This window comes from Methylobacterium sp. 001424705 (assembly GCF_059816145.1).
The window spans coordinates 1-56,638 of the sequence record NZ_JCBANU010000031.1; the positions used below are offsets into that span (position 1 = coordinate 1).

Consider the following 56,638-nt stretch of genomic DNA (forward strand, 5'->3'; position numbering starts at 1 on the left):
CCCCCAGCGCCACCGCCACCGCCACCGCCACCGCCCTGGGCCAGCGCAAAGCTGGCACTACCAGCCAGAAGGGTCGCAGCGATCAGGGACGAGCGCAAAATCTTGACGTTCATTTTCAATTCCTGCCGTGTCGTTGGAGAACCTTTCGAAGGGCTCTAGCCAACCAACCAAAGATTTCATCGCGTGTTCCTATTTCGCGAAAGGCGTGGACGTTCACTCCAACCTCATGATGATCGTCGCTGCGCAAATGAGGAGTGTGGCGGCAAGTGTGAGTTCAAGGCGCGTCATGGACGCCAAAAACCCACGAAGCTCCACGCGCTCGCCCGCCACCAGTGCGTCGGAGATCCGTCCCAGGATCGTGTTTCCGATAGCTTCGGCGCTTCGCCTGCAAAGGCACAGGTTCTACTCTGCGATGCGGAGGATCAACTCGGATTTGATCATGAAGAGAGGGAAGCACTCAGCCGAACCGCGTGGCAAGAGCGAGAGCCCGGATGCCTCCGCAGGCATCGCTTCACGACCATGGCGCAGCCACGAGGCTCGACTCCGGAGCGCCAAATCCAAGCATCCGGGTTGTGCGCAATTCGATGACGCACAGATCAGGGATGGTGTATTTATGTCGTGTGGCGAATATTGTTTCGTTTTTCTTGAAACTTATTGCAGAGTTTACCATTAACGCTGACTGCCCACCAATCGCCTGAGCCTCCTGAGGAGGCCTCTTCGTCACCCGAGAGCATCATGCGTGAAGCTAACTACTGCCTGCCGCTCGAAGGCACGCCGTCTTACCCAGTGCTCTATGGGATCGCTCGGGGCCTGGAGGATCTCTTCCCGGTCCCCGACCACCCTCATTTTTCCGACCGCGAGGCCGATGCTGGTGTCCCAGGGGATGCAGATGGAGACGACGTCGACAAAGGCATGCGTCGAGTCGGTTAGCTACAGAGCCATCTGCTCAACCGACTGGTAAGATCGTGGGCTTCACCTCAGCGACCGAACCACGACTGATGCCCTTCACGGCGTTCCGTTCAGGCCGTACCGCGAACAGCATCCATGAGGGACCCGTCGGCTTGGTTCTTGATCAAAAGCTGAGCACGCCAATCGGCATTCCATTCGTCCCCTCGATTCAAATCGACCGTCTACGGCTTCACGGCCTTCACGCTGGTCTTGGAACCAATAGGGCGGACGTGAGCTGTGGCGTTCACGAATAACATGGTAAGTAAAACCTTAATCCATTCTTTGACCAATCCGAGCTTCATCATTCTGATCTAGGTGTTGCGCGTCTGCACTAGTGGCCAGACCTGCCCTGTCGGTAAGGTCTCTTCACACCGCACCGAGAGTGCGCGGCAGCTTTCCCCCGGTAGACCAGACATGATCAAGACCCTCATCCTCGCCAGCGCCGCCACGGCCCTTCTCGCCGGTGCCGCCTCTGCCGCCGACCTTCCGCGCCGCGCGGCTCCCCCGGTGTTCGTGCCGGTGCCGGTGTTCACCTGGACCGGCTTCTACGCCGGTTTCAACGCCGGTTACGGCTTCGACGCTTCCAGCAACAACCAGCCGACCGTCATCGGCGTGAACGGCGCCAGCACCCTGGTCCTGCCGGGCACCACCGCCGCCATCGCCTTCAGCAACGGCCAGAGCAACGACGGCTTCGTCGGCGGTGGTCAGGTTGGCTACAACTACCAGTTCACCCCGGGCTCCGGTGTCGTGATCGGTGTCGAGGCCGACGCCCAGTACGTCGACTTCGGTCGTGAGCGGAACCGCTTCTCGGCCACCGGCCCGCTGGCCGCCCAGCAGGTCTTCAACCCGGCCGGCGTCTCGGGCCTCGACTACTTCGGCACCGTCCGCGGTCGCCTCGGCTACGCCTTCGACCGCACCCTCGTGTACGGCACCGGCGGCTTCGCCTACGGTTCGGGCGGCGGTCGCGACTTCGGTCTGACCAACTCCAGCCGTGACGACTTCCAGACCGGCTGGGCTGCCGGCGGCGGTATCGAGTACGCGCTCCCCACCGACTCGTTCCTGAACTTCTTCCGCTCTTCGGCCGTGACGCTGAAAGTCGAAGGTCTGTACGTGAACCTCGACCAGGGCAACCGCAACAACGGCGCCTTCGCGGTCAACAACGTCGGCACCGTCATCACCACCACCAGCCCGGGCGTCGTGCTCGTCAGCGGCGGCCGCCAGGTGCGCGACACCGAGTTCGCCGTCGTCCGCGCCGGCCTGAACTACAAGTTCGGCTCCTACTAGGATCGACGGGACTTTTCGGTTCGGCCTGAGCGTCCCCAGCCCCGATCATCTGGCCGCTTTCGTCGTCACGCGCCTCGAGGAGAGACCCTCGGGGCGCCTTCGTTTGGCGGCATCGCGAGCCTTGGCACGTGGACTGCAAGCCGCGTCGAGCCCGTTATACCGCCGGGGTTCCGCGTCGTCTCGACACCCACTCCTGCCAGCTCACAGACGACTTCCGCGGCACCGGCCGAGGCCGGCGGCTTCCTGTCGACGGTTGGCTGCCTGGCGAAGGCCGGCGCATAGGGCGTTGTCTCCGGCTTGAACATGCTGGCCGACGCGCCGGTGCAGGCGGTGAACCAGGCGCCGCGGCTCCTGAACATCAACGGCGCCCTGGTCAACAAGATCATGGGCCGCGAGGTGGTGCCGACCTTCGGGCCGATCAGCGACAACCCACTCCTGCCCTCCGACATCATCCAGGCCGGCCCGCGCGCGGCCGGCGCCCGCGAGTACCAGCCGCAGGGCCTCGTCGAGCGCATCGTGAACCGCGTCGGCCAGGAAGTCGGCGCCTCGGCCGTTCCCGCGGCCGGCGCGCTCGTCGCCGGCAGCCGCCTCGGCGTCCAGGGCGCCCGGGCGCTGGCCACGAGCAAGAACCCACTGGCAGCGCTGGCCTACGGCCCGGTGGAGGCCGCGGCCGCGAACCCGTCGGGCATGTTGACGCGCGAGGCCCTCGGCGCCGGCGCGGCCGGGACTGGAGCCGGCATCGCCAACGAGGCCGCCCGCGCCGTCACCGGCGACGAGAGCAACCCAATCTCGGATCTGGCTGGTTCGGCGGCCGGGGTCAGCGCCCTCGCCATCGCCAAGCCGATCCTCGGCGCCGTCGGCTCGCTTGCCTCGGCCGCGCGCGGCTCCACCCGCTTCGCCGACGACGTCGCCCGCGAGGCCGTCGCCCACGAAATCATCGCCAATTCCGGCCATGCGCAGGCGCAGGTCGCCGGCGGCATCGACCGCGGCGCCATCGATGCGCAGCCGCTGGCGGATCAACTCCGCCGGACGTCCGCGGCGGAATCGGCCATCCCGGGATACCGCTCCGACATCGCGGACCGGTCCGGCGATCCCGGGCTGGCGGCCTACGTCTACGGCCATACGGCCGCCAACCCCGGCCTCGATACGGTTCGGCGCGCCGCGAACCAGCAAGCCATCGGCGACCGCATGGCCGAGCTCGCCCCGACGGGGTCGTCCGGTCAGTTCCGCGCCGACCTGCAGGGCGGCGTCGACCGGCGGGTCGCCGCGGTGGAGAGTCAGGCCGAGATTGCACAGCGGACCCTCGACGAGCACGCGCAGCGCCTGACGGCCACCATGACGGGTGAAGCCCGCGGCGCCGACATTCGGGCAGCTCTGGCTCGCGTGGCCGACGAGGCACGCTCCGGCGTGCGCCAGGCCTATGAGCCGATCAACCGCGCGACCGCGAGCGTCGACGTGGCGCCGCTCGCCGAGCGCTTCAGCGGGATCGACGAGGGCCTGAGCGTGGCCGAGCGCCAGCGCTTCCGCCCGGCCGAAGCCAGCATCCCGGACCGCCTCATCGGCTCTGCGGAGGCCGCCGGACCGGTCGACACCGGCATCCTCGACGCCTCCGGACGGCCGATCACCCGCGAGCCGGCACCGGGCAACAGCCAACAGCCGCTCAGGGAAGTGACAGGGCTGCGCTCGGCCCTGACCGACGACGCCCGGGCCGCCCGTACGGCCAACCGGCCGGCCGAGGCCCGCATCATCGACCAGCACGTGACCGCGCTCGACGAGTACCTCGACCAAGCCGTTCCGGAGGGCCTGCGGGGCCAGTACGATGCGGCACGCGCGGCCCGGCGGGACTTCGCCGATCGGTTCGAGCGGCCGCAGAACGCGGTGGCGCAGGTGCTCGGCGAGCGTCAGGGCGTCTATGACGTGCCCGACAGCGGCGTCGCGCCCCGGTTCGCTCAGTCCGAGGAAGGCCGCTTGTCCGATCTGCAGGACCTGATGCGCGAGGCCGGCGGTGATGCCCGCGTGCGCTCGGCGCTGCGGGATCAGTTCCTAGCGAACATTCGGGATCGTGGTTTGCTCGACCGGCCGGACCAGCCCGGCGCCTACCTGGATCGGCACGCGACCTTACTCGACCAGCTCCCCGGCCTGCGCGACGAGCTCACGGCCGGCGGTGCGGCCAGCCGCGCGGCAGCGGAGGCGCGCGGCGCGGCTGATGCGACCCGGCGCGATCTCACGACCCTGGGCCGCTCGCCGGAGGCCGCCTATCTCCGTTACGACGAGGCCGGGACGGTCCGCTCGATGCGCACGGTGCTCGGCGCAGCCAAGCCCGCGGAAGCGGCGGAGCGGCTCCTGGCGACGGCCGGCACGAACCCGGAGCACGCCCGGGCGGCGTTCTGGGAGGCACCGAAGGACCGGGCCACGGTCGACGGCGGGGTGAACCAGCCGAAGCAGATCAGCGGACGGCGCGGCAACGACTTCCTGAACGACCCGCAGACCAAGGCGGTGGCCGAGGTGCTGTACCGCGACAAGCCGGAGCAGCACCGGGACATCACTGAGGTGTTCGATGCGCTGGCCGGCGCGAACAGTGCCACGCGCGCCTGGCGGCCGGCTCCTCGGGGACGGCGCAGGGCATGCGGGCCGGCTACGATGCCGCCCTGTCGGCTGCTTCGATCTCCAGCCGTCTGCGCAGTGTCCACCGCGGCCAGCTCTCGCCGACGATCGCGGGCATCGATCTCCTGGCGACGTACCTGCGCAGGAAGTCGGCGCAGATCCACGCCGGCTCGATCTCGCGGCTACGCGACGAGGTCGTCCAGAACCCAGAGCTCGCGGCCCGACTCCTGGAGGACTACAACCCGGCGACCTATTCGGCCAAGCGCCGGGAGCTGCAGACCGCCTTCGGTGCGCGTGCCACCACGGCTATCCGGTTGTTCGACGAGGCCCACGACGAACAGGAGCGGCCAGAGGCAGCGGCAGTTCGGCGCGGGGCTGAGCCACTGCAGTTGCGCGTGCGAGCGGGAGAGCGCTGACGGGGTCAATCGCGGGAATCACCGCCTCGGCGGAGAGACCGTTGGCTGCGCTGTGCACGAGTTCGACCTGATCCCCCTACTATCCAATGCCGTCCACAGCGCTCCGGAGCTTCAGCTTCGGGTCCTTTGGCGTACTCGACTGCCGCTTCCACGGACGGTTGTATAAAGTCTCAGAGCGTGCTTTACCGAACGTAATGCCTGATGGCGTTTCGACGGCCTGCTTGTTATCGTGCCGTACGATCGCTAAAGTCGCTAGAAAGCACTCAATGTTGAGTTCGAGAGAGTCGAATCCCGCGGAGCATGCTGCAGCCGACCAAACCCAAATTGGCCAAATTTACTCAAAACCCATTGCGTTTGATTTCGAAGATGATTTGATTGGTTGTTTTAGAGCCGTTTTTAGTCTCAAGACCCGTCACTACATTTCGGAGATCCATCTAAGCGAACGCATATCGCATCGTCACGATCTATCTTGGATAGTTTACTCGTTCGGCGCACGCAGATCGGTCGGAGTCATTACGCAGAATGAGGCGAATTATCAGCATCCAGATATCTATCTGACTTTTCCGCGCGACCGTTCTATTTTATTGATCCCATCAAGTCCATACTTGGTGGATAAGCTACCAGCTATTGATGCCAAATTATCCCTGACTTCACATGAATGCCATGCCTACAGGTACGAAGTACAGATTGGAGCATCCAGCGACTTCGCTTTAATCGGCGATAGATGGTCCTACCGGGAGGGGCAACTCTGTTTCGGTAATTGGTTCAACAATAAAGCTTTCCGGTGGGCTTTCGACGGCGCAACAATTCAGCTACCAACCATTGCCCACTATCCGCACTGTATTCTGCTAAACATTCACGCAACAACTGATTTCGAGATCCTTATTGCGGATGAAATAGTCGCATCCTTCCCCCGCTCCCGTGATGGGAGCCGATGGCATAACGAAGATCATCGCATTGAAGTGCCTGCCCGTCTGATCACCTCCGATCTGACAAAGCTGAAGTTTCGCTTCATTGGAGACTCTTGGCAAAACATCGAATTTAACCTTCGGCAGGAAGGCTTGGCTCTGTCTCGTGTAATTGTTGATGCATTCGGGGAGCATCGGGGAAACCTGCCAAATCGAGTCGCCCATCTTGCATGGGGTGCGGCCGACGTGCCTTCGCGATGCAAGCCTTTCCCGACCTTCAGTGAGTATATATTTGCGCGCGATAGCTGCTCAGGGATAATCTCTCAAACAGCCATTCTCGTTTCAGAGTCTGAATTCTCGTTGCTTGAATGCTATTTCTCGCCTCACGAACAGTTTTGGCTAACAATAAGGGGAGTGTGGACCGCTTTGCTCCGACAAGGAATAAGTGCATCCATCTGCTCTCTCGCACGCCTCGATCTTGCTCAAGGCAGTGATAGCGTGATCGTTGGCCCTCTCCGATACGATGTCGCTTCGACGGATGCTGCTCGAAGATGCCTCAAGGATTCGAATTGGGCCGAAGGCCGGCGCGGCATAATTCTGAGCCACTCCATTCCGACCCTGATGCTGACGGGCCTGCCGGTGGGGAATGAGGCTATAGACGCCTTTGCTTACAGGGAGTTGTTCGAGGCGCGCCTGACGCCCGATCGAGGAAGCAACTTCTGGGAGATGATCATCACACGTCCGGACTACTGGGCGGCGCACCTGATCGCGATCTATGAGAATGTCATGATCGGACGTCCGAAATGCCGTCCTGAAATCCTGCTCGCAGCATCCAGTGCGGAGGATTGGATCGAGACCGGCGATCCCGATGCGCTGCTCGTCCTGGATGCGTTTTGCTCATCCGTTTCTGGCGGCGCTAGACTGAGCTCGTGCGGCTTGCCCTGCGCAGTATCATTCAGGGAGGGGCAAGCCTTCGTTGCTGTCTACGATCCTCGCCAATTCGCGGACTCGGGAGGGAGCGGGATCGCCCGCGGCTGGCCTGCGCTGCACGGGCCAACCAATAAGCTTCCGCTTATCAGCGGGCCAATCGAAGTCGGTAACGCGACTGGCCCATCAACCTCGGCTTTTGCGAGGGAGATCGCGATCCTCAAGGGCGTGGTCCGTGATGTAACCCTAACGCTTGAGGGTGGAATAAGCGCCGCCGTGTTGCAGATGTCAGTAAAGACGGAGCACGGCGCGTGAAGGTCAATGTCCTGATTGACAACCATCTACATGCCGGAATGGACGCGTACAGCCTGCCGGACTTTGCAGCATCCGACATCGAGCAGTTCATCGACTCGGTACGTCCTTCCAGGTTGACCGTTTTTGCAATTGGGCATGACGGGCTAGCGCAGTATCCCTCAAGAATAGCGAAAGTCGCGCCTGGCCTACCTTTTGACCTAGTTGGTTTCTGGAGGGATATCGCCCGCAAGCGTGGCATCGCATTCGGTATCTATGTCAGCACCCTTCGCAACGACGTTTTACTAACGGAGCAGCCCAGCTGGGTCCGCACCCGCATAGATGGGGCCACATCTGGTAAGATTGACCACGCATCGCCGTATCTTACGAAGTGGCTGAAGCCGGTACTATCTGAGATCTACAAAAAGTATAAGCCGGATAGCTTCTTCTTTGATGGCGACTATTGGGCTGTCGGCGAAAGCATAAGTGACTCGCGCTCTCGTGCGGCACAGCAAAAATGGCCAAGCAAAGGCGAGGCAGCCCTCTCAACGCTGTCGCCGGAAGAGCACCGCCTTCTGACGGTCGAAACATACAGTGCCTACCTACGAGAACTGGGCGCGTTTCTTCGCAAACTTGACAAGCGTCTTCTGAGCTCCGTCAATCTGGCCTTCACCTTCAGACATCCAACAGCGCCGCCGATTGGGCTCAACCTCGTTACATCGGACTTGCCGCCGTTCTATGGAGCGCTCGAAGCATGGATCGAGACAGCGGTATTGCTACGCGCCGATATCCGTCGCGATCTCGTCGTGCCTCTTTATGCAGAGCCCGAAGGTGGCGGCAGAAAATATCCTAAGAGCGTTCCTCAACTGATCCACGAGACGGCGCCAATCGTTGCACATGGCGATCCAGTCCATGTCTATTTCCCGATGTCGCGGAGAGGGCGCATCGACCAAGCCTACGTGGGCAGCCTGAACGAGATGCGCTCTCGCATCGAAAGCAACGAGGCGCATACAACGCAGCAGGATTTGCATTCGGACTTCGACGTACTCTGCCTATCCGATAGCGATACACTGCAACGCAGCCAGGATTTTAGTTCGGTGCGCGGCGCGTTTCTGGCGGCGAGCGCAGCCGGCCTCAATGTGGGAGTCGCCTCGACCCAGCGGTGCGCTGACCATCTCGCGAGGATGCGCTTGTTGATCATCCCGTCCGGGCAAGCGATCTCGGCAGAGGCTATCCGACTGGTAGAAGCGGCAGCAGCAGCTGGTGTCGCGGTCCTCGGACCTGATCTTCCTGGTTTCAAGGAACGGATGGTTTCATCGAATTGGTCAATCGATCAGCAAACGATTGATCTGGTTGCGGACGCCTACTATGCCTCCCCAAAGAGCACTCTCTGGTCTGACGTGGATCTCGAAAGGCCCTGGACGACCTTCGCACGTGGACTGACTGCCTCCGATGGTTCTTGGCGCCTGTTCCTTTGGAACGGTGTCAAAAACGGGTTCGATATGGGCCGGCATGTTCGGGACGAAGGGGCGGGATTTGCAGGACCTCACCGGGTCAGTGTTCCAGCAGAGTTCCATATCAGAAACGTTTGGGGACACATCACAGCGCTTGAGCGAACAGATCGGTCAGTCTCGTTCCTTCTGAATGGAGCGTTTGCCGTTGTGGAAGGGACGAGCCCGCGCACAGAGCGATCGCAGAAGCGTGCATGGCCGTGGGAGCGTTGGCGGAGATGGGGCCCCGCAAAATTCCCACCCGTTTGACGGACAGGCGTCGAACGCTGGCCGACGCCTCTAGCGGGTGCTAGGGACTCGTCTTTCAGACCTTCGCCGGTCCAGCTGACGAACTCGTTTCGCCCACCCGGCGTCGGCGAGCATCCTTGATCTTGACCCAGGTCTCGGCCACGGACGCCCGAGCAGCTCGACCGCTTCATGACCGAGCACAGCCGCGTCCTCGACCGGTTTCCGGACCTGCGCCAGTAGATCAACGGCATGCGCGACCTGCGCGCTGGAGCAGACACGGCGGCGAGCACGCAGAGCGAGCTGCGCTCCAGCCTCGGCGTCGCTAGCACCCCGGGCACGTCGAGCGTCGGGCGCTACCTGCGCTATGGCGACGAGCAGTCGACGACGGCGATGCGCGGCGTGATGAATGCGCCGAAGCCCGCCAGGCGGTCGACGAGCTCCTGAATTTCGCCGGCAACAACAAGCACGCGGTTGAGGGCGCCCACCGCACGTTCTGGGACATCCTCGAGGGCCAGGGCCAGGGCCGGAGCAAGGGCGAGACCACGGCAAGCGCGCGCCGGAGGGCTCAGTTTTGAGGCTGCTCGACCGGCGTCGGAGACCGGAGGAGAATGAGCACGCCGCCGGCGACGGAAAGGCCGAGCGCGAAGGAGAAGAGGGGAAAGAACCAGCGAGGCATATGCCCGGATAGCACGCTTGAGCGCGTCGATGGCACGGAAGCTGACCCCTATCCGTGTCATAGGAGAAAACTAACGTGCGAATATCTGGCCATAGGACCCATATATTATCGCGCACACTGCACTCGTAAATTCGGCCATCGCCCCTCGGACGAAAGCCCGATCGCTCATGGCCAGCTCCTCCGAACCCGGCACCGTCCTCCCCTCGCCAACATGCGCAGGCGCTCAATTGGGTCGCGGGTCTTCGCGCCGGACGGCGCTGGCTGCTCGTCGCGATCGGGAGGGCTTCTGATGCCCGATCCGACCAAGTACGAGCGCGATTTCAGCTTCATGGGCTTCCAGACCGGGAGTCCGACGGGCATGCAGCCCGGGGTTCGTATCCACAACGAGCTCGACAACATCGCGAGCGCGATCGCCGGGCTGGTCGATGCGGTCAAGAACGTTCGGCGTTCCGAGGGCAAGCTGCTCAACGGGATCGTTGGTCCGGACGCGCTCTCGGCGCTGCCTCGATTCCGGCTCGGCATGCCGCCCGGCGATCTTCGCTTTCAGCCCGACGATATCGAAGGTCTCGACACGCTGTTCGCCGGTGTCGATTCGCAGTTCGTTGACTTCGGAACTCAGCTCGCAGCGAAGGCAACGGCGCAGCAGCCGGCGGCGGGCTTCTCGGATGCCGAGACCCTGGCCGACTTCCCCAAGCGGGTGGTCGCCGAGCACATCAACGTCACCGATCCGAAGTGGGCCGGCGGCGCGAAGGTCGACGGCGTCTCCGACGACAGCGCGGCCGTGAACGTGATCTCGGGATACATTCGGGCGCGTACGAACAAGTACTCTAGCAGCTTCAACGTCTACATCCCGCCGGGCATCATGCAGCTCGGCGCGTCGTGGGACATCAGCGGGTGTCACGGGCTCAACGTCATCTGCGCCGGCCGGGACGCCACGACGATCCGCGCGGCCGGCAACTTCTCGGTCATCAAGCAGGTGGCGGCCACGGTCCCCGAAAGCATCATCGGTTTCAACATCGGCCCCTGCAACATCGTCGGCGGAGGCATGAACAACCCCAGCGCGCACGGGACCGTGCTGCAAGCGGCCTATGAAGGGTCGATTGACGCCAAGTTCTATTCCTGCCGGGACGCGGTACAGATCGCGACGTCCTGGCAGTTCGTCCTCAAGTGGCTGCGGGTCGCGGGCACCGGCACGCTACAGAACTGGAACGGCCTGGTGCAGCCGGACGGCATCGCGGGCGTGCAGGAGAATTGCGTCATCGACCTCGGCAGCGTCTACGAGAGCTGCGCCAACTTCGGGCTCCGCGCCACCGCCTGCACCGGCTCCAAATACATCTCGACCGAAAGCACCGGGGCCGGCGGGTTCGCCTGGTACATCGGCGACAGCACGGTTGGGAAGGAGTGCAAGTGGTTCCTGATGACGGCTTGTGTCTGCGACACCTCGCCGAACCTCCTGGTCATTTCCCGCGGCGCTGCGACGACCGGCGTATTCGGCCAGTTCACGATCGTCGGGCAGTGGCTCGGAAACGCACAGGGCGCCGGCGGCGTCGCACTTCTCCTGCAGCGCATCAACTACCCGGCGAACGTGGGCATCGGCATCTCCATCGACAACGACACGACGGCGATCGTTCGACAGAGCAAAGACCTGTCCGTCGATTGGGGCTCGGCCGAAGGCTACGACCGCTTCCAACGCGGCAGCGTCGGCGTGCTGGTCGAGGACAGCACGGACAACGCCTTCAAGTTTGCCCGGATCAAGCCGACGAACGCGGCGGTCGCGGGCGCCGCGATCATCGAAACCGGGACCTCGGCGCGCAACACGTTCGTCGGCTTCAACGCCGAAAAGGCCGTCACCCTGATCCCGGGCAACGGCTCCGGGAAGATAGGCCGCGCGGGCGGCCAGCTGTTCGGCCCCGTCAATCCCTGAAGGTGCATCCATGCCGCGCATGACCGCTTCGTCCGAGTTCGACAACAGGATTTTCGCCGACGCCCAGGTCATACAATGCAGGGACCGGAGCACGGGCAAGAACGCCCAGGCGCTCCGGTTTTCCAGCACGCTTGGCAACTTGCACGCGATCGATCAGTGGGCGCAGGACGGCTCCATCGGGTGGGATCCCGTGGCCGAGACGCTTAAGCTTGGCGGCGTGTCCTACGCGAAGGGCGACTACCTGGTGAGCGTCGACAACCTGATTTCCCGCTTGAGCGAGGATGAGTTCGGCGGGCGCTTCGACATGCGCGAAAACGCCTCCTCCTACGGCGCCCCGTACGCTGCCCCGTAGGCTCCGGGGCTTTGCTTTTCGGCCGGGCGGGCGGGAGGTGCGGCCCCAAGCGAGCAGGCCGCTGACGGCTGCGCCAGAGCTCAGGCTGCTTGAGGGCGTACTCATGGGCCGGCCGCCAGTACGGCCGGAATGGCAGAGCGCAGACGAGAGTACCCGCGCGTGGATCGCGGCCAGGCCGTCTCGTCCCAAGCCCGGCGGGCACGCAGGTAGCCGTCCGGCAACGACGTCGCAGACGGTCCGACGGGCGCCCAGGCCGTTATCACTTGCAAGTCGTCCGCCTATCCAGCACCGACCGCTTCGGCCGGACATCCGAAATGCGCGCCGGCCCGGGCCAGGGCATCCGCCATCGCGGCCGTATCTGCGGATCTGACCCGGTCGGACGCCCCATCCGCATGGACGATCAGGCCGCCGATGCGCACGACCGTCGCGCCGCCCAGCGGCAGGCTCTCCGGATGAAGATCGTCGAGGTGCAGGAGCAGCGCGACGTCGCCCGACGGCGGGGTATCGGCCGGAGGCAGCGCGACCTCGCGCGGCGGCATCGGCTCGTCCAGCGCATCGGGGTACTCGTCGAGATCGGTGGGATCGTAGCGGCCCTCCGTATACCGGCGGATGTTCTCCGCCCGGGCGACGTAGTGCTTGCCGCGGGTATGCAGGCCCGCCACCCAGCGCCACGACAGCGTGTTGCTCGCCGGGTCACCGTCGACAAGGTTGCGCATGAAGAAGTCCGCACCGAGCGCCCAGGGCAGCCGCAGGGTGAAGATCCAGATCGAGGCGAACCACATCCGGGTATGGTTGTGGAGCCAACCGGTCTCGACGAGGTCCCGCGCCCAGTGGTCGAAGCCGTCGATGCCGGTTCGCCCTTCGGTGGCCGCCTCGTAGGTCCGGCGCAGGCCCGGCTCGGCGGCCAGGCGTTCATGGCCCGCGGCGGCGAGCGCAAGGGCTTCCGTCCAGGCCGAGGGGTGGGTCTCCAGGTGTCCCTTGAAGTAGGTCCGCCAGAACACCTCCGACACGAACTTCTCCGCGCCCCCGTCGCCGAAGGCGCTGTCGGCGGCGGCCACGACCTCCGCCTTGGTGACGAGGCGGCGGCGCAGATAGGGCGAGAGCGCCGACGTCGTCGGTGTGTGCTCAGGCCCCCGGTCCGTGTTGCGATCGGCGGCGTAGGCCGCACCGGCGCCGGCGAGGAACTCGGAAAGGCGGTCGAGCCCGGCGGCCCGGGTCATGGGGAAGCTGCGATCCATGCCGCTTACCTAGGGGCGCCGCCGGGCCAGCCGATGCGACCCATTTCCCGCCCGCCGAAAGCTGTTCGATCCCGGCCTCAAACTTGTTGCCTCGACCCGCCGCCGCTCGGCCTCACCCCTTCAGGCAGGTGCTCATGAAGGTTTTGCGCTTCGTGCCGTCCAGGCTTTTGGCCGAGGCATCGGCGTTGCAGCTCTTCATCTTGGCCTGCTGCGGCGTCAGCTCCTTGGTTGGCGTCGCGGCTTTGCCGGCGAGGCAGTCAGCCATGAAGCCTTTCCGCGCGCTGCCGGAGAGCTTCTGCGAGCCCGCATCGACGTTGCAACTCTTCATCCGCTCACGCTGAGCGCTTTGCGCTGCCGAGGGGGTTGGCGCCTGGGCGAGGGACGGAACCGCGAGGCCGAGGATGATGGGCAGGGCGAAGGTGAGAGCGCGCATCAGGAGGGTGCTCCGGGACAACTTATCCTACGGTAGCAGGGTCTCTTCAGGTCAGTGAGCTAGGTCACATGACGGTCCACAAGCACGGCTGTGTGGGCTCACTGTGTGAGATGAGCCGCCTGGCAATAGCTAAGTGCTTGATTTTGTTGGCGCACCCGACACGATTCGAACGTGTGACCTTTGCCTTCGGAGGGCAATTGTACCGTGGCTGCCCGTCGAAATCAACAAGCAAAAACAGTAGGTTGCCATCGCACAACATCGCCCACCATCGCTAGAAATCGCCTCCAACTGTGCCAAAAGTGTGCCACGAATTCAGAGCACTCCGCGATGTCCAGCGATAAGTGCTCTACCGAATGGACAGCGGCCCTGGCGCCCCTCCTGCCCCTTCCTCCGAGCATCTGCATCATGTATCCGGCGGATGCATGTTCGGGTCACGTCCGCATTAGGCTGCATTTTGAGGAGGGGTCAGGACATGCCGAGCGACAAGCCCTGCTAGGGTCGCGCTGGGCACGATGTCATCGTGCGGGAGAAGGACGTAGCGCCAAGCCTTGGCATCTGCATCCGAAGCGGCATTGGCATGTCCGACCCAGGTCAGGGCTGCCCTTGCCTTTTCCTGGACGATCGGGTCCGCCATTTCGTCCCGGCGCTTCACCTCGACGATCAACTTTTCCGTTGCGGTTTCGACCACGAAATCCGGTTCGTATGCATCTCCACTGCGCGTCCGTATCTGAAACCCGCCTGGACCCGGTTTCATCCAGCGACGCACGGTGGGCTCGTCGCGGTCGATCAGAACAGCGAAGCGTCGCTCGGGATCGGACTGGAAGCGCTGGCGGGGATAACAGCATCGAGCGAAGCCGCCGAACACATGCCGTCGTGTATCACTTACCGGGCTCACGGCCTGGCGAAAATCACGCACGATTCCGCCCGGAGCCACATCTCGGGCCGGCCGAAGCAACTGGAAGCCCCGTGTCACTCGGGCCTCGAATGTTGTCGCTGTGGTCCATTCATGAGAGGCCATCTGGCCGAACACGAAGGCGGCGATTTCCCGCCCGTATGCGCGGAGGACGTTCTCAACCGCATCCTCATCCGGAAGGTAGGATCGGAGGTGGTCTACCATCTGACCCGCGAGTTTCTGCAACAGGTCGGCGTGCGTGTCGTAGTCGACCTGGGGTAGATCGATGAGGTGTCGAATGACGTAATTCTCAACCCTTGGCTCCCGTGCGGCCTCATTTGGCCGTTCGAGGAAGGAGCGTTCCTCGGTCCGAAGCTTCTGAAGCAGGATGGCCTCATCTAGGGGCTGGAAGCGGATACCGTTGAGGCCCACCAGGTCAAAATCGTGATATCCGAACGTCACATCGCTGGTCGGCACGACGACGATCTGCGGGATTGAAATGGTCAAATTTACTAAGGTTTCGGCCACCTTGGCGACGACGCGCGCTAGATCGATGGCCGGCGCTGTTCCAGGTAGGGTGCCCTGTGTGGGAACCATTGCATCCGCAACTTGGCGCGCAATGGCGGCCTGGACTTCCGGCGTTTCAAGGTCGGCAACACCACCCCGAGACGTGCGCTCGAACCGGTCGCCGATGACCTGCAGGACAAGTCCGGCGGCCTCCCGCTCGGCCGGGGTCTCGAACACGTAGGCAGCCTGTGGCGCCTCGCTGAAGCCCTCTACGACCGGTCCGGCCGTGGTGATGGTTCCGGTCAACACGACCTCCGCCCATGACGGAGTGTCAATGACGACGGGGGTCTCGGGCGATACGTCTCCACCCGAGCCGACCGTGATGCCCTTGCGGATCAACGAGCTTGGGTCGCGCGCCGCGGCCACGACCTTGTCGAACTCCTCATGGGCGACGACGGTCAGGCGATCAACGGCCTCGACGCCGGTGCGACGGCCAAAGGGTAGTCTGAGCCCACGGCCGAGCGTCTGCTCGGTCAGGATTGCGGAAGCCGAGGTCCGAAGCGGTACGATGGTGAAGAGGTTGGAAACGTCCCATCCCTCCTTCAGCTTGTTGACGTGGATGACCACGTCTGTGGCTCCGTCCCTCTCGACGGCAAGAAGCCTGGCCGTCGCCTCCTCGCTCTCCTCGCCGCGCAAGGCCGAGTGGACTTCAATGACGCGACCTCGGTAGCGGCCGGCAAAGAAGGTGTGGTCTTCGATCACGGACCGGATCGCACCGGCATGTGTCGTGTCCTGCGCCACGACGAGCATGAAGGGGTGAACGAGAGGCTGACCGCTTGCCTGGGCATAGGTAGCGAGTTCAGCCTTCACGGCCTCGTGGCAATGAATGCCGTCCTCAAGCTTGATGCGCTCCAATTGCTCCATAGAGAGGCCATCTGGCCGGAAATCCTTTCGGGTAGCAACGACGGGCTCCTTTACAAAGCCGTCCGCCATCGCTTGGCCAAGTGGGTAGTCCAGGACGACGTTCCGGAAATCGGCCGAGCGAGCCCCGACACTCTTTGGCGTCGCGGTCAGTTCCAGGCCCAGCGCGGGCTTCAGGTCGGCGATGGCGCCTCGTCCGGCGGTTGCGCGGTAGCGGTGCGCCTCGTCCATAAGGAGAACCAGATCGGGAAGAGAGGCGAGATAGCCAAAATACCCCTCGTACCCCTCTCCCACGAGTTCATGAGGCTTGCGAACCCGGCCTTTGTCCTTGTCGATTTTTCCGACGTTGAACAGGTTGATGACGACCGCACCGAACAAGTCTGCCCCTCGCACGCCCCGGCCTTGATCCCAGGTATCGCCTGTCACAAGGAGGGGCGGAACGGATGCGAATTCCGCGATGCCCCGGAACACGTACTTCGCGCCGGTCGGCTGAAAATCCGCCTGAAGCTTGTCGTAGATGGTCGTGTTGGGCGCCAGGATGAAGAAGTTCCGCGAACGGCCCGTGAGGGCCAGATAGGCGATAAAGGCGCCCATGAGACGCGTCTTGCCAACCCCGGTTGCCAGCGCAAAACAGAGGGACGGGAAGTCTCGCTCGAAGTCCTCCACACGAGGGTAGAGGGTTTGCACGGTCGCTAATGCGGCCTCCGGGTCCACGTTGCCTCGCAGCGGACGGGTATCGAACAGCGGCGTGGCCAGGATGGATGCCAGCGCGTCGAGCGCATCCGCCTGAGGAGGACGGAGTGATAGACGCGCCTTAATTTGGCGCAGGATTCCGGCGTCGGAGAAGCCTGACATCACGCGTCCTCTCCGAAGAGAGTAGGAGTAGCGTCGCCGCCGGCTGGCTTCCCCTTGGAGCGGCTACGTTGGGACACTACGGGCGCTAACGTTGTGTCTTCGTCGGTGGCCACCTCCGGCTCCGGATTGGATCTAACCGAAAGACTGTAGTCGTCCCGGCCCCACTCACATTTTGCAAGGACAGCAAGGGGGATTTTCTTTGGCGTGATATTTGGGAAAGCGTCGTCTTTGGCAGAGTATGCCCGACAGGCAACGAGCAGGGTACGATCTTCGCCAACCTCTTGGGAGAGTTTTGCCAATGCCTCATAAGTCATGGCCTGAGTTGTGACGAAAATAAAATCCATTTCGGTCGAATAGCCGTGCTGCCAATATGTTTCATCTTCGCTCGAAGGTGCGTAGGCAAAGCCCATCAGCTTGCATACTGCTTCGGCAAGCATTTCGGGATGATATTCTGCAGAAATCACCCATTGACCATACCGATCACGGGAAAGAAGAGATGGTGCAAGGCGGCAATACCGAAACCCACCTCCTCCCTTCCAGCCGGTTGCTTCAGTTACCCCACCCACATCTTTGCCATCAATAACTTTCCGCATGCGAGGAACGATAAGAGTGTCCGCATGCTCGCCCATTTCAACCAAGATCCAGCGGCGACGCATTTTATGAGCAACCGCAGCAGTTGTTCCAGTACCAGCGAAGCTGTCTAGAACAATGTCTCCTGGTCTAGTAGCAATATCCAAAATTCTTTTTATCAATCTTTCAGGCTTTGGCGTAAGAAAAGTTTCATCGCCATCTCCAAATAAGGCTCTTATCTCATTTTTTGCCTCACCATTATGGCCAGACTCGTCATGGAGCCATAAGGTGGCCGGAACGACACCCTGCTTAACATCTGTAAGAAATCGTTTCTGCGAAGGCACAGAAGATCCATCCCGTCCCCACCATACTCGATTGTCTGCATTCATTGCTTGAAAGTTGCTTTCGGAGATACGCCAGAATGTTCCGCTTGGCGGAGATATTGAGCGTCCGGAAGGTGAAGTTATCTTGTATTGTCCTGCACCGTAAAAATTGCGGGCATGTAGTGGAGTTGCTTTCCACGCCCCGCGTAGATCGCCATCAGGATTCTTGTATGCGTCATCTTGTTTGGCGGACCTTGGAAGAAGATTGATATTAAACATAGATTTATCTTTAGCATAAACTAGTATATAGTCATGCATGGCAGAAAAATGTCTTGCAGTGTTTTTTGTCGTATAAATCATTTGCCATATAACAGTAGATATAAAATTATTACGACCAAATATCTCATCCATAAGTATTTTCAGATAATGACATTCATTATCATCAATAGAAATCCAAATAGATCCATCTTCTGAAAGCAAATTACGAAGTATTTCAAGTCTGTCTCTAATCAAAGACAGCCATATAGAGTGCTCTAGACCATCATCATATTGCGGAATTGCAGATCCAGTATTATAAGGAGGGTCGATATATATGCACTTAACTTTTCCAGCGTACTCGGCTTCTAGAGCTTTCAATGCGAGAAGATTATCTCCTCGGATCAGCATGTTTTCGGCACGCAACGCCCCTAAAGATATGTTATAACTTTTCTGTTTATCCTCGATTAGCACGCGAGGCTCAAGTCGAGGCCGTTCGTTTTTACCAATCCAAGTTAGGCCTAGCTTATTTTTATTTATCATGAGTGATTTCGCTCGCTTCAGTTAACGCGTGAATTAGTGTCATGCGGCAATTTTCCACCTTATTTGAAATAAAAGCTCAAGTTCTGGCTTTATGTCTAAGCTTTTTTCAAGTTTGTCGAGGTTTGCCTGGGCGGCTTCGCGCAAAGCATTCCGGCGGGTGAAAGTCTCGAATACAATACGATCCCGCTCTTTTTCTAAGGATTTGATCCGGCGTTGCTCATGGATCTTCTCGTCGAGGGTAAGGGTAGCATTACTCCGAAGCGCACGGGCCGCGGCCCTTGCCTCCACGTCCAACTCCTTCGACCGGGCATCGGTCGCCCGCATTAGGTCTTCAGCTTGGGCATCAAGGCGCTCGTTCTCTTCATCCAACCATGACGCGTTCTGCGCTCGCGCTTCTTCCAGGCGCACTGTTTCATGCTCGCGTTCCACCGTTAGGAGATCCGCCTCCGGCAGCTGCACGTCCGGCGCTCCCAGGTGCTCGCCCGGCGTCAGGAACAGGTGGTCCACTGTTTCTGGGTCAAGTTTGTCGCCCGCGTCCGTCATTGCGGCGATTACGAAGGTCTCGCGCGGTGCTCCTGCCTCAACGGTCGTGCCAAGTTTCATGCGTGACACCCGGAGCCATCCAGCCTGCCCCTTCAAATGATCGACATCTGCGAACCCCGGCAGGCCCAAGGCACGAAGCTGGTTGGGATCGAACACTACGGTTCCATCTGGAAGGGCTCGCGTAGCTGCCCTTTCGACAAGGGCTGTTGCAAGGCTATCATCCCCGAGGCGGAAGAAGCGCCAGCCCCGGTCGTCGGCCAGCGGCCACTCGGTCGTCCAGGTCGCACCCTCGAAATCGAACCGGCGGCTCAGTCCTTGGTTGGAGGCTTCGTCATGGAAGCGGGCCTCCGGTAGCTCGACACGTGCGACTGTTAGAAGCCCACGCTCGAAGTCGCTGAGGAGAGCGATGATATCCTCGTTGCGTGCCTTTAGGCGGGCTACAACGCCCTGGTCCATGTGATCGAACAGCTTCCGTCTGGCGTCCGCCATATCAGCGGCGATGCGCTCGTCTAAGGCCTCTTCCAGCTTGGCGAAGGCGCTCTCGATTTCTGCGTCGGTCCTGCACGACTGGGCGATCCCGAGGATATGACGCTCGAAATCCACTCCAGACGCAATCGCCCCGAGCACGCCATCGCTGGCTCCGAACACCCCCTCAAACAGGCTGAATTTACGGCGAAGGAGGTCATGGACTCGCGCCTCCACCTTGTTGCGGAGGTTGAGAAAATTGACGACGACGACGTCTTGTTTCTGCCCGTATCGATGGCAACGGCCGATGCGCTGTTCGACACGCTGGGGATTCCAGGGCAAGTCGAAGTTACAGAGGAGCGAGCAGAACTGAAGGTTGATGCCCTCCGCCCCACTTTCGGTGGCAATCAGGACCGTCGTTTCGTCGCCTCGGAAGGCATCGACGATAGCGGCCTTGGTGTCGGCGCTCTTCGATCCAGAGATGGCCTCTGTACCGGCATGGCGCTCCCTCCATTCGCGGTAGACGGCCTGGCTGCCGGGATCTGAATTCGTGCCATTCAACAGAACGATACGGCCTTTATGGCCGCCGCGCGCAAGAATGTCGGCAAGATAGCGCTGCGTCTGAACGCTCTCGGTGAACACGACGACCTTGCGTCTGCCCCCTTTGATCGAAACCTGGTCGAGGAGCGCGGGGAGTTGAGCGACGAGCATGTCGCCCTTGGCATTCGAGCCTATGCTGCGTGCGAGGGCAAGATAGCCCTCTACCTCGGCAATCTCCTGCTCAATCGCCGCGAGGTTCGCCTGGACGGGACCACCATCTTCGTCATCGTCGGCGCCTGTCTCATCCCTGGCCTCGGCCATGAGTTCGTCGGTGTCGTCTATATCAGCTAGCGCTTTCACGCTCATAGCCTGGCGCGCCTCTAAGCGGCTTAACACGGTCTCTAGGAACCGTGTGATCGCAGCCGTCGACGACCCGAGGATTTTCCGAGCGACGGTGAGGAGGAGGGGATTCGGACGACTTCCGAAGGCAATGCTGTTGGGCCGCTGAAGGTAGGCAGAAACGCAATTGTAGAGGTCTACTTCCTGCTCAGCAGGCTCGAAGTTGTATGTAACAACTTGACGCTGAGTGAAGGCGACATGACCAGCCGCCTGCACGTCCTTACGAAGGTGGCGTTTATATACCGGCTCTAGGCGCTTCCTAAGCCCAGCGAGGGTGACGCGATCCGGCGTACCTCCGTAGAGAGTTCGAAATGAACTCTCGTCACCGAAGAAGCTGTCATCGATCATGGAGACGAGCCCATAGAGCTCCATCAAGGTGTTCTGGAGAGGCGTCGCTGTGAGGAGAATTTTGAAGCGCTGACCAAGCGCCTGCTTCAGTTCTTTCGCCCTGGCCGAGCCCGAGGCTCGATAAACATTCCGGAGCCTGTGCGCTTCGTCGAACACCACGAGATCCCACGGCACGGCTCCAATTTCAGAAGCCTTACGTGCGGCAAACTCGTAGGAGGTGAGGACGACGGCGTTGGTGGTCTCGAAAGGCCGCCTGCCTGCCTTCGTTGCCTCACGATGTGATTTCGTTTCCATGATGACGCTGGCGAGGCTGAACTTTTCCCGCAACTCCTGCGACCACTGCTTCCGGAGTGAGGCCGGAACGACTAGCAGGATGCGGCGACGCCTCTCAGCCCAGCGCTGCGCTATGACGAGGCTTGCCTCGATGGTTTTCCCCAGACCCACCTCGTCCGCAAGGATGGCGCCTTTTGAGAGGGGTGAATGCAGGGCGAAAAGAGCGGCATCAACCTGATGCGGCTTCATCTCGACGCGAGCGGTCGAAAGCGATTTAGCTAGCGATGCCTCGCCTGGCCCTTCCAGAAGAAGCCGACGAGCGGCGAATTTCGAGTGGTAGTGGGTAAACACGCGCCCCCCAGGATTCGAAGTTGCGGGAGCGTTACCCATGTCGTGGCAAGGCGCAACAGAACGTTCAATAATTTTGAACGTTCCAGTTTCTTCCGACAGGGGCCTATGAGGCATCCTCGGCCTGTTGGAGCATTTTACGAAAGATTTGGAAGGTTTTGAGGAAAAGCGCGCCGTGCTCAACGAATGCCCGTCCAGACACCGTTAGGGGCTCGGCGTGAAGGCCCGCTTCCCCGTTGAACAATTTGACACTCAGGGCATCTTCAACACGCCTCACAGCCTCCGTAATCGTCGCGGGGGCAACCCCGTGCTTCTCGGCGGCTCGGCGCCTAGCACCCCTTGGTTGACTGCCAGTGGCGACGGCGACATCCCACACCATTTGGATGTCCAGCATCCGAACTGAAGCCTCAGTGGATGACGGTTTCGGACGGTCTGCGGGCCGCCCTGGTAGGGGGTCGAGGCGACTCCTGCCAACTTTCATTCCTCGCTCCATTATCGCGCCCTCAACATCCCCGAACTCGCCACATCCTCATCGCTGTCGTTCAGCTCACGCTGGATATTCCTAGCCTGGGCAACCCTCCGACCAAGCTCCAGCAATCCAATTTCGCCAGCATGGACGAGGCCGGGGAGGCGGCAACACAGATCTAACCCGGTCTCCGCAGCCTCTTTTTCCAGCTTGAGTTGCTCGGCCTTGGCGACCCATTCGGTGCGATGGGCCTCCTGTGCAGCGTGATGGCGACGCTCAGCGTGTGCGAGGATTTGCCGGGCGCCGAGTTGGCGACCTTGGTCTCGTTCAACCACGGCCCATTTTCGTTCCCATTCCAAACGTAAGGCCTCGACGCGTTTTACCCTGGCCTTCTCATGGCCGGACACACGGCCAAGGAGGCGGTGCCACCAAGGTGGCTGGTGATAAAAAGCGACGTTGTAGGCCCGCAGCGCATCGTCGGCGATTTTGGAGGATTCCCCCCATCTGGCCGTTGCTTCTTCGAGCGCCGACCGAGCAGTCTGGAGCTCCGCTGCCTCTGCGATCGAAGAGGTCGCCATGACCCCGGCAAAGTTCGCTTCCGTGACGATGGCTGCGAGCTTAGCTGGGACGCGTTCCTTGGCAGGAGAGGCGAGAGCTTTAGCCCGGTCGAGGAGTGCTGCGATGGTATCCGCATGACGCTCAACCTCCAACGCGATCCTGACGTTGGCGGCGCTTACCCCTTCAACATCTCTCGCACCGCCCGCTCCACTACGGGTTGGCCCAAAATCGCGATGATCCGCTCCTGTCCCGAACGGACCTGCTCCACCGCGTCCAACGTCGCCTTCTGAAGCTGGATGAGGATGTCGGTCGGGCTCTGCCCCTCCGGAGACTGTGCCCTGGCCGCCAAGCGCGCCACTGGCACCATGAGACGGCGAAGCGCCTGGGTATCCTCCAGGATCGTTTCCGCCACCGAGGTTCCGGTCTTCTTCTCGTTCGACATGATCATTCTCCATCCGTGACAGGATTGCCGCCTTCCTGGCTTTGGACAGGCGGTCGAGCGAGCCGAGGAACGTGCCGTCATCGGTCTCTACAATGTACGTTCGAGGCTTCTGACCCGGGACAACCCGAAGTCGTTGCTCGGCGAGGGCTACTTCAAGAGCATCCCGGGTCGTCGATTGGAGCCATGCGAGCGCGACAAAAGCCTTGAGGGCGGGCAGGTCGTATCCCTCACGAGCTGCCTTTTGATGGGAGGCGGTAGAGAATGCTTCGGCGGGCGACGCATCTGGAGTTGCCGCCATCACGCGTTCTAGTAGGTCGGCGACTATGCCGTGCCCCTCCTTGCGGAGGGCTGCCACCACGGCCTTGCTGTGTGGCCCTGGTGTTAACGGATGACCCAAGCTGTGCTCGGCAAGGCGGGCTACTTTCTCCTGTCTGGCAAACGAGTGTGAGCTGCTGAGCGTTTTTCCATCTATCGGGTCTACCTCAGGAACCAGCACATGAAGGTGCCGAGTAAACAGAGCCGCGTGGACGCGAGCCTTGCTGTGTTCGATGACCACGGCAGCGCCAGGGTCGAAGCCGAACTCCGTTCCCAGTCGGCTCACAACATCAAGCATCTGCTCACGGGTACAGGCTTGCCCTGGGGAGACGATAAAGTGGCGGATCGCGTATACCCTGGAGCGCGCCCTGGCGTCGTTCAAGGCATCCTGAACGTCGCGTTCGGTACCCTGGACGATGGTGATTTCATCGTTCTCATCGCCGCGGAGAACGTGGTCTAGGGTCCGCTTTGTGACCGAGCCGCGGGCTTTGATTCGGACCGACTTGATGATCATGGTCGCGGCCCCCTTCAGGAAAGGTGGCGGGCGACAGTGCGTCGAAGGTTCGCCGCCACCGTGGTGATATTACGAGCGGTTTCGTCCGGCAGGCGTTCGGCCGCAGCATCGAGGATGTTTGCGAGGCGGCGAATGTTCGCGAGGTCTGCCCGCACCGTGTCGGGGGTTACACCGCGCATTGCATCCCCAAGGGCGCGTCGGGCGAATGCGCTGAATGACAGACCGTTTTCGCGGGCAGACGCTTCGAAGCCTGTGCGCTCCTTGGCAGTTAGTCGGAACTTCGCTGTGGTGTTGAGGGCCATCGCTTCCGGTTCCTTGGGGGTGCACGGGGGGACTTGTCCCCCCTGCCTAGCTGCCGTCCCACGGACGGCATGGCTGGCTGTTCCGATATGATTTTCGCCTGCGACCGGATTCGTGAAAGCCCCTCGTGCCCACAAAAGCGCTTGAGAATGACGGGCGGGATAGACCTCCGCCAACGAACTGAAGACCAATGCGAGGCGAGGAGTTTCAGAAGCGGGTCTGGTGGGAGAGGTCATCCGTCTCCTCGGCTCGCTTCGTAGTAGGAATTTATCGATGCACTACGTGTCGGTGTCTCCCTGTAGTCATTGTGGCCACACGAGCGGTTCCAGGCCTCTCGCGCGCTCCGTATGGCCAGCCGGAGGTCGTACCGCGCAGTCAACTCTGGCCAGGAGCCCGTCCATCCAAGGACGAGAACTGCAGGCCGCAGGACATTTCCCTGCCACGCCAAGCGGACGGCGAGGGCAATGGGGCCGGAAACCCGAGTGGTTCGCGATGTCGGATGCCGAGGTGGCTTCTGAGCTTTCGGAACGATAACCACTTCGCCGTCGTGCATCTCCGTCAGCCGGTGTGTCGCGGGCACGATTGTGGCGCGATATGACCGCAATGGTCCAAGTACCTCCACCCAGTGGAAATCCCTGGTCCCCATCCAGAAGAGGCCAAAGGCTTCGTCATCAAGCCCAGTTCGTCCAGCATTGTCCGGGAGGGGCACGCCTGTCGTGTAGGAGGCACCGGTGTTGAGTTGAGCGTCCCTGAATACGCTCACGTCGAGTTCCGGAACCAAAGCTTCGTTGAGGCGCCACTGGCGAGGGGCGATGAGGTAAGCGATGCGGGTGACGGGACGTTGCACTCGGCTGATGCTCTTGGGGTCCATCAAGAAGCGAGCGTCGAGGTAGTCTCTCACCTCCTGAAGTGTTCCCCCTTCAAGATAGAACAAAAAGTGAACATGGTCGTCTATGACCCACCCATTCGCACATGGGCGTGGATGACGCGCGACGAATAAGGTCTCTATCAGTCCCCGTCGCTTCAGGTGTTTGATCGCCCGGCCAGCCTCGGTAATGAAATCCATGTGAGCACGGTGATACGCCGCCACATGGGCCTTGCCCTGCTTAGATCGCAAGACAACCTCATAAACACGGAGGTTACTTCCCGGCCCGTTCGCAGGGTCGAAAAATAACGTTGCCAATCGAAGATGCTGGCCATTCTCTGAGGCTGCCACGGTTTGAAAGAACCGCCTATTGCAGTAGACGGGAGAAAGCGGAGTTGCGATTTCTCCCTCGCTTAGAAGATCAACTGCCATCACCTCGTCGCGGCGACGGTATGCATTGATGCCAAGCTCCTCGCAGCGTTCTGCCAGCCACCTATCGTAGGCTGCGCGCCCTCTCGCCGTCGCCTCTTCGTCACGATTTCGTGTGCGTCCGCAGGCGTCGAAACGTCCGACGATTCTCGTCGGTCTCGGTGACGGCTCAGTCATTGACTGCAGCCTGGGCTGCCGTCTGCCGCTCGGCGACGCTGGGACGCCCACGCCGCCGCCGGGCGGCTGACGGCGTTATCGGAACAGGCGAAGCCGCTGGAGCGCGATGAGCTTCCACCCATGCCGCGAGGTCGGCAGGAGCAAACAGCACACGCCGACCAATGCGGGTCGGAACTGGTCCATTACCTCGATGCACGAGGTCACGAAGGGCCTGAACGGACGGAAGACCTAGGAGGCTGGCAGCCTCTTCATAAGGATACAAAAGGCGCGTAGGCGCATGCAGCATGGCGCACGTCTCCTGTCGGGAGAAGTGGCCACGCGCGTGTCTCGGGCACGTGGTAGGTAGGCCTCGAACTCGATCTTTACCAACGACACAACGGGAGCCATCGCGCCCGGACCAGCATGTCGGTCCGTCGATTTTTAAGGTGGATCACTCAGACATCGCCCACTTAACGGTTATCCGGCGTGCCGGCGGATTCGTCAACTAGCATCGCTAGGCGTACGCCGCAGGCCCGCTAACTTCGCTCCGAGGTGGCTTCCACGGGCCGTATAGTAGCGTTTCACACTCTTCGGATCCCGCCAGTCACCCTGCGCCATCACGTCCAAAAGCCCCCAACCACTCTCCACGAGACGCGAGGCCAACTCATGACGGCTATCGTGGATGCGAAAATGGCCGAGGCTCACCTTGGCGCGCGCTCGATTGAACGCGCCGGTGATGGCATCGTGGGTCGTGCGGAAGACCCGATCATCCATCTTGGAGCGTGGGAGGGCGGAAAGTAGCTCAACCGCGCGTGGCGACAGCCCTATTTCAACGGTACGGACCTCACTGGGATTGCGGCTGTTTTTGACGCCCCGGAGCGTAGCTCGGCATCCCTCTAGGTCGATGTCTGACCAAAGCAGGGCCATCATGGAACCGCGACGCGCACCGATCTCGACGCCAATCTCAACGAAAGGCGCAAGCCACGGATTCGCAGACTCACGGCACATGTCTAGCAAACGCGTCCAATCGCTGTCGTCGAGCCGGACATCACGCTCATCTGAAACTGTGGGACGCTCAACTAAACTTTTATCCAATGGATTAGAGACCAATTTATAGCGACGCATAGAGAAATCAAATATGCGTTTTAGAAGTGTCATCTCCCGCTTAACCGTACCCGGAGCTATCGTCTTCTGAGGTTTTGGCGGCGCTTTGCTTTTTGCAGCATTAGCACGGGGCTTTCCGTCTTTGTTGAACCGCTTTAGCGGCACAATTTCGGATTTGTATCGACCGCGGCCGCCCTCAACTCCGCGGAGTGCAGGTTGCAATAGCCTCCTGTCGCGCCATGCTTCAAACATCTCAGGTGTGAGGTGGGCCAATGCGTGACCGCACAGCTTCTCTTCAACCCTCATAAAACGTTCAAGTCTGGCTCGCTCTGATTTGCGAGAGGGTTCGCCTGGACGCTTGTCAGTGACCTCGACAAGATAGGCCGTGATGGCCGTTTTCAGCTTTGTTCGCTCCGCTTCACGCCTGTCGATCAGACGACCCGTTTTCCGAATTTCGTCTAGCCGCCTGAGACCCCATTCGTCCGCAGCGTCATGCGTGAGGAAATCGCGGGATTCGTATGGGTAGCCAGTTTTTCGAATTTGGGCACGCCACGATCCGTTCGGACGCTGCGTAATCGTCAGGCCTTTCGCCGCCTTCGCCATATCGCTCTCCGACTGGCTTCATACGGCTAAGCCGCTTGTGCCAGAACTGTGCCAGAAAATCGTTGGCAAAGGCCCCTTTAACAAGACCTCAGAGCTAAATGCCTGCTAACATGCAGGAAATTTGGCGCACCCGACACGATTCGAACGTGTGACCTTTGCCTTCGGAGGGCAACGCTCTATCCAGCTGAGCTACGGGTGCTGACCGTGCCGCTCTGGTAGCCCATGCAAGGGCGCCGCGCAACGGGTTCGTGAAAGCGTTTCGGCCACGTGAAGGGCGGCAGCGCGTGGAGGGCGACGCTCACACGTCCGAAGCGGGACGGCTGTGCCCCGCACGAAAGGTGACAATCGGTTGTTCGTGACAATAACCCAGCAGAAGCAGCCGGGCCCGGCCCGACGGCGGCCAACTCGGACCCGTTCGTTGATCTGCCGACGGAATTAGGGTGGGACTGCGGAACGGGACTTGGGTCGTGGACAAAAGCCCGGTGTGAGGCCGGTCTCCGTGTCCGCCAACGAAGGGCAATCCTCGTCACCGTAACGCCCGAACCGAACGGCCGGATCGCGTCACGATCGATCCGGGCCACCTCAATCCCGTGATCATACAGCTAGTCGAGCGGTGCTTGGGCCGGGTCGCCGACGATCTCGCCGTCAGTCAGGGCACTCGCTTCGGAGCGTTCGAGGCGCGGCTCGATGCCCCTCCGGGGCGGCGCGCAGCCATTGCAGACCGAAGACATGGCGCGGCGTGCACGCATCGCGATCCTTCGATCGAACGCATCCATCGCCGCCACGGATTTCGCATGCGCCTCCTCGAGATGGCCTCCGATCCTGGCAGGATCGGTATCGCCCGGGATCCCCGTAGCGCTCTGGAGCGGCAGATTGACACGACGAATCGATGGCCGGGCCGCCGCATTTGGAGGCGCGCCACAGAACAGTACGATCAGCAGTGAGACGACAACGCGGAGCAAATCGAGAAATCCTACACCGCTGCCGTATCGATCGACATCTGAGCTGAACCAAGACCGACCTGTGGCGCGGGGCCATGATTGAGCCGACACGTCTTCATCATCCCCTCCCGGTCGACGAACTCTGGCTTCGGGAGGAGGACAATCGAGAAGGAAAGGTCGTAGATAGAAAGGATCCCTCAACCCTTTTGAGAAAACGATAATAGAGCACCGCTCGCTGCCCGCATTCGGGCTCCCGATACAGGGGCATCAAAGGCTGCTCTATGCTGCGGTGCCGCCAAGCCAGACCCCGAGCCAAGCCTGCACCCCCGATTGGGTGAAGCAATGCTGCCACACCGCATGGAATAAATACTTTAGCATAGTTCCTGTGGATACGATCCGGTGCAAACTTGCTTAGCGAGCCGAAGGACTTAAGCGCATTTTCGATTTAAATTTTATGATTTTGATCGAAATTGAGCAGCCATAAAAACACTTTGAACATCTGAAGCCGGTTTGGTTTGGAGGAGAAATTGACTAATACTTCCGCCTCTGTCTCCGCGAGCGGCAGTCAAGATGTTGATGGATTGCTGTCTGGCTTGCGCTGGGCGAACGCCCGGATCACGTTCAGTTTTCCGACAGTTCCGGCTCAGTACGAATACAGCGGTGAGAAGAATAATACCTTCGATTCATTCAGCGTACGGCAGCAGGAGGCTGCCCGAAGCACCTTGAGCTCGATCGCGTCAATCGCAAATGTCTTTTTCACCGAGGTGGATGGAGGGGCCGGCGATTTGCGCTTTGCCATGTCGGATATGCCCCCAACCGCGTGGGCTTACTATCCGGGCAATACCCCCAAAGCCGGTGACAGTTGGTATGGAAATACGAATGGGTGGTACGATGATCCGGTCGTCGGCAATTATGCTCTTTATTCGATCTTCCATGAAATTGGGCATGCACTTGGCTTAAAGCACGGTCATGAGACCGATGTCTTCGGTGCCATGACCTACGAACATAATTCAAGCGAATTTTCTCTGATGACCTACAGTTCCTATGTAGGCTCAGATGGAATGTATGCCTATAATGAGGCGAATGGCTTCCCTCAATCGCTGATGATGTATGATATTGCAGCACTGCAATACATGTACGGAGCGAATTATAACATCAACGCAGGTGATAATCGATACCAGTGGAACCCCGCGACTGGTCAGCTCTCAATCGATGGAAATGGATGCTCCATTCCATCGGAAAATCGCCTGTTCATGACGATCTGGGATGGGGGAGGAATTGATACATATGATTTCTCGAACTATGGGACGGATCTCAGTATCGATCTGTCTCCCGGAGAATGGACGGTGACCTCCCTTGGTCAGCTGGCCATGCTCGGAGAAGGTCGTCGGGCGGCTGGCAATATCGCCAATGCCCTCCTTTATGAAGACAATATCGCGTCGATCATCGAGAACGCCATCGGCGGATCGGGCAACGATACGATTGTCGGAAATACTGTTGACAATGTGCTGGCCGGTGGTTCGGGCAACGACACGCTGAACGGCGGGGCCGGAGCCGACCGGATGTACGGCGGGCTCGGCAACGACACCTTCGTGGTGGACAGCACCGGCGACACCGTCATCGAGTACACCAACCAGGGCACCGACACCGTCCGCGCCGCGATCTCCTACGCGCTCACCGCCAACGTCGAGAACCTGACGCTCACGGGCACGGGCACCATCGACGCCACCGGCAACACGCTCGCCAACATCCTCACCGGCAACGAGGCCGCCAACACCCTGTCGGGGGGGGCCGGCGATGATCGGCTCGTCGGTCTTGGGGGCAACGACATCCTCGACGGCGGCGTCGGCAACGACACCATGGTCGGCGGCAGCGGCGACGACACCTACGTCGTCAACGCGCGCGGTGACGGGGTCATCGAGGCCGCCAGGGAAGGCATCGACACCGTTCTGGCGTCGATCAGCTACGACCTCGGCGCCCATGTCGAGACCCTGACCTTGACCGGCACGGCCGATCTCAAGGGCACCGGCAACGACCTCGACAACATCCTCATCGGCAACACGGGCAACAACCAGCTCTACGGTGGTGCCGGCAACGACCGCCTCGACGGCGGCCTCGGCGCCGACACCATGGCGGGCGGCACCGGCAACGACACCTATGTCGTGGACAATGCGGGCGACTCCGTCATCGAACTGGCCAATCAGGGCACCGACACGGTCGAGGCCTCGCTCTCGTACACCCTGGGCAGCGGGGTCGAGACCCTGATCCTGACCGGCTCGTCCGACACCGACGGCACCGGCAATGCTCTGGCCAACGTGCTGACCGGCAACGCGGGGGACAATCATCTCTCCGGGGGCGCCGGCAACGACACCCTCTCCGGCGGGGCCGGCAACGACACGCTCGATGGCGGCACCGGCAACGACACCCTCTCCGGCGGCACGGGCGACGACACCTACATCGTCGACAGCCCGACCGAACGGGTGATCGAACTGGCCGGGGAAGGCACCGACACGGTCCTGGCCTCCGTGACGTTCAAGCTGCAGGGCAACCTGGAGACCCTGACGCTGACGGGCACCGACGCCATCAACGGGACGGGCAACTTCCAGTCCAACATCCTGATCGGCAACAGCGCCGCCAACATCCTCGACGGCAGCGGCGGCAAGGACGTGCTCACCGGCGGCGGCGGCAACGACACCTTCGTGTTCCGCGCCGGCGAGACCCACGGCGACAAGGTCATGGACTTCACCGGCGCGGGTGCGGCGGCCGGCGACCACCTGGCATTCTACGGCTTCGGCACGGGCGCCACGCTGAGCCACATGACGGGCACGGACCTCTACACGATCACGGCGGATGCAGCCCATGGCGGGCTGAGCGAGACGTTCCAGCTCGCCGGCGTGACCGACCTCGACCTCGTTGCGGGTCTGGGACGCGACGTGTTGCTCGTCGCCTGAAGACGACACCCGAAAGAAAGACAGACCTGCGGTGCACCCGCGCCGGAGGTCTGCTCCGGCCCACCGGCATCGAGATCCGAGCTCTGCGAGGCGCGTGTCGACCGCATTCGGTCGGATCGCCCTCGTATCACGGGTCCGCGAGCGGTCGGAGCCGACCGGACCATCCGTCATAGATTATACCAGGGGCTGAACTGGCTCTCGGCCGTCCTCGCAAGCTCAGGCAGGCCAGAGCAGGTTTCTGCCGAGAGTCGCCAGGGCGAGGTCGTCGATCGCGCGCTTTTCGGGGGCCGTCGGCCGAGGTGAGGCGGATCAAGGCGCGCCTGGGCGCTTGGGCCGAATCGAGGCTGCCGAAGGCGCCGGGTGGTGCGGGCGGTCGGAATCGAACCGACACTCCTTGCGGAACCGGATTTTGAGTCCGGCGCGTCTACCAGTTCCACCACGCCCGCAGCGGTCGCGTCATCGCACACCTTCCCGGTTTCGGCCAGTGGTGTTTTCTTCGTAGTGCGGTCTGCGAGCGCTCGCCAGGGACGGCGCCGTATGGTCAAAGGGCGCCGCCCATCCCCTCCAGCCCTCTCGGACCCCTTTATGATCCGTCGCCTCTACGAGTGGATCCTTGCGCTCGCGGGCAAGCCCTCCGCACCCTATGCCCTCGGCGCGGTGGCCTTTGCCGAGAGCTCGTTCTTCCCGGTGCCGCCGGACGTGATGCTGGTGCCGATGGCGGTGAGCCGGCCGGATCGGGTCTGGTTCTACGCCCTCATCACCACCCTGGCTTCGGTGGCGGGCGGCCTCGTCGGCTACGCGATCGGCGCCCTCCTGTTCGATTCCATCGGCCAGTGGGTGTTCCGGGTCTACGGCCTGTCCGACAAGGCCGCCACCTTCCAGGCCTCCTACGCAGAGTACGGACACTGGGTGATCCTGCTGAAGGGCCTGACGCCGATCCCCTTCAAGCTCGTGACCATCACCTCGGGCTTCGCCCATTACGACCTGTTCTGGTTCGTGGTGCTGTCGCTGCTGACGCGGGGCGCCCGGTTCTTCATCCTGGCGGGACTTCTGGGCCGCTACGGCGTTCAGATCCGGGGGGTGCTCGACCGCCACCTCAACGTGGTGGCGGCGATCTCCGTCGCCGTGATCATCCTCGGCTTCGTGCTGTTCAAGGTGTTGCTCTAGACCAAGGTGATCTTAGAGAGATGGATTACGCCTCGCTCCTGCGCCTGCGCCGCGCCGCCCTCCTCCTGCTCGTCGGATCCGTGCTGACGCTCGCGGGCGCCTGGTACTTTCAGTGGGGGCTCGGCTACGTGCCGTGCAAACTCTGCCTGCAGGAGCGGATTCCCTACTACGCGGCGATTCCGTTGGCGCTCCTGGGCCTTGTCCTGCCCGCCCGGGCCACCCGCCTCGTCCTCGGCCTCGCCGCCCTGGGCCTTCTCTACGGGGCCGGACTCAGCGTCTATCACGCCGGGGCGGAGTGGAGCCTCTGGGCCGGACCCACCGATTGCGGGGGCGGCGCGGGCGCCAATCCGTCCGACGTCGGCGATTTTCTGAACGCACTCCAGAGCACGCGCGTGGCCGACTGTTCCACGGCGGCCTGGCGCCTGGCCGGGATCTCTCTCGCGGGCTGGAACGCGCTCATCGCCTTCGCCCTGGCGTCGGTAGCCGGAACCGCCGCGCTGAAGCACTGAGACTCAATGCCGGTCGTCGGAGGCCGGCGGCAGGGGCGCCACTGCAATGCCCTCGTCCACGAGGGCGCGCGCCTCGTCCAAACTGGCCTCGCCGTAGATCGCTCGGGTCTCGGTCTCCCCGTAGTGGATCCGCCGGGCCTCCTCCGGGAAGCGCGTTCCGACATCGTCGGCGTTCCGCGTCACCGCCTCGCGCATGGCCCACATCAGGGCGCGCAGGCGCTGCTCGGGTTCGGTGAGCGCCAGTTGCGGTGTCGTGTGCGGTGCCGCGGGGATCGAGCCCGCCTCCGAGGAGAGACCCGCCGGGGCCGGCGGGGCGCGGGAACCGCGATCCGTTCGGGCGACCGAGGGCGCCATCATGCTCTTGCCGACCCGGACCGAGCCGCAGACCGGGCAGGAGACGAGTCCGCGCGCCGCCTGCGCATCGAAGGAATCGCTCGAGGGAAACCAGCTCTCGAAGCCGTGCTGGGCCTCGCAGACGAGGGTATAGCGGATCATCGGGTCACGGTTTTCGGAAGACGTGTGCGAGCGGCGTCAGGAAGGGCGCCCCACCCGCTGGATCGTGAAGGGGCGGGCATGCTGCAGGGTCGGAATGCGGGCGCGGGCATCGGCCACGCGGGCGAGGTCGATCTCGGCGAGGATCACCCCCGGCTCGGCCCCGTCGGCGTCGGCCAGGATCCGGCCCCAGGGATCGACGATGAGGGAATGGCCGTAGGTGTCGCGCCCGTCCTCGTGGTGCCCCCCCTGGGCCGCCGAGATCATGAACGAACCGGTCTCGATGGCGCGGGCCCGATGCAGCACGTGCCAATGCGCCTCCCCCGTCTGCTTGGTGAAGCAGGCCGGCGCCGTCAGGACGGTGGCGCCCGCCTCCGCCAGGGCCCGGTACAGGGCCGGGAAGCGGATGTCGTAGCAGATGGCGAGGCCGATGGCCGCCCAGGGCGTGTCCGCGACGACGGCGCAGGCGCCCCCCGTATAGGTCGCGGATTCACGCCAGCGCTCGCCGTTGGGCAGGTCGACATCGTAGAGATGGAGCTTGTCGTAGGAGGCGGTGATCGCCCCCTCCGCATCGATCAGGAAGGCGCGGTTGGCGACCTTGTCGCCGTTGCGCACGGCGAGTGACCCGATCTGGATCACGATGCCGCGCGCGCGGGCGACGTCGCGCAGGGCCGCCAGCGTCGGGTCGTCGTCCTGGGCCGTGACCTTCTCGAACAGGCTCGCCTTGCTGCGCTCCACCAGGGAGGTCATCTCGGGGGTCTGGACGTAGTGCGCACCGGCATCCGCGGCCTCGCGGACCAGGGCCACCGCGGCGTCGCGGTTGGCGAGGGGCTCGCGGCCCGAGCGCATCTGCACGCAGGCGGCCGTGAATTTCGGCGCGTCGCTCATGCGGCCACCAGGGCGTCGAGCTTGCCGGCGCCATTCAGGGCATAGAGGTCGTCGCAGCCACCCACATGGGTGTCGCCGACGAAGATCTGCGGCACGCTCGTGCGGCCCCCGGCGCGCTGAACCATGGTGGTGCGCGAGCCGGATGTCCGCTCGACGTCGATCTCGGTGAACGCGATGCCCTTGTCGCGCAGCAGGCTCTTGGCCGCCGAGCAGTACGGGCACCACGCGGTTGTATAGATCGTGACCGGCTTCATCGTCGAAACGCCCCATCCCAATCCGTACAGCATATAGGCGAGCCGGCGGGCTCTTCCTACTGCCTCGATTCGGTGGGGGTGTCGGCGGTTACGCTCAGGCGGCCAGCAGCTTCTCGACCTCGTTGACGAGATCGCGCAGATGGAAGGGCTTCGACAGGACCTTGGCGTCCTTGGGGGCCTTCGAATCCGGGTTCAGAGCCACGGCGGCGAAGCCCGTGATGAACATCACCTTGATGTCCGGGTCCAGTTCGGTGGCGCGGCGCGCCAGCTCGATCCCATCCATCTCGGGCATCACGATGTCGGTGAGGAGCAGCTCGAAGGGCTCCTCGCGCAGGCGATTATAGGCCGACAGCCCATTGTCGAACGACAGCACGTCGTAGCCGGCGTTCTGCAGCGCCTTGGCCAGGAAGCGGCGCATGTCGTTGTCGTCTTCCGCCAGGAGGATCTTCATCGAGCAGCGTCCCGTACCTTTGATTCGATGTGTTCTTTCCACAAAGCACCGGCTTGGTAAACAGAACGTTGCCGGCCCGTCGGGGCGGGGGTGTCCAACGGCACGAGCGGCGGCCTCGCGGCACGCCCGTCCTGCTGGACAGGCGAGTCGGCAACCCGCAAAGTGGGGCGATGCGTTGTCCCGTCCGCACCGAGGCGCCCGCGCCGCGATGACAGAGCCGTTCCAGACCCCCGAAGCGTCCGGGGCGGCAGCCTTCGATCCGCCCTTCACGGTGGACGAGCCGACGGCGCATACCCTCCCCTTCGTCTTCAACACGCCGCATTCCGGCACGGTCTACCCGCCGGCCTTCCTGGCCGCCTCGCGCCTCGACGGGCTCGCGCTGCGGCGCTCGGAAGACGCGCACGTGGACCGGCTGTTCGCCCCGGTGGTCGATCTCGGGGCGCCCCTCATGCGGGCGCATTTCCCGCGGGCCTTCCTCGACGTGAACCGCGAGCCCTACGAACTCGACCCGCGCATGTTCGACGGACGCCTGCCAGCCTTCGCCAACACCCGCTCCATGCGGGTGGCGGGCGGCCTCGGCACCATCCCACGCCTCGTGGCCGACGGTCAGGAGATCTATCGCGGACGTCTGCCGGTGGCGGCCGCGGTCGAGCGGATCGAGGCCCTGTACAAGCCTTATCATCGCGCGCTCCGCAGCCTGATCCAGCGCACGGCGCGCCAGTTCGGGCACGCCATCCTGATCGACTGCCACTCGATGCCGTCGTCGAGCCTCGGGCGCGACGAAGCGGCGCGGGCCGACATCATCCTCGGCGACCGTTTCGGCACCGCCTGCGCGCCGATCCTGATCGACGCCTTCGAGCACCACCTGCGCGCCCGCGGCTACCGCGTTCTGCGCAACAAGCCCTACGCGGGCGGCTTCATCACCGAGCACTACGGCGAGCCGAACGTCGAGCGCCACGCGCTGCAGATCGAGATCAATCGGGGCCTCTACATGAACGAGGCGAGCCTCGCGATCACGCCGGGCTTCTCGGAATTGGTCTGGCACCTGCGCAGCGTCGTGGCGGCCGTCGCCGCCGAGGTTCGGGGTCTTGCCCCCTCTCGGATGGCCGCCGAGTAGGGCCGTCCGACAAGAAAGTTTTGGCAGCGGCCCGAAAAGATTTGCCGGCCGCTTGCGCGAAAGTGACGGTTTTGCCGCCCCCATCCGGGCGAAGTCCGGATAGGAGTAGCCCAGATTGCGCGCGTACCTATAATGCCGGGACGCCGCCGCCGCACGAGCCAGAGCCCATGACGTCTCGCATCCCAGACTTCGCGACCGTTCCCTACGCGGCCGATGCCGTGCCGGCTCCGGTGCCGCCCACGGGCGAGCCCTGGATGACGCCCGAGGGCATTCCGGTGAAGGGCGTCTACGGCCCCGAGGATCGCGAAGGCATCGAGTTCCTCGACACCTATCCGGGCGTGGCGCCCTACCTCCGCGGCCCCTACCCGACGATGTACGTGACCCAGCCCTGGACGATCCGGCAATATGCCGGCTTCTCCACGGCCGAGGATTCGAACGCGTTCTACCGGCGCAACCTCGCCGCCGGGCAGAAGGGCCTGTCGGTGGCCTTCGACCTCGCAACCCACCGGGGCTACGATTCCGACCATCCGCGCGTCTCGGGCGATGTGGGCATGGCCGGTGTGGCGATCGATTCGATCTACGACATGCGGACGCTGTTCTCAGGCATCCCGCTCGACGAGATGACCGTCTCGATGACGATGAACGGCGCGGTGCTGCCGATCCTGGCCCTCTACATCGTCGCGGCCGAGGAGCAGGGCGTCCCGCCGGAAAAGCTCGCCGGCACGATCCAGAACGACATCCTCAAGGAGTTCATGGTCCGCAACACCTACATCTACCCGCCGGCGGGTTCGATGCGGATCATCGGCGACATTTTCGCCTACACCTCGAAGAATATGCCGAAGTTCAACTCCATCTCGATTTCCGGCTATCACATGCAGGAGGCCGGGGCGACGAACGACCTCGAGCTCGCCTACACGCTGGCCGATGGTGTCGAGTACATCAAGGCGGGCCTCGCCGCCGGGCTGACCATCGACCAGTTCGCTCCGCGTCTGTCGTTCTTCTGGGCGATCTCGACGAACTTCTTCATGGAGATCGCCAAGATGCGGGCCGCGCGCCTGATCTGGGCCAAGCTCGTCAAGGAGTTCGAGCCGCAGAGCGACAAGTCGCTGCCCCTGCGCACCCACAGCCAGACCTCGGGCTGGTCGCTGACCGCGCAGGACGTCTTCAACAACGTCACCCGCACCTGCATCGAGGCGATGGCGGCGACGCAGGGCGGCACCCAGTCCCTGCACACCAACGCGCTGGACGAGGCGCTGGCCCTGCCCACCGACTTCTCGGCCCGCATCGCCCGCAACACCCAGCTCTTCCTGCAGCAGGAGAGTGGCACGACACGCATCGTCGATCCGTGGGGCGGCTCCTACTACGTCGAGAAGCTGACCCAGGACATCGTCGCCCGCGCGTGGGAGCACCTGCGCGAGGTCGACGAACTGGGCGGCATGGCCAAGGCCATCGAGGCCGGCATCCCGAAGCTGCGCATCGAGGAGGCGGCCGCCCGGGCCCAGGCCCGGATCGATTCCGGCCGCCAGACCATCGTGGGCGTGAACAAGTTCAAGCCCGACGACGACCGCGCCATCGAGTTGATGCGCGTCGACAACGGCAATGTCCGCACCCTGCAGATCGACAAGCTCAAGCGCCTGCGCGCCGAGCGCAGCCAGTCCGATGTCGACGCCGCCCTGGCGGCGCTGACGGCGGCGGCGCAGGGGACGGGCAACCTCCTCGAACTCGCCGTGAACGCGGCGCGGGCCAAGGCCACTGTGGGCGAGATCTCGGACGCCCTGGAGAAGGCCTGGGGCCGTCACCGGGCCGAGATCCGCTCGATCTCGGGTGTCTACAAGCGGGAGGTGGGTGGCATGTCACCGGTGGTCGAGACCGTTCGCAAGCTCGTGGAGACTTTCGAGGAGAATGACGGGCGCCGCCCGCGCATCCTCGTCGCCAAGATGGGCCAGGACGGGCACGACCGCGGCCAGAAGGTCATCGCCTCCGCCTTCGCCGATCTCGGATTCGACGTGGATATCGGACCGCTCTTCGCGACCCCGGCCGAGGCCGCCCGGCAGGCGGTCGAGAACGACGTCCACATCGTCGGCGTGTCGTCGCTGGCCGCCGGCCACCTGACCCTGGTGCCGGAGTTGAAGGCCGCTCTCACCGAGCAGGGCCGCGGCGACGTGATGATCGTCATCGGCGGCGTGATCCCGCCCGGCGACTACGACGCCCTCTACGCCGCCGGCGCCTCGGCGATCTTTCCGCCCGGCACCGTCATCGCGGAGGCCGCCGTGAAGCTGATCGAGGAATTGAACGGGCGCCTCGGCTACGCCGCGCGCCAAGCCGCCGAATAAGGCATCGGGTCGAGCGCACCACCGCCGCCCGGCGCCTGCGCCCAGGCCTCCGGGGGCTCGACCGCGACCGGACAGGGGCTCCGGGCGCCGTCATGCCGCGGCTGGCTGGTCCGATCGTCCGCGATAGGACAGGGCCTCGGCGAGGTGGATGCGGCGGACCCGGGCCTCACCGTCGAGGTCGGCCAGGGTGCGGGCCACGCGCAGGGTCCTATGGAAGCCGCGCGCTGAGAGCCGCATGGTCTCGGCGGCCGAACGGATCAGAGCGGCCCCCTCCTGGTCCGGCGCCGCCACGGCCTCGATCACCGGCGGCGGGCAGGTGGCGTTGGTGAACGTGGCGTCCGGATCGTAGGCGGCGTAGCGCGCGGACTGCAGCGCGCGGGCGGCCGCCACACGCGCCGCCATCTCGGCCGAGCCCTCCAGGGGCGGCGGCAGGATCAGGTCGGCGGCCGTGACCGCCCCGACCTCGATGCGCAGGTCGATCCGATCGAGGAGCGGCCCGGAGATGCGGGCGCCGTACTGGGCGACGCAGCGCTCGTTCGGCCCCCGGCGGCAGGCGTAGCCCGGCTCCAGCGCCTGACCGCACCGACAGGGGTTCATCGCGGCGACGAGCTGGAAGCGGGCCGGGTAGGTCACCCGGTGGTTGGCCCGCGCGATCATGATCGTCCCGGTTTCCATCGGCTGGCGCAGGGAATCGAGGACCTGGGGCGTGAACTCAGGCAATTCGTCGAGGAACAGCACGCCGCCATGGGCCAGCGAGGCCTCGCCCGGACGGGCGTTGATGCCACCGCCGACCAGGGCCGCCATGGAGGCGGAATGGTGCGGCTGCCGGAACGGGCGCCGGTTCGAAAGGGCTCCGCCCTTCAGTTCGCCCGCCACCGACTGGATCATCGAGACTTCGAGGAGCTCCCGCGGTGCCAGTGGCGGCAGGATCGAGGGCAGCCGCGCGGCGAGCATCGACTTGCCCGCCCCCGGGGGCCCGTTCATCAGGAGGTTGTGGCCGCCGGCCGCCGCGATCTCCAAGGCGCGCTTGGCGCCCTCCTGACCCTTGATGTCACGCAGATCCGGCAGGGCGGCGCCCGGCGCGGCCACCGCCGGCTCGGGCCGGGCCATGACCTGGGTACCCTTGAAGTGGTTGGCGAGCTGGATGAGCGAGCGCGGCGCCAGCACGTCGAGGTCGCCGCCGGCCCAAGCGGCCTCCGGCCCCGTCGCGGCCGGGCAGATCAGGCCGAGGCCGAGGGCGCTGGCGGCCATGGCGGCGGGCAGCACACCGGACACCGCCGTGATCGTGCCGTCGAGGGCGAGTTCGCCGAGAACGCAGTAGCCCGCGAGCGCATCCGCCGGCAGGGCGCCGATGGCGCCCATCACCGCCAGGGCAATCGGCAGGTCGTAGTGCGAGCCCTCCTTCGGCAGGTCGGCCGGGGCGAGATTGACGGTGATGCGCTTGGCCGGCAGGGCGAGGCCGGAGGCGATCAGGGCCGACCGCACGCGTTCCCGCGATTCCGCCACCGCCTTGTCGGCGAGGCCCACCACCGTGAAGGCGACGATGCCGGGGGCGATCTGAACCTGGACATCGACGGCCCGCGCCTCGATGCCCTCGAACGCCACGGTGGCGACGCGCGTGACCATGCTGGATCGACCTTCGGGGCGGAAAGATCCGGCGACCCTAGGGGGCGGCGTCCCCGGATACAACCTCTGGGCGCAGCCATCGCGCGACGTCGAGAGGAACCTCATCCGGGCTGAATGGTTCGATGGAGGTCAGAAACATTCCTCGACACAGCAGGGAGACACCATGTCGATCAAGCTCACGGGCCTCGCCGCCCTCGCCCTCGGCCTCGCCTTCACCGGCTCCGCCTTCGCCGACCGGAAGCCGACCCCGGAGGAGCAGACCAAGATCGAGGCCGTCCTGAAGCAGGAAGGCTTCACCAAGTGGAAGAAGATCGAGGTCGAGGACGACGAGATCGAGGTCGACGACGCCATCGACGCCAACGGAAAGCAGTTCGACCTAGAGCTCGACCCCAAGACCTTCGCCATCGTGAAGCGCAAGGCCGAATAGTCCCGCGCACTCCGCAGTGACCTTTCGCCGGAGCATTGCTCCGGCGGTCAGCCCTTGCGGGTGAAGTAGGTGCCGGCCGGCGCGGCCGAGCCGGCACCGCTCGGATTGAGCGCCCGCCACTGGGTCAGGACGATATCGCCGCCCCGGCGCATCTCGAACAGGTTCGTTCCGACATCGTAGAGCCGCGTGCCGTAGGCGTTGACCGTCCGTCCATCGCCGAAGGTGTGGAAGGCGACGGACAAGCGCTCGTCCGTACCGCTCGCCTTGCAGACGATGGTCTCGTCGGTCTGGAAGCCCTCGATCCGCAGCAGACAGTCCCGGTTGCCGCGTCCCGGAGCGATGTCGAGGTCGTAGGTGACGACGATCGGCGACCCGCCGACGGTGCGCCCGCCGTCGTGCTCGTAGAGATAGCGCCCAGCCCAAGCTCCCGGCACCTCGGGCGCGGCGGATGCCGCCATCAGGCCCGCCACGAGGCCGGTGGACACCATCAGTCTCAAGCCGAACCGCCGCGTCATCGGCATCTCCCTCGTCATCGATCAGGACAGGACGCGGAAGTTGGCGCAGGGATCGGGCGATTTGCGGGCATACCGCGGCCGCCTTCCCTGCCCGCACTGGCCTGTCGGGAGTCGCCCTCCGAGGCGCGAAGTCCGCTTGGATACCCAGAGATCGCTTGGAATACCCGGAGGCCGCTTGGAATACCCGGAGGCCGCTTGGAATACCCGAAGTCCGCTTGCATCCGTCGCGCGCGGCGGCCATATAGCCCTCGGGAGGTTGGCGAGGGACGTTTCACTCGCCAACCGGGTCAGGTCCGGAAGGAAGCAGCCCTAACGAGACCGAGCGGGTCTTCGTCCAGCCTCCCACCTCGATCGATGCCTCGGGCTCGCGTGGCGGCACCCTCCGACCGGAGCCGCACCAACCCAGCAAGGCGGCATGGACGCGACCTCCGGTCCTCTGAGCGATGCCGGGCTCCTGCCCGGCCTTCCCGAGCCGACCCCGGCCGCCACGCCCTATCGGGTGCTGGCGCGCAAGTACCGGCCCCAGAACTTCGACGACCTGATCGGCCAGGGCGCCATGGTGCGGACTCTGGCCAATGCCTTCGCGGCCAACCGCATCCCCCAGGCCTGGATGCTCACGGGCGTGCGCGGCGTCGGCAAGACCACCACCGCCCGAATCCTCGCCCGCGGCCTGAACTACGTCCGCGACGGCCATCCCGATACCGGCCCCACCATCGCGATGCCGGAGCTCGGCCGGCACTGCCAGGCCATCATGGAATCCCGGCACATGGACGTGCTGGAGATGGATGCCGCCTCGCATACCGGCATCGACGACGTGCGCGGCATCATCGACGGCATCCGCTATTCGCCGGTCTCGGCCCGCTACAAGGTCTACATCGTCGACGAGGTCCACATGCTTTCGGAGAAGGCGTTCAACGCCTTCCTGAAGACCCTGGAGGAGCCGCCGCCGCACGCCAAGTTCGTCTTCGCCACCACCGAGATCCGCAAGGTGCCGGTGACCATCCTGTCCCGGTGCCAGCGCTTCGACCTGCGCCGCGTCGAGGCCGAAACCCTGGTCGGGCACCTCGCCCGGATCTGCGCCGCCGAATCCGTCGAGGCCGACGCGGAGGCGCTGGCGGCGATCACCCGGGCGGCCGAGGGCTCCGTGCGCGACGCGCTCTCGCTCCTCGACCAGGCGATCGCCCACGGGGCCGGCCTCGTCAGCGCCCAGAGCGTGCGCGACATGTTGGGGCTGGCCGATCGCGGGCGCATCGTCGACCTGTTCGAGGCGGTGATGCGCGGCGACATTCCGGCCTCCTTCGCGGAGGTGCGCGGGCAGTACGAGGCCGGCGCAGACCCGGCCGTGATCCTGTCCGACCTCGCGAGCTTCACCCACCTCGTCACCCGCCTGAAGCTGGTGCCGGACGAGGCTGCCGCCGATCCGACCCTGAGCGAAGCGGAGCGGTCGCGTGGGAGCGCGTTCGCGAAGACACTCTCGGTCCGCGTGCTGTCGCGGGCCTGGCAGATCCTCCTGAAGGCGATCCCCGAGGTGCAGACGGCGACCCGCCCGCTGGCGGCGGCCGAGATGGCCCTGGTGCGTCTCGCCTACGCGGCCGACCTGCCGACCCCGGACGAGGCCCTGCGCCAGATGAAGGCCCAGGCCCTGACGGGCCCCGCGGCGGCCTCCGGTGCCGCGGCCCAGGCACTCGCCCAGTCCCCGTCGCCGTCGCCGGCCCCCGCGATGGCCGAGAACCGCCCGGCCCTGCCACCGATCCCGACCTTTTCCGGGGAGGCGCCGCCGCCGCGCCCGGCCCTGACCATGGCGGTCAATGGCGGCGGGTCGCGCCCCGCCCTCGCGAGCCCGGCTCCCGCGCCGCAGCCCGAAGGGCCGCGCCTCCTCCGGTTCACCGACGTCGTCGCCCTGGCCGATGCCAAGCGCGACATCGGCCTGAAGATGGCCCTGGAGCGCGAGGTCCACCTCGTGCGCTTCGAGGAGGGGCGCATCGAGTTCCGCCTCGCCGACGGGGGGCGCCAGAGCATCGCCAACGACCTCGCCCGCGCCCTGGACGCCTGGACCGGCCGGCGCTGGATCGTCGCCCTGTCGAAGGAGGCCGGCGAGCCGACCCTCGACGCCACCGCGCGCGCCGCCACCGAGACCCGCCACCAGAACGCCGCCGCCCATCCCCTGGTCCGCGAGGTCCTGGCCCGGTTTCCCGGAGCGCAGATCGTCGACGTGCGCGACAAGGCGCCCGAGGGATCGCCGGCGATCGAGGCCGCGCCTACCGGCGAGGCCGAGACCGACGAGCCCGACGACGAGACATAGCTTCCGGGGCCGTGGCGCCCCAGATGTGATCCATCCCGGTTCCGGAACGACAGAGAGGGCAGACCCGATGCGCGACCTCATGGGCATCATGAAGCAGGCCCAGGCGATGCAGGAGAAAATGGCCTCCCTGCAGGACGAACTCGACACCGTCGAGGTGTCGGGTGCGTCGGGCGGGGGCGCCGTCCGCGTGACGATGACGGCCAAAGGCCTCGTGAAGGGTGTACAGATCGACCCCGCCATGCTCGTGGCCGACGAGCGCGAGATCCTGGAGGACCTCATCGTTGCGGCGGTCAACGATGCCCGCGGCAAGGCCGAACAGGTTGCAGCCGAGCGGATGGCCGAACTCACCAAGGGCCTGCCGATCCCCCCGGGCATGAAGTTGTTCTGAGACCGTCAACCCGGCAATTCGGCAACATCGATCACAATTTGGTCGCCGAAGCGTTGCCATAGGCTGGTCGGAGTGGAACGTTGGGGCTCCAACGTTCTCCCGCCGGCTGGATCATGAACTTTGATGCGCATCTTCCTCGGGCTACGCCGATACAGCCCAAGGCTGTACCTGGACGCTTCAGGGACATTGCGCCTCTCATCATCGGATTTCTACTTCTGATCGCGACAGCTGCTGCGACAGCCAATCTGGTTGCGGAGCAAGATGCGAACCGAGCCGAACTGCGCCGCAGCGTCCGCATCCGGGACGCCATCTTCACCCTGTATTCCGGCCTCCAGGATGCTGAATCGGGACAGCGCGGGTTTCTCCTCTCGGGCGACGAGACCTACCTCAAGCTCTACGAGGAAGCCGGCGCGAGGACGCCCGGCCGCCTGTCCACCATCGCGGAAGCCGTTGCGCGCAATCCGGGCATGTCGGCGATCATCGCCCGGCTCAGCCGCGCCGCCGAGGCCAAGCTCGGGGAGATGCGCGAGACCGTCGCCCTGCGCCGCACCGGCCAGGTGGAAGCGGCCCTGACGCGCATGCGCTCCGGCGAGGGCAAGCACCTCATGGACGAGATCCGCTCGCTCTTCGGTGAGGCGCAGGCCGACAATTATCGCCGCCTGATCAGTCGACAGGAACAGGCGGGCGAGGCTGCCCGCCAGGTGCAGCTCGCCGTCGCGGCGGCCGTGGTCCTGATCGTCCTCCTCGGCGCGTACGTGGTGATCGACGCGAGCCGGCGCCATCAGCGGACCCTTCGCGCCCACGCGGCCCTGCAGGAGGCGAACGCGTCCTTGATCGAGGCCGCCGCCACCCGCGACATGCTGGAGGATCGGCTGCGCCAATCCCAGAAGATGGAAGCCCTCGGGCAGCTCACCGGCGGCCTCGCGCACGACTTCAACAACATGCTGGCGATCGTCATCGGCAATCTCAGCCTCCTCAAGCGACGCCTGGAACGCGGAGAGCGGGCGGTGGAGCGCTACGCCGAGCAGGCCCTCAAGGCCGCAGACCGGGCAGCGACCCTCACGCATCGGCTGCTCGCTTTCGCCCGCAAGCAGCCCCTCGCCCCGGAGGCCATCGCCTGCAACCGCCTCATTGCCGCGATGTCCGACCTGCTGCGCCGCAGCCTGGGCGAATCCATCCGGATCGAGACCGTGGCGGCCCCCGACCTCTGGACCACGAAGGCCGATGCCAACCAGTTGGAGAACGCGATTCTCAACCTCGCGGTGAACGCCCGCGACGCGATGCCGAAGGGTGGCCGACTCGTCATCGAGACCGACAACGTCCATCTCGACGAGACCTATGCCGCCCGGAATCCCGGCGTTCCGGCCGGCCCATACGTCCTTGTCGCCCTCACCGACAGCGGCGGCGGCATGCCGCCCGACGTCGCCGCCAAGGCGTTCGATCCGTTCTTCACGACGAAACCCGTCGGACAGGGCACCGGGCTCGGTCTCAGCCAGGTCTACGGCTTCGTCCGCCAGTCCGGCGGCCACGTGGCGATCTATTCCGAACCCGGGCGGGGAACGACGGTCCGGCTCTACCTGCCGCGCCATCTCGGCGACGCCACCGAGATGGCGCGGGTCACGCCGACGATGCTCCCGGAGGGCTCGGCCCGGGAGGTGATCCTGGTCGTCGAGGACGAGGACGGGGTGCGCGACCTCGCCGTCGCGGCCCTGCGCGACCTGCGTTACACCGTGATCCATGCGGAGGGTGCCAAGGACGCCCTGCAGAAGCTCGACACGCATCCCGAGATCGCGCTGCTCTTCACCGACGTGGTCATGCCGGAGGTCAACGGCCGCGAGCTCGCCCAGGCCGTCCACGAGCGCCGGCCCGACCTGCCGGTGCTCTTCACGACCGGCTATACCCGCAACGCCATCGTGCATAAAGGGCTGGTCGACGCCGACGTACAGTTGCTGGCCAAGCCCTATACCCTGGAGCAGCTGGCCCTCAAGGTGCGCCAGGCGATGGTGCGCGAGGCGGCCTGAGCCATCCCGCGCGACCCCCGTCCGGCACTTCGGCGCGCCGAATCCGTGGTTCGAGACACGATCTGCTCCGCCATCAACCGGTCTACGGCCGATAGCCCCGCTTTTCACCGATCGGAGTCGGGCTGTCTTAACGGATGCCCGTGTCTGTTGCAGGCATGGATGAGCATCGCAACGCCGTTCGGGCCCTGACGCATCTGTCCGGTCGTGTTGCCCTCGACGGGGCATCGGCCGAGACGACGCCCTGCCTCGTGCGAAACCTGTCGCCCATCGGGGCCCGCGTCGCCTTCTGCACGGAGGTCGAGGTCCCGGACAGCTTCGACCTCTTCCTCGACCCGGGCGACACCGCCTACCGGGCGCAGACGATCTGGTCCAGCGGGAACGAAGTCGGCGTCCTCTTTCGCGAAGCGCGGGAGAATGCCCCCGAGGTCCTGTGCGACGATGTCCTGTGCGAGGACGATGCCGCGCGCGGAGCGACCCCGAAACCGTAGCGCCCCCAATCGGACCCCGTGCCGGGACGCGGCCGCGCCGTGCCCCGGATGGCCGGCGCTCAGGCGGCCGCGGAGAGCACCGGCTCGGCGGCGCGGACCTCCGCGTCCACGTGGGCGGCGAAGCGCTTGAAGTTCTCCTGGAACATCGTGACGAGGCGCGTCGCGGTCTCGTGGAAGGCCGCCTTGTTGGTCCAGGTCTCGATCGGAGACAGCACCTCCGTCTCGACGCCCGGCACCGCGACGGGCACCCGGAAGCCGAAATAGGGATCGCGCCGGAACTCGACATGCGCCAGGGAGCCGTCCAGGGCGGCCGTGAGCAGGCGGCGGGTGACCCGGATCGGCATGCGGCGCCCGGTGCCCACGCCGCCCCCGGTCCAGCCTGTGTTCACGAGCCAGCAATCGACCTCGTGATGGGCGATGAGGTCCCGCAGCAGGTTGCCGTAGACGCTGGGGTGGCGGGGCATGAACGGCGCGCCGAAGCAGGTCGAGAACGTCGCCTCCGGTGCGGTCAGCCCGCGCTCCGTGCCGGCGACCTTGGCGGTGTAGCCGGAGAGGAAGTGGTACATCGCCTCGGCGCCGGTCAGCCGAGCGATTGGCGGCATCACGCCGAAGGCATCGCAGGTGAGCATGACGATGTTCTTGGGGTGCGCGGCGCGTCCCGTCGCGCTCGCATTGGCGATGAAGTCGAGCGGGTAGGCGCAGCGGGTGTTCTCGGTGAGCGAGGCGTCGTCGAAATCCGGGACCCGGGTCTCGGGGTCGATCACCACGTTCTCCATCACCGTGCCGAAGCGCTCGGTGGTGGCGTAGATCTCCGGCTCGGCGTTGCGCGAGAGACGGATGGTCTTGGCGTAGCAGCCGCCCTCGAAGTTGAAGATGCCGTCCTGGCTCCAGCCGTGCTCGTCGTCGCCCAGGAGCTGGCGGGAGGAATCGTTGGAGAGGGTGGTCTTGCCGGTGCCCGACAGGCCGAAGAACAGGGCCGAGTCGCCGGCTTCGTCGAGGGCAGCGTTGGCCGAGCAGTGCATCGGCATCACGCCAGCGCCGGGGAGCACATAATTGAGGTACGTGAAGACCGATTTCTTCATCTCGCCGGCATAGGCCGAGCCGCCGATGAGGACGAGCTTGCGCGCGAAGTCGATGGCGATCACCGTCTTCGAGCGGCAGCCGTGCCGGTGCGGCTCGGCCTGAAAGCTCGGCAGGTCGATGATCGTCAACTCGGGGACGTAGTCCGCAAGGGACGCGCGATCCGGCCGGATCAGCAGGTTGCGGATGAAGAGGGAGTGCCAGGCGAGCTCTGTGTACACCCGCGCATTGACGCCGTGCGACGGGTCGGCCCCGCCGCGCAGGTCCTGCGCGAACAGCTCACGGCCCTCCGCATGGGCGAGGAAATCGGCGTACAGGGTCTCGAACTGCTCGGGCGTGATCGCGCCGTTGTTGTCCCACCAGATCTCGTTCTCCGTGGCGGCGTCGCGCACCACGAACTTGTCCTTGGGCGAGCGGCCGGTGTGGGACCCGGTGGTGGCCACGAAGGCGCCGCCGCGGGCGAGCTGTCCCTCGCCGCGGGCCAGGGCCTCCTCGTAGAGGCGGGGAACCTCGAGGTTCCAGTGGACCGCCTTCAGGTTGCGCAGCCCGATGGCTTCGGAACCCTGCGCTGCATTGAATTCGCCGATATTGGTCACGCTCATCTCTCCTCGGGCACCTGATCGCGTCGCCACCCATCACCGGGAGCCGTCGGCTCTCCGACGTCGTTCGGCTTTCGAGCGTCCGCGTGGTTGGTCAGGTCCACCGCGCGCAGGTTCACCGCTCGAAAGCCGCGCCCTTCCTGCATAGAGACGGACGATTTGCCGTCAATCGGCTTGTTGGCCAACAAAAAGACTTACATGAACCGGATGAACGACGAAGTCTCCTTGGAAGCAGGCCGGTGCGGCAGGTTCTTTCGCCGCGTTTTCGCGACGCCGGGGGGCGAAATTTCGGGCCGGAAACCCTATTTCGGACGAGGCTGAAGAGCCGGTCGCACCCGTCCGGCACCGCCGTACCGTCCCATCCGCCCGCCTGCTCCGTAATCTGCCGCGTGGGTGTCCCAACCGTCACGAGAATTTGCGTCCATGGCACAAGCCGTCGCCGGTCCCGAGATCGAGCGCCTGATCCAGCTTCTGGCCCGTATGCCGGGTCTGGGGCCTCGCTCCGCCCGCCGCGCCGCCCTGCAGCTCATCAAGAAGCGCGAGACGCTCCTGGCGCCGCTGGCGGACGCGATGCGGGTGGCCTCGGAGCGGATCGTCGTGTGCCAAGCGTGTGGCAACGTCGATACGCGCGACCCCTGCACGATCTGCTGCGACGAGAGCCGCGACCCGGCCACCCTGGTGGTGGTGGAGGACGTTTCGGACCTCTGGGCCCTGGAGCGCTCGGGGGCGGTGACGGCCCGCTACCACGTCCTCGGCGGCGTGCTCTCGGCCCTCGACGGCGTACGGCCCGAGCATCTCAACCTCGACAGCCTCGTGGCCCGCGCCGCCGACCCGGCCATGCGGGAGATCATCCTGGCCCTCAACGCCACCGTCGACGGGCAGACGACCGCCCATTACGTCACGGAATCCCTGAAGGCGCACGGGCTCAAGGTGACCCGCCTCGCCCATGGCGTCCCGGTCGGGGGCGAACTCGACTACCTCGACGAGGGCACCCTCACCGCCGCGATCCGCAGCCGCACCCCGTTCTGACTCCGGACCGCGCCGACCCGGTATTTGACCGGACTCCGGCGCGCCCGTATCTGCGGGGGCTCAGGGCCGCCGCCCGCCCCGCACCCGTTGCAAGTCCGATCGCCCCATGACCATCCGCCCCCTCGTGATCCTGCCCGACGCGCGCCTGCGCCTTGCCTCCGAGCCGGTCGGCCCGGTGACCGACGAGATCCGCACGCTCGCCGCCGACATGCTGGAGACCATGTACGACGCTCCCGGCGTGGGCCTCGCGGCGATCCAGATCGGCGTACCGAAGCGCATCGTCACCATCGACACCTCGAAGGACGAGAACGACCGCCAGCCGCAGGTCTTCCTCAACCCCGAGATCGTCTGGGCCTCGGAGGAGAAGCGGATCTACGACGAGGGATGCCTGTCGATCCCCGAATTCTACGGGGAGGTCGAGCGGCCCGACCGCGTGCGCGTCCGCTTCCGCGACCTCGACGGCACGGAACAGGAGATCGAGGCCGACGGCCTGCTGGCCACCTGCATCCAGCACGAGATCGACCACCTCGACGGGGTGCTGTTCATCGACCACCTGTCGAAGCTGAAGCGCGACCGGGTGGTGAAGAAGTTCGCCAAGGCGGCCAAGCGCGGCGACGTCTGAGCCGGCTTCGGGAGTAGGAGCCATGCGCGTCGTCTTCATGGGCACGCCGGATTTCGCGGTGCCGACCCTGGCGCGCCTCGCCGCCGACGGCCACGCCATCGCGGCGGTCTACACCCGTGCGCCGGCCAAGGCCGGACGCGGCATGGCGCTCAAGCCCTCCCCCGTGCAGGCGATGGCCGAGAGCCTCGGCGCGCCGGTGCTGACACCCGCGAGCCTGAAGGGACCTGAGGCTGCCGCGACCTTCGCCGGCCACGGGGCCGATGTCGCCGTGGTGGTCGCCTACGGCCTGCTTCTCCCCCAGGCGATCCTCGACCTGCCGCGCCACGGCTGCCTCAACCTGCACGGCTCGCTCCTGCCCCGCTGGCGCGGCGCCGCCCCGATCCAGCGTGCCGTGATGGCCGGGGATGCGGAGAGCGGCGTCGGCATCATGCGCATGGAGGCCGGCCTCGATACCGGTCCCGTGGCGCTGGAGGCGCGGATTCCCATCACCCCCGGCATGACGGCGGGGCAACTCCACGACGCGCTGATGCCGCTCGGCGCCGACCTCATGGCCCGCGCGCTCCGGGATCTGGAGCAGGGCACGCTCGCCTTCACGCCCCAGGCCCAGGACGGCGTGGTCTACGCCCACAAGATCACCAACGAGGAGGCCCGCATCGACTGGACCCGCCCGGCCCACGCGGTCGCCGACCACGTCAACGGCCTGTCGCCCTTTCCCGGCGCCTTCTTCGAGGCGGATTTCGGCAAGGGCCCGGAGCGCGTCAAGGTCCTCTCGGCCGAGGCCGTGCCGGGCTCCGGCGCTCCGGGCACGCTCCTCGACACGGACGGCACGGTTGCCTGCGGCGAGGGCGCCGTGCACCTGTGCGCGCTGCGCCGCGCCGGAAAGGGGGGCGTCAGCAGCGGGGCCGAGTTCGTGCGCGGCACCCACCGGACGCCGGGCACGCGGCTGGCATGACGGGACCGGGCCGCACCTGATGCCGCGCTACAAGCTCGTGATCGAGTACGACGGGAGCCCGTTCTGCGGCTGGCAGCGCCAGACCGCGCAGCCCTCCGTCCAGGGGGCGATCGAGTCGGCGGTCAAGCGCTTCTCCGGCGAAGTCGCGGGTCTGACCTGCGCCGGCCGCACCGATACCGGCGTCCACGCCACGCACCAGGTGGCGCATCTCGACCTCGCGCGGGACTGGCGCACCGACGTGGTACGCGACGCGCTTAACGCGCACCTGCGCCCGAACCCGGTGGCGATCCTCAGCGCCGAGATCGTCGGCGCCGACTTCAACGCGCGCCACTCCGCCACCCGCCGACACTACCGCTACCGCATCCTCAACCGGCGCAGCCCTCCCGTGCTCAACCGCGCCCATGTCTGGCAGGTGCCCTGGCCCCTCGATGTCGGACTGATGCAAGCCGCGGCCCCGCGCCTGCTCGGGCTGCACGACTTCACCGCCTTCCGGGCCGCCGAGTGCCAGGCGAAAAGCCCGATCCGAACCCTCGATCAACTCGATGTCGCCGTCGTGCCGATGGGCCTGCACGACGAGATCGTGGTGGCGACCTCCGCCCGCGCGTTCCTGCATCATCAGGTCCGCTCGATGGTCGGCACCCTGATGCTGGCCGGCAGCGGTCGCATCAGCGCCGACGACGTGAGCGACATCCTGTCGAGCCGGGACCGCAGCCGCTGCGGACCGTTGGCGCCGGCCTGCGGGCTGACCCTGGTCGGCGTCGACTACGGCGATCGCGCACACCCGGGTTCGCGCGAGAGCTATGGGCTGGAGGATGACGTCGAGCGGTCGGCCTGCCGCCCAGCGAAATACGCCGCCAGCACCCGGGTGTAGATCGCTGTCAGCCGGTTCAGGTCGGCGACCGGCACGCACTCGTCGGTCTGGTGCATGGTCTGGCCGACGAGGCCGAACTCGAGGACCGGGCAGGCGTCCTTGATGAAGCGCGCATCGGAAGTGCCGCCCGTGGTCGAGAGCACCGGGCGGCGGCCGGTCTCGGTGGCGATGGCGCCGGCGACCAGTTCGGTGAAGGCGTCGGGCTCGGTGAGGAAGGCCGGTGAGTTCGAGGGCAGGAGGTCGAGACTGTAGCGCACGCTCCGGCCCGCGGCGGCGTCGAGGCGGCTCCGGATCTCGGCACCCAGGGTCTCGGCGGTCCAGCGGTCGTTGAACCGGACGTTGAAGGTGCCCTGCGCCTCGCCCGGGATGACGTTGGTCGCCGTGTTGCCGACGTCGAGGGTGGTGAATTCGAGATTCGAGGCGCCGAAATGCTGGGTTCCGGCGTCGAGCGGCGCGGCCAGCAGCGCGGAGGCGAGGCGCAGCAGGCCGGGAATCGGATTCTCGGCGAGGTCCGGATAGGCGACGTGGCCCTGGCGCCCGTGCACCGTCAGCCGACCCGTGAGCGAGCCGCGTCGGCCGATCTTGATCATGTCGCCGAGAACGTCCGGGTTGGTCGGCTCGCCCAGGAGGCAGTGGTCGAAGCGCTCGCCCCGGGCCCGGGCCCATTCGAGGAGCTTCACCGTGCCGTTGATTGCCGGCCCCTCCTCGTCGCCGGTGATGAGGAAGCCGATCGAGCCCGGAACGTCCGGCCCGGCCACGTCGAGGTAGTCGAGAGCGGCGGCCAGCATGCAGGCGATGCCGCCCTTCATGTCGACGGCCCCGCGCCCGTACAGCACCCCGTTCTCCACGGTCCCGGCGAAGGGGCCGTGGCGCCAGCGGGCGACGTCGCCGGGGGGCACCACGTCGGTGTGGCCGGCGAACAGCAGGAAGGGCGCGCGCGTGCCGATGCGGGCGTAGAGATTGTCGATGTCGGGCGTGCCGGGTTCCGAGAAGCGCGGGCGCTCCACGCTGAACCCCGCCCCTTCGAGAATGCCGGCGAGCCAGGCGAGCGCCCCCCCCTCCTCCGGGGTCACCGAGGGACAGTGGATCAGGCTCTGGGCGAGGGCGAGGGGGGAGCGATCGAGGGACGCGTTCGGCACGGGCGGGACTCTCGCGTGATGTCCGGGTGCGGAGGGCCATAAGCGCGAGCGCGCGGGGGTGCAATTCGCGGCCGGCCTTTCGCCGCGCGGCGGGGGGGCTTATCTGCGGAGCATGGCCCTCTCCCCCGACGAAGTCGAACGCTATGCCCGCCACCTCGTCCTGCCGGAGGTCGGCGGCCCGGGCCAGGCCCGGCTGAAGGCCGCCCGCGTCCTCGTCGTCGGGGCCGGCGGTCTCGGCGCCCCGCTGATCCAGTACCTCGCCGCCGCCGGGATCGGGGCCATCGGCATCGTCGACGACGACACCGTTTCCCTGTCGAACCTGCAGCGGCAGGTCATCCACGCGACTCCCGATATCGGCCGGCGCAAGGTCGAGAGTGCGGCCCAGGCGGTGTCGCGTCTGAACCCGCACGTCGCCGTGGAGGCGCACGCGCTGCGGCTGACCCCGGAGAACGCCCCGGACCTCATCGGCGCCTACGACGTGGTGGCCGACGGGTCCGACAACTTCGCCACGCGCTACGCGGTCTCGGATGCCTGCTTCCACGCGCGGCGCCCGCTGGTGACGGCGGCGCTCGGGCGCTTCGACGGTTCGCTGACCACGCTGCGACCCTACGAGACCGATGCACGCGGGCGCCCGAACCCGACCTATCGCTGCCTGTTCCCGAACCCGCCGCCGCCCGGCAGCGTCGCCCCCTGTGCCGAGGCCGGCGTGCTCGGCGCGCTTGCCGGCATCATGGGCTCGCTGATGGCCCTGGAGGTGATCCGCACGGTGACGGATTTCGGCGAGCCCCTCGTGGGCCGCCTCCTCATGGTCGACACCCGCGCGATGCGCTTCGAGACCCTCGGCTACGCCTGGGACGAGGCCAACCCGCTCAACGGAACCGGCACGGAGGGCTGATCCCCCCGCGACCGGGCGCGGTCGCTCGTCCGGCCCTCCTCCGCCGGCAGCGCGTCGAGGAGGGGTCGGGCTTCCCGGGCACGCAGGCCGTCGTCGTGGGCATCGGTGAACTGCAGCGCCGCGAGCTGCGCGTACAGCGCGCCCTGCGCCAGCAGGCTCTCGTGGGTGCCGCTCTCGACGATCCGGCCGCCGTCGAGGACCAGGATGCGGTCCGCCTTGCGGATCGTCGCCAGGCGGTGCGCGATGACCAGGGTGGTGCGACCGCGCATCAGGGTATCGAGGGCGGTCTGCACCGCGCGCTCGCTCTCGGCGTCGAGGGCCGAGGTCGCCTCGTCGAGAAGGAGGATCGGTGCGTCCTTGAGGATGGCGCGGGCGATCGCCACCCGCTGGCGCTGGCCGCCGGAAAGGGTGACGCCGCGCTCGCCCACCGTCGTGGCGTAGCCCTGCGGCAGGGCCTGGATGAAGCCGTCCGCATGGGCGAGTTCGGCCGCGCGCTGGACCTGGGCCTCGGTGGCCTCGGGCCGGCCGTACCGGATGTTTTCCAGCACCGAGCCGGAAAACACCGTCGGGTCCTGCGGTACCAGGGCGAGGCGCTCGCGCAGCTGCTCCGGGTCGACCTGGGCAATGTCCACGCCATCGACCCGGATGAGGCCGGATTGCGGGTCGTAGAAGCGCAGCAGCAATTGCAGCACCGTGGTCTTGCCGGCGCCCGACGGACCGACGAGGGCCACCCGCTCGCCCGGCGCGATCGTGAAGCGGATGCCGTCGAGCGCGGGATGGTCGGGCCGGGCCGGGTACAGGAAGCGCACGGCTTCGAAGGCCACGGCGCCCTTGGCGGGCACCGGCAGGGCCAGCGGCTCGGCCGGTGTGCGGATCGTCGATTCGGCCGCCAGGATCTCGCCGAGGCGCTCGGCGGCGCCGGCCGCCTGGGCGAGTTCGCCGTAGACTTCCGAGAGCTGCCCGAGGGCGCTCGCGCCGAACACCGCGTAGAGGACGAACTGCGAGAGCTGACCCGCCGTCATGGTCCCGGCCAGGACCCCTTGCGCGCCGTACCACATGACGCCGACGACGCTGGCGGAGATGAGGAAGATGGCGACGCCGGTGAGGAGCGCCCGCGCCTGGATCGAATCCCGCGCGGCCGCATAGGCGTTCTCGGCGGCCGCGGCGAAGCGGCTCGCGGTGGTCCGGCCCATGCCGAAGGCCTGCATGGTGCGGATCGCGTTCACGGCCTCGGCGGCATAGGCCGAGGCGTCGGCGAGGCGGTCCTGCGCCGCCCGGGACCGGCGCCGCACGCCGCGCCCGGAGAGGATCAGCGGGAAGACGATGAGGGGAATCGCCGCCAGGACGAGGACCGACAGCTTCGGGCTCGTGATGACCATCATCACCACCGCGCCCGTGAAGAGAAAGGCGTTGCGCAGCAGGATCGAGATCGAGACGCCGAAGACGGCCTTCACCTGCGTGGCATCCGCGGTGAGGCGCGAGATGATCTCGCCCGAGAGCGAGCGGTCGAAGAAGGCGGGATCGAGCTGGGTCAGGCGCCGGAACACGGCGGTGCGCAGATCCGCCACCACGCGTTCACCCAGCGTCGCGACCGTGTAGTAGCGCGCCCCGCTGGAGAGGGCGAGCACCGCCACGACGCCGATCAGGGCGGCGAAGTAGGTGTCGATCACCCCCTGGCCCTCGGGCGAGAAGCCGTGGTCGATGACCCGGCGCAGGGCGATCGGGACCACGAGGGTCGCGCCCGAAGCGGCCAGGAGGGCCAGGAACGCCGCGAGCATCCGGCCGCGATAGACCATCGCGAACGGAATCAGCGGGCGGAGCGAACCGAGCGGTGCCTTCGGCCGGGCCTCCCCGGGAATTTTCTTGTCACGGCCGCGAGCCATGGTGCCTCGTCATCGTTGGTCTTCCAGGAAAAGCGACCGTCCGGCGGTCTCTTCGAGCGGCGCACGCTTGTCGGGCGAAGGTGCGTGAGGTATAGGCGCGCCTTCATCCGATTGCGCGTGATCTATGGCCGCGGGCCGCCAGACGGGCCGGTCGGCTTGGCTATTCAAGGATTTCGTCATGGCAAAGAGCGCGGCCGACAAGGCCAAGGGTACCGAGCATCCCGACTACCACTTCATCAAGGTCGTGATGACCGACGGGTCCGAGTACATGACCCGGTCGACCTACGGCAAGGAGGGCGACACCCTCAACCTCGACATCGACCCGAACACCCATCCGGCCTGGACCGGCGGCGAGCAGAAGATGCTCGATCGCGGTGGCCGCGTCTCGCGCTTCAACTCGCGCTTCGGCGCCCTCTCCTTCGGCAAGAAGTAAGGCCATCTTGGTCCGCCGCCGCGCCGACGCGGCGGCGGACCCGTGACAACGCAGAACGGGCGGCTCCCCCCGGAGCCGCCCGTTCTGCGTTTCCAATCCCCTCCCCGGCCCGAATCCGGGGCGACGTCCGCGTCAGGCGGAGGCGGCTCCGAAGGCCGAGCGCAGCAGGCTCAGTTGGGCAACGACGGGGCTCTCCTGGGGCAGCGGGCTGGGACGCTCGTCGGCGATCAGGCCATCGAGGTGCAGGATCCGGCTGTGCAGGCGGCGCGACCGCACGATGAGGTCCTGCAGGGTCGGAGGCAGAACGCCGAACACCTCGCTGCGGAAGGTCTCGGGTGTGGTCAAGCGCACCCGGGTCTTCTCCTGCATCGCCTCGACCGGCGTCAGCTCGCCCTCGGATACGGCGCGCTGCACCAGGAGCCAGGAGGCGATCTGCATCAACCGCGTGGTGAGGCGCATGCTCTCGCTGGCATAGCTCAGCGTCCCGTCGCGGGACATCAACCGAGATTCCTCTCGGCCGGTCCCGTCGAGATAGGCCGCCGCTTCCTCGACCAGGGTCATGCCCTCGCGGAAGAGCACCTTGAATGCCTCCGAGGTGACGTAGGTGTCACCGAAATTCACCCAGTCGCGCTCGTCCCGGAACATGACGTCGAACCCGCTCATGGTGCCTCCTGTGCCGCGGCCGGACCGATTGCGTCCCGAGATGGGACGAAGGCGGCGCGTTTGCACCTGTCTGCGCAACTCTAGCGCCGAACGTCCCGGCCCGCGGCCTTTACCCGATGTTAACGTTAACGGGGGCGATCGGTGCCGGACTTCCCGCTGCTGCTGCCGCTGCCGCTGCCGCTGCGAAGACACCGGGCAGAACATCCGGACGTGGGAAGGACCCCAGGCGGGAAGAACCCGGGACGAAAAAAACTAGGCCGGCAAAGCTGGCTGTCTGGTAGGTTTAGTTCTGGGGGCGCCATTTTGGAGGCGCGGGATGTCGCGAAGG

At 65.1% G+C, this 56,638-nt stretch carries 42 protein-coding genes, 2 tRNA genes, 1 other RNA gene and 1 pseudogene; 23 read left to right on the forward strand and 23 right to left on the reverse strand.

What is annotated here, in order from left to right; all coding sequences use genetic code 11:
* The first annotated feature begins 1,362 nt into the window (after positions 1 to 1,362).
* The 4 genes from AC6EUL_RS19815 to AC6EUL_RS19830 all read left to right on the forward strand — a co-directional run bounded on the left by AC6EUL_RS19815 (position 1,363) and on the right by AC6EUL_RS19830 (position 9,138).
* Positions 1,363 to 2,232: an outer membrane protein gene (locus AC6EUL_RS19815; protein WP_499872178.1), complete on the forward strand. Its 870-nt coding sequence runs from the start codon at positions 1,363 to 1,365 to the stop codon at positions 2,230 to 2,232.
* Between the two features lie 303 nt (positions 2,233 to 2,535).
* The gene (locus tag AC6EUL_RS19820) at positions 2,536 to 5,418 is read left to right on the forward strand and encodes a hypothetical protein (RefSeq protein ID WP_499872180.1); all 2,883 of its coding nucleotides are present in this window, start codon (positions 2,536 to 2,538) and stop codon (positions 5,416 to 5,418) included.
* A gap of 100 nt (positions 5,419 to 5,518) precedes the next feature.
* Complete coding sequence (locus tag AC6EUL_RS19825) at positions 5,519 to 7,402, forward strand: hypothetical protein (protein WP_499872182.1); 1,884 nt, start codon at positions 5,519 to 5,521, stop codon at positions 7,400 to 7,402.
* On the forward strand, positions 7,399 to 9,138 hold the full coding sequence (locus tag AC6EUL_RS19830) for an alpha-L-fucosidase (RefSeq protein ID WP_499872184.1): 1,740 nt from the start codon (positions 7,399 to 7,401) through the stop codon (positions 9,136 to 9,138). Before AC6EUL_RS19825 ends, AC6EUL_RS19830 begins: the two co-directional genes overlap by 4 nt.
* Positions 9,139 to 9,479: 341 nt before the next feature.
* Here the strand turns inward: AC6EUL_RS19830 and AC6EUL_RS19835 are convergent, their stop codons facing one another.
* Positions 9,480 to 9,602, reverse strand: a complete 123-nt coding sequence (locus AC6EUL_RS19835) for a hypothetical protein (RefSeq protein ID WP_499872186.1) — start codon at positions 9,600 to 9,602, stop codon at positions 9,480 to 9,482.
* Between the two features lie 480 nt (positions 9,603 to 10,082).
* Here AC6EUL_RS19835 and AC6EUL_RS19840 point away from each other — a divergent pair, with 480 nt between their 5' ends.
* Entirely contained in the window at positions 10,083 to 11,717 is a 1,635-nt protein-coding gene (locus AC6EUL_RS19840; RefSeq protein ID WP_499872188.1) for a hypothetical protein, read from the forward strand.
* A 10-nt stretch (positions 11,718 to 11,727) separates the two neighbouring features.
* Positions 11,728 to 12,069: a hypothetical protein gene (locus AC6EUL_RS19845; RefSeq protein ID WP_499872190.1), complete on the forward strand. Its 342-nt coding sequence runs from the start codon at positions 11,728 to 11,730 to the stop codon at positions 12,067 to 12,069.
* Positions 12,070 to 12,347: 278 nt separating this feature from the next.
* On the opposite strand, the gene AC6EUL_RS19850 is transcribed toward AC6EUL_RS19845, so the two are convergent.
* From AC6EUL_RS19850 to AC6EUL_RS19900, 11 genes are all read right to left on the reverse strand, one after another.
* A complete protein-coding gene (locus AC6EUL_RS19850; protein WP_499872193.1) occupies positions 12,348 to 13,307 on the reverse strand; it encodes an FAD-binding domain-containing protein in 960 nt (319 codons plus the stop codon).
* Between the two features lie 112 nt (positions 13,308 to 13,419).
* A complete protein-coding gene (locus tag AC6EUL_RS19855; protein ID WP_499872195.1) occupies positions 13,420 to 13,740 on the reverse strand; it encodes a PsiF family protein in 321 nt (106 codons plus the stop codon).
* Between the two features lie 442 nt (positions 13,741 to 14,182).
* Complete coding sequence (locus AC6EUL_RS19860; RefSeq protein WP_499872247.1) at positions 14,183 to 16,915, reverse strand: DEAD/DEAH box helicase; 2,733 nt, start codon at positions 16,913 to 16,915, stop codon at positions 14,183 to 14,185.
* Positions 16,915 to 18,537, reverse strand: a complete 1,623-nt coding sequence (locus tag AC6EUL_RS19865) for a site-specific DNA-methyltransferase (protein ID WP_499872197.1) — start codon at positions 18,535 to 18,537, stop codon at positions 16,915 to 16,917. Before AC6EUL_RS19865 ends, AC6EUL_RS19860 begins: the two co-directional genes overlap by 1 nt.
* A gap of 108 nt (positions 18,538 to 18,645) precedes the next feature.
* On the reverse strand, positions 18,646 to 21,525 hold the full coding sequence (locus AC6EUL_RS19870) for an SNF2-related protein (RefSeq protein ID WP_499872200.1): 2,880 nt from the start codon (positions 21,523 to 21,525) through the stop codon (positions 18,646 to 18,648).
* Between the two features lie 489 nt (positions 21,526 to 22,014).
* A complete protein-coding gene (locus AC6EUL_RS19875) occupies positions 22,015 to 23,817 on the reverse strand; it encodes a relaxase/mobilization nuclease domain-containing protein (RefSeq protein ID WP_499872202.1) in 1,803 nt (600 codons plus the stop codon).
* A 14-nt stretch (positions 23,818 to 23,831) separates the two neighbouring features.
* A complete protein-coding gene (locus AC6EUL_RS19880; RefSeq protein WP_499872204.1) occupies positions 23,832 to 24,119 on the reverse strand; it encodes a plasmid mobilization protein in 288 nt (95 codons plus the stop codon).
* Between the two features lie 1,461 nt (positions 24,120 to 25,580).
* Complete coding sequence (locus AC6EUL_RS19885) at positions 25,581 to 25,874, reverse strand: helix-turn-helix transcriptional regulator (RefSeq protein ID WP_499872208.1); 294 nt, start codon at positions 25,872 to 25,874, stop codon at positions 25,581 to 25,583.
* Positions 25,875 to 26,068: 194 nt separating this feature from the next.
* The gene (locus AC6EUL_RS19890) at positions 26,069 to 27,274 is read right to left on the reverse strand and encodes a site-specific integrase (RefSeq protein ID WP_499872210.1); all 1,206 of its coding nucleotides are present in this window, start codon (positions 27,272 to 27,274) and stop codon (positions 26,069 to 26,071) included.
* Positions 27,275 to 27,396: 122 nt separating this feature from the next.
* Positions 27,397 to 27,473 (reverse strand) — tRNA-Arg (locus tag AC6EUL_RS19895).
* 403 nt (positions 27,474 to 27,876) lie between these two features.
* Positions 27,877 to 28,236, reverse strand: coding sequence for a hypothetical protein (locus AC6EUL_RS19900; protein WP_499872213.1), 360 nt, complete (start codon positions 28,234 to 28,236; stop codon positions 27,877 to 27,879).
* Between the two features lie 572 nt (positions 28,237 to 28,808).
* Between AC6EUL_RS19900 and AC6EUL_RS19905 the strand changes: the two genes are divergently transcribed.
* The gene (locus tag AC6EUL_RS19905) at positions 28,809 to 31,166 is read left to right on the forward strand and encodes a M10 family metallopeptidase C-terminal domain-containing protein (RefSeq protein WP_499872214.1); all 2,358 of its coding nucleotides are present in this window, start codon (positions 28,809 to 28,811) and stop codon (positions 31,164 to 31,166) included.
* 361 nt (positions 31,167 to 31,527) lie between these two features.
* Here AC6EUL_RS19905 and AC6EUL_RS19910 read toward each other — a convergent pair.
* Positions 31,528 to 31,612: transfer RNA gene (locus AC6EUL_RS19910), tRNA-Leu, on the reverse strand.
* A gap of 139 nt (positions 31,613 to 31,751) precedes the next feature.
* Between AC6EUL_RS19910 and AC6EUL_RS19915 the strand changes: the two genes are divergently transcribed.
* Positions 31,752 to 32,333 carry a YqaA family protein gene (locus AC6EUL_RS19915; RefSeq protein WP_056215313.1) on the forward strand — a complete coding sequence of 194 codons (582 nt, stop codon included), beginning with the start codon at positions 31,752 to 31,754 and terminating at the stop codon, positions 32,331 to 32,333.
* 20 nt (positions 32,334 to 32,353) lie between these two features.
* The gene (locus AC6EUL_RS19920; RefSeq protein WP_499872217.1) at positions 32,354 to 32,842 is read left to right on the forward strand and encodes a disulfide bond formation protein B; all 489 of its coding nucleotides are present in this window, start codon (positions 32,354 to 32,356) and stop codon (positions 32,840 to 32,842) included.
* Between the two features lie 3 nt (positions 32,843 to 32,845).
* On the opposite strand, the gene AC6EUL_RS19925 is transcribed toward AC6EUL_RS19920, so the two are convergent.
* The 4 genes from AC6EUL_RS19925 to cpdR form a co-directional block, all read right to left on the reverse strand.
* Complete coding sequence (locus tag AC6EUL_RS19925; protein WP_499872219.1) at positions 32,846 to 33,337, reverse strand: DUF1178 family protein; 492 nt, start codon at positions 33,335 to 33,337, stop codon at positions 32,846 to 32,848.
* Between the two features lie 36 nt (positions 33,338 to 33,373).
* On the reverse strand, positions 33,374 to 34,222 hold the full coding sequence (locus AC6EUL_RS19930) for a carbon-nitrogen hydrolase family protein (RefSeq protein ID WP_056215303.1): 849 nt from the start codon (positions 34,220 to 34,222) through the stop codon (positions 33,374 to 33,376).
* The gene (grxC, locus tag AC6EUL_RS19935; RefSeq protein WP_056215299.1) at positions 34,219 to 34,476 is read right to left on the reverse strand and encodes a glutaredoxin 3; all 258 of its coding nucleotides are present in this window, start codon (positions 34,474 to 34,476) and stop codon (positions 34,219 to 34,221) included. Before grxC ends, AC6EUL_RS19930 begins: the two co-directional genes overlap by 4 nt.
* 94 nt (positions 34,477 to 34,570) lie before the next feature.
* Complete coding sequence (gene cpdR, locus AC6EUL_RS19940) at positions 34,571 to 34,927, reverse strand: cell cycle two-component system response regulator CpdR (protein WP_003603128.1); 357 nt, start codon at positions 34,925 to 34,927, stop codon at positions 34,571 to 34,573.
* 208 nt (positions 34,928 to 35,135) lie between these two features.
* On the opposite strand from cpdR, the gene AC6EUL_RS19945 reads away from it, so the two are divergent.
* Both AC6EUL_RS19945 and scpA read left to right on the forward strand, forming a co-directional pair.
* Complete coding sequence (locus AC6EUL_RS19945; protein ID WP_056275644.1) at positions 35,136 to 36,044, forward strand: N-formylglutamate amidohydrolase; 909 nt, start codon at positions 35,136 to 35,138, stop codon at positions 36,042 to 36,044.
* Between the two features lie 167 nt (positions 36,045 to 36,211).
* Complete coding sequence (scpA, locus tag AC6EUL_RS19950; protein WP_056491700.1) at positions 36,212 to 38,377, forward strand: methylmalonyl-CoA mutase; 2,166 nt, start codon at positions 36,212 to 36,214, stop codon at positions 38,375 to 38,377.
* Positions 38,378 to 38,467: 90 nt separating this feature from the next.
* Here the strand turns inward: scpA and AC6EUL_RS19955 are convergent, their stop codons facing one another.
* Positions 38,468 to 40,003 carry a YifB family Mg chelatase-like AAA ATPase gene (locus AC6EUL_RS19955; RefSeq protein ID WP_056215289.1) on the reverse strand — a complete coding sequence of 512 codons (1,536 nt, stop codon included), beginning with the start codon at positions 40,001 to 40,003 and terminating at the stop codon, positions 38,468 to 38,470.
* 163 nt (positions 40,004 to 40,166) lie between these two features.
* Here AC6EUL_RS19955 and AC6EUL_RS19960 point away from each other — a divergent pair, with 163 nt between their 5' ends.
* A complete protein-coding gene (locus AC6EUL_RS19960) occupies positions 40,167 to 40,430 on the forward strand; it encodes a PepSY domain-containing protein (RefSeq protein ID WP_156389713.1) in 264 nt (87 codons plus the stop codon).
* 47 nt (positions 40,431 to 40,477) lie between these two features.
* Here the strand turns inward: AC6EUL_RS19960 and AC6EUL_RS19965 are convergent, their stop codons facing one another.
* Positions 40,478 to 40,945 carry a DUF5991 domain-containing protein gene (locus tag AC6EUL_RS19965; protein WP_499872226.1) on the reverse strand — a complete coding sequence of 156 codons (468 nt, stop codon included), beginning with the start codon at positions 40,943 to 40,945 and terminating at the stop codon, positions 40,478 to 40,480.
* A gap of 250 nt (positions 40,946 to 41,195) precedes the next feature.
* On the opposite strand from AC6EUL_RS19965, the gene ffs reads away from it, so the two are divergent.
* From ffs to AC6EUL_RS19990, 5 genes are all read left to right on the forward strand, one after another.
* An RNA gene (gene ffs, locus AC6EUL_RS19970) (signal recognition particle sRNA small type) lies at positions 41,196 to 41,292 on the forward strand.
* Between the two features lie 68 nt (positions 41,293 to 41,360).
* Entirely contained in the window at positions 41,361 to 43,247 is a 1,887-nt protein-coding gene (locus tag AC6EUL_RS19975; RefSeq protein WP_056275632.1) for a DNA polymerase III subunit gamma/tau, read from the forward strand.
* A gap of 67 nt (positions 43,248 to 43,314) precedes the next feature.
* Entirely contained in the window at positions 43,315 to 43,635 is a 321-nt protein-coding gene (locus AC6EUL_RS19980) for a YbaB/EbfC family nucleoid-associated protein (protein WP_056215279.1), read from the forward strand.
* Positions 43,636 to 43,748: 113 nt separating this feature from the next.
* Positions 43,749 to 45,656: a CHASE3 domain-containing protein gene (locus tag AC6EUL_RS19985; RefSeq protein ID WP_499872233.1), complete on the forward strand. Its 1,908-nt coding sequence runs from the start codon at positions 43,749 to 43,751 to the stop codon at positions 45,654 to 45,656.
* 155 nt (positions 45,657 to 45,811) lie between these two features.
* Positions 45,812 to 46,144, forward strand: coding sequence for a hypothetical protein (locus AC6EUL_RS19990; RefSeq protein ID WP_499872235.1), 333 nt, complete (start codon positions 45,812 to 45,814; stop codon positions 46,142 to 46,144).
* Positions 46,145 to 46,203: 59 nt separating this feature from the next.
* Here the strand turns inward: AC6EUL_RS19990 and AC6EUL_RS19995 are convergent, their stop codons facing one another.
* Entirely contained in the window at positions 46,204 to 47,820 is a 1,617-nt protein-coding gene (locus AC6EUL_RS19995; protein WP_056352889.1) for a phosphoenolpyruvate carboxykinase, read from the reverse strand.
* A gap of 426 nt (positions 47,821 to 48,246) precedes the next feature.
* On the opposite strand from AC6EUL_RS19995, the gene recR reads away from it, so the two are divergent.
* The 4 genes and pseudogenes from recR to truA all read left to right on the forward strand — a co-directional run.
* On the forward strand, positions 48,247 to 48,852 hold the full coding sequence (gene recR, locus AC6EUL_RS20000; protein WP_056215269.1) for a recombination mediator RecR: 606 nt from the start codon (positions 48,247 to 48,249) through the stop codon (positions 48,850 to 48,852).
* Between the two features lie 106 nt (positions 48,853 to 48,958).
* Positions 48,959 to 49,474, forward strand: coding sequence for a peptide deformylase (locus AC6EUL_RS20005; protein ID WP_056352718.1), 516 nt, complete (start codon positions 48,959 to 48,961; stop codon positions 49,472 to 49,474).
* Between the two features lie 22 nt (positions 49,475 to 49,496).
* On the forward strand, positions 49,497 to 50,426 hold the full coding sequence (fmt, locus tag AC6EUL_RS20010; protein ID WP_499872238.1) for a methionyl-tRNA formyltransferase: 930 nt from the start codon (positions 49,497 to 49,499) through the stop codon (positions 50,424 to 50,426).
* Between the two features lie 19 nt (positions 50,427 to 50,445).
* Positions 50,446 to 51,192, forward strand: a pseudogene (gene truA, locus AC6EUL_RS20015) (tRNA pseudouridine(38-40) synthase TruA); the annotation flags it as partial.
* A 32-nt stretch (positions 51,193 to 51,224) separates the two neighbouring features.
* Here the strand turns inward: truA and dapE are convergent.
* On the reverse strand, positions 51,225 to 52,436 hold the full coding sequence (gene dapE / locus AC6EUL_RS20020) for a succinyl-diaminopimelate desuccinylase (RefSeq protein WP_499872240.1): 1,212 nt from the start codon (positions 52,434 to 52,436) through the stop codon (positions 51,225 to 51,227).
* 112 nt (positions 52,437 to 52,548) lie between these two features.
* Between dapE and moeB the strand changes: the two genes are divergently transcribed.
* Complete coding sequence (gene moeB / locus AC6EUL_RS20025) at positions 52,549 to 53,331, forward strand: molybdopterin-synthase adenylyltransferase MoeB (protein WP_056275725.1); 783 nt, start codon at positions 52,549 to 52,551, stop codon at positions 53,329 to 53,331.
* Here the strand turns inward: moeB and AC6EUL_RS20030 are convergent.
* The gene (locus AC6EUL_RS20030) at positions 53,280 to 55,214 is read right to left on the reverse strand and encodes an ABC transporter transmembrane domain-containing protein (RefSeq protein WP_499872243.1); all 1,935 of its coding nucleotides are present in this window, start codon (positions 55,212 to 55,214) and stop codon (positions 53,280 to 53,282) included. The two genes, moeB and AC6EUL_RS20030, sit on opposite strands and share 52 nt — an antisense overlap.
* A gap of 178 nt (positions 55,215 to 55,392) precedes the next feature.
* Between AC6EUL_RS20030 and rpmE the strand changes: the two genes are divergently transcribed.
* Positions 55,393 to 55,647, forward strand: coding sequence for a 50S ribosomal protein L31 (gene rpmE, locus AC6EUL_RS20035; RefSeq protein ID WP_055948879.1), 255 nt, complete (start codon positions 55,393 to 55,395; stop codon positions 55,645 to 55,647).
* 132 nt (positions 55,648 to 55,779) lie between these two features.
* Here rpmE and rcdA read toward each other — a convergent pair whose 3' ends face one another.
* Complete coding sequence (gene rcdA / locus AC6EUL_RS20040) at positions 55,780 to 56,310, reverse strand: protease adaptor protein RcdA (protein ID WP_056381434.1); 531 nt, start codon at positions 56,308 to 56,310, stop codon at positions 55,780 to 55,782.
* Between the last annotated feature and the right edge of the window lie 328 nt (positions 56,311 to 56,638).

Excerpts from the sequence above, each read along its gene's own strand:
- AC6EUL_RS19880 (WP_499872204.1), bottom strand. The coding sequence starts at position 24,119 with ATGGCCCTCAACACCACAGCGAAGTTCCGACTAACTGCCAAGGAGCGC.
- AC6EUL_RS19975 (WP_056275632.1), top strand. The coding sequence starts at position 41,361 with ATGGACGCGACCTCCGGTCCTCTGAGCGATGCCGGGCTCCTGCCCGGC.
- AC6EUL_RS19840 (WP_499872188.1), top strand. The coding sequence starts at position 10,083 with ATGCCCGATCCGACCAAGTACGAGCGCGATTTCAGCTTCATGGGCTTC.
- rpmE (WP_055948879.1), top strand. The coding sequence starts at position 55,393 with ATGGCAAAGAGCGCGGCCGACAAGGCCAAGGGTACCGAGCATCCCGAC.
- AC6EUL_RS19945 (WP_056275644.1), top strand. The coding sequence starts at position 35,136 with ATGACAGAGCCGTTCCAGACCCCCGAAGCGTCCGGGGCGGCAGCCTTC.
- scpA (WP_056491700.1), top strand. The coding sequence starts at position 36,212 with ATGACGTCTCGCATCCCAGACTTCGCGACCGTTCCCTACGCGGCCGAT.
- AC6EUL_RS19875 (WP_499872202.1), bottom strand. The coding sequence starts at position 23,817 with ATGATCATCAAGTCGGTCCGAATCAAAGCCCGCGGCTCGGTCACAAAG.
- AC6EUL_RS19985 (WP_499872233.1), top strand. The coding sequence starts at position 43,749 with ATGAACTTTGATGCGCATCTTCCTCGGGCTACGCCGATACAGCCCAAG.
- AC6EUL_RS20005 (WP_056352718.1), top strand. The coding sequence starts at position 48,959 with ATGACCATCCGCCCCCTCGTGATCCTGCCCGACGCGCGCCTGCGCCTT.
- AC6EUL_RS19925 (WP_499872219.1), bottom strand. The coding sequence starts at position 33,337 with ATGATCCGCTATACCCTCGTCTGCGAGGCCCAGCACGGCTTCGAGAGC.
- grxC (WP_056215299.1), bottom strand. The coding sequence starts at position 34,476 with ATGAAGCCGGTCACGATCTATACAACCGCGTGGTGCCCGTACTGCTCG.
- AC6EUL_RS19850 (WP_499872193.1), bottom strand. The coding sequence starts at position 13,307 with ATGGATCGCAGCTTCCCCATGACCCGGGCCGCCGGGCTCGACCGCCTT.
- AC6EUL_RS19915 (WP_056215313.1), top strand. The coding sequence starts at position 31,752 with ATGATCCGTCGCCTCTACGAGTGGATCCTTGCGCTCGCGGGCAAGCCC.
- moeB (WP_056275725.1), top strand. The coding sequence starts at position 52,549 with ATGGCCCTCTCCCCCGACGAAGTCGAACGCTATGCCCGCCACCTCGTC.
- AC6EUL_RS19890 (WP_499872210.1), bottom strand. The coding sequence starts at position 27,274 with ATGGCGAAGGCGGCGAAAGGCCTGACGATTACGCAGCGTCCGAACGGA.
- recR (WP_056215269.1), top strand. The coding sequence starts at position 48,247 with ATGGCACAAGCCGTCGCCGGTCCCGAGATCGAGCGCCTGATCCAGCTT.
- AC6EUL_RS19820 (WP_499872180.1), top strand. The coding sequence starts at position 2,536 with ATGCTGGCCGACGCGCCGGTGCAGGCGGTGAACCAGGCGCCGCGGCTC.
- AC6EUL_RS20030 (WP_499872243.1), bottom strand. The coding sequence starts at position 55,214 with ATGGCTCGCGGCCGTGACAAGAAAATTCCCGGGGAGGCCCGGCCGAAG.
- AC6EUL_RS19860 (WP_499872247.1), bottom strand. The coding sequence starts at position 16,915 with ATGTCAGGCTTCTCCGACGCCGGAATCCTGCGCCAAATTAAGGCGCGT.
- AC6EUL_RS19920 (WP_499872217.1), top strand. The coding sequence starts at position 32,354 with ATGGATTACGCCTCGCTCCTGCGCCTGCGCCGCGCCGCCCTCCTCCTG.
- AC6EUL_RS19990 (WP_499872235.1), top strand. The coding sequence starts at position 45,812 with ATGGATGAGCATCGCAACGCCGTTCGGGCCCTGACGCATCTGTCCGGT.
- AC6EUL_RS19960 (WP_156389713.1), top strand. The coding sequence starts at position 40,167 with ATGTCGATCAAGCTCACGGGCCTCGCCGCCCTCGCCCTCGGCCTCGCC.
- AC6EUL_RS19815 (WP_499872178.1), top strand. The coding sequence starts at position 1,363 with ATGATCAAGACCCTCATCCTCGCCAGCGCCGCCACGGCCCTTCTCGCC.
- AC6EUL_RS19980 (WP_056215279.1), top strand. The coding sequence starts at position 43,315 with ATGCGCGACCTCATGGGCATCATGAAGCAGGCCCAGGCGATGCAGGAG.
- AC6EUL_RS19885 (WP_499872208.1), bottom strand. The coding sequence starts at position 25,874 with ATGCTGCATGCGCCTACGCGCCTTTTGTATCCTTATGAAGAGGCTGCC.
- AC6EUL_RS19930 (WP_056215303.1), bottom strand. The coding sequence starts at position 34,222 with ATGAGCGACGCGCCGAAATTCACGGCCGCCTGCGTGCAGATGCGCTCG.
- AC6EUL_RS19845 (WP_499872190.1), top strand. The coding sequence starts at position 11,728 with ATGCCGCGCATGACCGCTTCGTCCGAGTTCGACAACAGGATTTTCGCC.
- fmt (WP_499872238.1), top strand. The coding sequence starts at position 49,497 with ATGCGCGTCGTCTTCATGGGCACGCCGGATTTCGCGGTGCCGACCCTG.
- cpdR (WP_003603128.1), bottom strand. The coding sequence starts at position 34,927 with ATGAAGATCCTCCTGGCGGAAGACGACAACGACATGCGCCGCTTCCTG.
- AC6EUL_RS19965 (WP_499872226.1), bottom strand. The coding sequence starts at position 40,945 with ATGACGCGGCGGTTCGGCTTGAGACTGATGGTGTCCACCGGCCTCGTG.
- rcdA (WP_056381434.1), bottom strand. The coding sequence starts at position 56,310 with ATGAGCGGGTTCGACGTCATGTTCCGGGACGAGCGCGACTGGGTGAAT.
- AC6EUL_RS19955 (WP_056215289.1), bottom strand. The coding sequence starts at position 40,003 with ATGGTCACGCGCGTCGCCACCGTGGCGTTCGAGGGCATCGAGGCGCGG.
- AC6EUL_RS19825 (WP_499872182.1), top strand. The coding sequence starts at position 5,519 with ATGTTGAGTTCGAGAGAGTCGAATCCCGCGGAGCATGCTGCAGCCGAC.
- AC6EUL_RS19855 (WP_499872195.1), bottom strand. The coding sequence starts at position 13,740 with ATGCGCGCTCTCACCTTCGCCCTGCCCATCATCCTCGGCCTCGCGGTT.